Source organism: Kluyvera sp. (assembly GCF_047971185.1).
Classification (GTDB): domain Bacteria; phylum Pseudomonadota; class Gammaproteobacteria; order Enterobacterales; family Enterobacteriaceae; genus Kluyvera.
The window spans coordinates 1-56,718 of the sequence record NZ_JBKDZH010000006.1; the positions used below are offsets into that span (position 1 = coordinate 1).

Sequence of the window (56,718 nt, forward strand, 5' to 3'; positions counted from 1 at the left end):
ACGGAAAAGCGGTCAGGGCTATCAGGGTTTTGACTGCCGCTTCAGTCCGGACATCACGCTGGAAGAAGATTTACTGCGCCGCGACCTGACCATTAATGCCATGGCGCAGGACGATCATGGCAATATTATTGACCCTTACCATGGCCAGTCCGATCTGCAACAACGCTTATTACGCCACGTATCACCGGCGTTTGCTGAAGACCCGTTACGGGTGTTACGCGTTGCCCGTTTTGCTGCCCGTTTTGCTCCTCTGGGCTTCCGTGTTGCCGACGAAACAATGACCCTGATGCGTAATATGGTAAACGCTGGCGAACTGGATCATCTGGTGGCTGAACGTGTCTGGAACGAAACTCAACGGGCACTGGGTGAACAACAGCCGGAAGTGTATTTTCAGGTGCTGCGCGACTGCGGTGCATTAAAGGTCTGGTTCGCTGAAATCGATGCCCTGTTCGGCATTCCGCAACCGGAAAAACATCATCCGGAAATTGATTGCGGTATTCATGCACTGCTGTCGTTAAAAGCCGCAGCACAACTCAGCGACAGCATAGCTGTACGCTGGGCAGCCCTCAGTCATGATCTGGGTAAAGCACTGACACCAGAAGAAGAATGGCCACGTCATATTGCTCACGAAGCGCGCGGTAAAAAGCCGTTAAAAGCCCTGCATCAGCGCCTGAAAGCACCACGGGATGCAGCGGAATTAGCCGTGCTCAGCAGTGAATTTCATACCCATGTACACCGTGCCTTTGAACTGAAGGGCAGTACGCTGAATAAAGTCTTTAATCAGCTTGATGCCTGGCGCAAAAGTGAGCGTTTTGAACAGTTTTTACTGGTCTGCGAGGCGGATGCCAAAGGCCGTACCGGGCTGGAAAATGAGCCTTATCCACAGGCCGGTTATATGCGTGCGGCACTCAAAGAAGCGCTGAGTATTAATGCTCAGGATATGATCGCCCAAGGGCATCAGGGCGCAGCAATAAGAACCGCACTGAACGAAGCGCGGGACAAACATCTGCAACACTGGAAAACACAGCAGCAATTAAACGCTGAATAAAAACCGGTGTTAAAAACCGCTGTTAAAACCCGTCTAGCCGCGGGCAACAGAATTCTGGCTGGCGCGTACCGGATACAACGGCTGGTCGGTTAATGCCGGCCAGTAATGCGTCAGTGGTGTTCCGTCGGCAGGATCAACACCGTCAGGAAAAATATCCAGCAGCGGGCGTAAAACAAAAGCAAATTGCTGAATATCAGAGCGCGGCAATTGCAGCCCGGCAAAATCGCCGGCCAGATCATCAAACAATAAAATATCGATATCCAGCGCACGGGATGAATATTTCACCGCATCAGCGCTGCGGCCAAAATCAAATTCCAGCTGTTTTAAACCGGCCGCAAGTTCCGCCAGAGAACAGGCGCACTCAATTTCAACCACCAGATTAATAAAATCCGGGCCGTCGAAACCCATGGCCGGGGAACGATACCAGGGCGACACACGCAGCAATGAATACTGCTGACTCAGGCGCGCAATACCAGCCGCCAGATTCTGCTCAGCATCGATATTGGAACCTAAACCAAGGAACACCCGCGACATCAGCGCTTGTCTCCTGCCGGCTGATCACCGCGTTCAATGTACAGGCCAACCGCACGCGCCTGCGGCACAACCGCCGGTTTTTCTACCTGAATGCCCAGCCAGGGCATACCAAACTCTTTGCGCAGCGCCTCAGCCAGACGCTCCAGCAATGATTCCAGCAACTGGAAATGCTGCTCACGCACAAAACGCTCAATAAATTCGGTGACGGCCTGATAATTTAACGCGTGCATTAAATCGTCGGTGGCAGCCGCCAGACGAATATCCCAGGCCATTTCCAGATCGAAAATCAGCGGCTGGCGCACCTGTTTTTCCCAGTCGTAAACGCCGATAACGGCATCGACTTTTAAACCGCGGATAAACACCTTATCCATGCTCAGCACCACTTTCTGCGTTAGCGTCAGGCGCAACACAATCAACCGGCGTCAGACTGGTCATCGGCCAGCGCGGCACCACCGATACCGCCAGATCCGACTGCTCTCCAGCCACTAAGCGCTGGGTTCCGGCATAAGCAATCATGGCACCGTTGTCGGTACAGAGTTCCGGCCGCGGGTAAAATACCGCGCCGCCCAGAGCTTCTGCGGTGGTACGTAATTTTTCGCGCAGGCGTTTATTAGCACCGACACCGCCGGCAATAATCAGGCGGTTAATACCGGTTTGCTGCATCGCCCGTTTGCATTTAATCGCCAGCGTATCGACCACGGCCGCCTGAAAACAGGCAGAAATATCCGCTTTATCCTGATCCGCCAGTACACCATCGACCGCACATTCAAGAATGGTGGTACGTACCCGGGTTTTTAAGCCACTGAAGCTGAAATCCAAACCAGGACGGTCGGTCATCGGGCGCGGGAATTTAAAGCGTTTATCATCGCCCTGAGCCGCCAGAGCACTCAGCGCCGGACCGCCGGGATACGGCAGCCCCATCATTTTTGCGGCTTTATCGAAGGCTTCACCGGCCGCATCGTCAAGGGATTCGCCCAGCAGGCTGTAACGACCAATACCATCGACCTGCACCAGCTGGGTGTGCCCACCGGATACCAGCAACGCAATTAAAGGGAATGGTGGCGGATTATCTTCCAGCATGGGTGCCAGCAGGTGGCCTTCCATATGGTGAACACCAATTGCCGGCAGATCGAGTGCCCAGGCCAGGCTGCGGCCCAGACAGGCACCAACCAGCAAAGCACCCACCAGACCCGGGCCTGAGGTGTAGGCCACACCATCCAGATCTTTCAGTGTCAGGCCGGCTTCGTCCATCACTTCACGGATCAGCGGTAATGCTTTGCGCACATGGTCACGGGAAGCCAGTTCCGGCACCACGCCGCCATATTCGGCATGCAGTGCAATCTGAGAGTAAACCCGGTGCGCCAGCAAACCCTGCTTGCTGTCATACAGGGCGATGCCGGTTTCATCACAGGATGTTTCCAGACCTAAAACCCGCATAAATAATCTCTTCTCACACGATCTAACGAAGGGGCGCATGATACTGCCGCACCCCAGCCTGCGCCAGCCGCAATTCCCCGATCGGCCGGGATGCCCCGCCGGGGGCGCAGGAAAGACAGGATAATCTCCGCTACTCATCGGCCAGAACCCAGCAAATACGCGGGCTGCCGGTTGCCCGGGGTCAATCTGCAAACTACTCTTTGCAATCCACGGACAAAGGATTTAGAATGCCCGCCCTCTAACTGGGGCCTGTGGTTTCCCCATAAACAGACTGATTTAAAACGTAGGTGATTGGATGCCAGCTGTAAAAGTTAAAGAAAACGAACCGTTTGACGTCGCACTGCGTCGCTTCAAGCGTTCTTGCGAAAAAGCAGGCGTACTGTCTGAAGTACGTCGTCGTGAGCACTACGAGAAGCCAACCTGGATCCGTAAGCGCAAAGCGGCTGCCGCTGTTAAGCGTCACTTGAAGAAAGTGCAGCGCGAACAGCGCAAAATGACCCGCCTCTACTAAGAGCCGGGTTACGGGAAGAAAGGAGACCGCATGAGTACTCTGGTTGCTACCATTAAAGACGCTGTTAAAGCGGCAATGCGCGCCAAAGAAAAAGAGCGGCTGAATGCTCTGCGTTTAGCGCAGGCAGAATTCAAACGCGTAGAAGTCGATGAGCGAATTGAAATCGACGACGAGCGTGCTCTGGCTATTCTCGACAAAATGACCAAACAACGTCGTGACTCCATCGCGCAGTATTCTGCCGCCGGACGCGACGACCTGGCAGCGGTCGAGCAGTACGAAATTGATGTACTGAGCGAATTTCTGCCGGAAGCCTTGAGCGAAGAAGAGTTGGCCAAACTGGTGGCTGATGCGATTGCACAGTCCGGTGCTGCTTCAATGCAGGACATGGGCAAAGTCATGGGCATCCTGAAACCACAAGTGCAAGGTCGTGCCGATATGGCACAGATCAGTCAACTGGTGAAGTCTCAACTGGGCTGATTCTGCTCTGCAGGCAATAGAAGCGCTACCCATCCCGGTGTGTAGCGCTTTTGTCGTTTATACGGCTTAATCAAATATACGCTCAGCAACAGGCACCGCATTTATGGCAGGCCGCATACCCCAGTCTTTTATTGATGATCTGCTCGCCCGCGTCGATGTAATCGATGTGGTGGACAGTCGTGTCAAACTGAAAAAGACCGGCAAAAACTACTCCGCCTGCTGTCCTTTCCATAACGAAAAGTCGCCGTCGTTTACCGTCAGCCCGGACAAACAGTTTTATTACTGCTTTGGCTGCGGCGCTTCCGGCAGCGCGCTTAAATTCGTGATGGAATTCGATGGCTTGAGTTTTCCCGATGCGGTAGAAAAACTGGCCACCCAGGCCGGTATGGAAGTACCGAAAGAACAGGTCAGCTTCGAAGCCCGCCAGGAACAACAACACCAGCCACTGTTCGAGCTGATGCAGAAAGCCGGTGACTATTTTGAAAAAATGCTGCGCAGCCATGAACAGCGCGGCAAAGCTGTCGATTATTTAAAAAACCGTGGTTTATCCGGCAAGGCAGCCAAATTCTTCGGCATCGGCTACGCCCCGCCCGGCTGGGATAACCTGCAGAACTTTCTCGCCGCCAATGGCGAACGCGAGCTGATCAAACAACTGATCAGCTGCGGTATGCTGATTGAAAAAGAAGATGGCCGCACGTACGACCGTTTCCGCGACCGCATTATGTTTCCGATACGCGATGCCCGCGGCCGTTATATCGCTTTTGGTGGTCGCGTACTGGGTGACGAAAAACCCAAATATCTGAACTCGCCGGAAACCCCGATTTTCCAGAAAGGCCGCGAACTTTATGGCCTGTACGAAGCACGTAAAATCCGCCAGAAGCTGACCCGTATCGTCATCGTTGAAGGCTATATGGATGTGGTCGCGCTGGCCGAATTTGGCATTCATTACGCCGTGGCCACCCTTGGCACCGCTACCAGCGAGCACCACCTGCGGCGCTTATTTAAAGTCGTGCCGGAAGTGATTTTCTGCTTTGACGGCGATCGGGCCGGACGCACCGCCGCAGCGCGGGCGATGGAAACCGTATTACCGGTACTGGAAGACGGCGTACAGGCACGCTTTCTGTTTCTGCCCGATGGCGAAGACCCGGACACACTGGTTCGTCAGGAAGGCAAAGATGCCTTTGAACAGCGCCTGAATCAGGCCGTGCATCTGCCAGAATTTCTGTTCGACCACCTGAAAGAACAGGTCGACTTCGACACTCTGGATGGCAAAGCACGCCTTGATCAGCTGGCCGCCCCGTTAATTAATAAACTGCCGAAAAGCATGTTGCGCAGCCTGATGCGCAATAAACTGCGTGACGAACTGGGCGCCGACAGTGTCGCCCTCGACCGCCTTGAGTCATCGCCACCAGCAACAGCCGCCGTGGCGGAACAGGCACAATACGAAGAGCAGCTGCCTTCTTATCTGGACGATGAGCGGCACGAACCGCAGCCACCGCATCAGGATCACAGTGCCGACACCCTGGCACCACTGGTGCATAAAGCGCTGACCGCACTGGTCAAGCAGCCATCACTTTCAGCCGAGCTCGAACTCCCCGACACCGAGCCGGAGAGTGAGTACGAACGCCTGCTGATTGAAGTGCTGCGCAAGCTGAAACAGGCACCGCAACAAAGCAGTGTTGGTCTGCTTATTCAGTGGATCGGTTCGCCCTATCAGGCAGAACTGCAGCAACTGGCCGACAACCCCAACAGCCAGATGAAACCGACCGCGGCCGATATCGCCGTGGTGCTGAAACAGATGAGCGCGCGCAAACTCAGCGCCGAACTGCGCACTCTGACCAGCAAATTTGAACGCGGCGAGAAACTCAGCGACGAAGAAAAAGCCCGTAAACGCGAACTGCACCAGCAACTGCACAGCATTAACAAAAAGCGTGCGCGTATTTACGCCCGCCACTGAAAACAGACACTGAACAAAAAACAGACAAAGTGGCCGCAATACAGCAAAGAAAACGGCCGCAGGGACTTGAGATTTAACCAACAGCCCTTATATACAAAGAACTTCTGAATCCGGACAACAGCCGCTTTATAATGCTGCCGGATTCAATAAACGACTGCAGCAGCGCAGCAACCAACGTGACAGAGCCAAGAGGCCAGCATCGGCACATCCGGGCATATTTTCGCCAGGCCGATTTCCCACGTTAACTGACCTTGCTGAAGATAGTGAAGCAAGCAACCGAACCCTGCGGTTACAGGCACCGGCATCCGCAAAAACAGCGGAACCTAACGTCGTGCCTATGGCCTAAAGATCGGTTAAAAGTTATACTTCGGCGTTTTTCTTCCGCCTTAAAAAACGGAACACAGGGCTTCTATGTCAGCGAACACGCAACAATCCCGTCTTAAAGAACTTATCGCCAAAGGCAAAGAGCAGGGTTACCTGACTTATGCCCAGGTAAACGACCACCTGCCGGACGATATTGCCAATCCGGATCAGGTCGAAGACATCATCCGCATGATCAACGATATCGGTATTCCGGTATCTGAAGTTGCGCCCGATGGTGACTCACTGTTTATGTCTGATGCCGCCGATGACGCCGCAGCAGAAGAAGCGGCCGCTGCCCTGGCTCTGGTTGAATCCGACGTTGGCCGCACCACCGACCCTGTGCGTATGTATATGCGCGAAATGGGTACTGTGGAACTGCTGACCCGCGAAGGCGAAATCGTAATCGCCAAGCGTATCGAAGAAGGCATCCGCGAAGTGATGTCCGCTCTGGCTTACTATCCGGGCGCTGCTGAAACCATTCTGAACGCTTTCAGAGAAGCGGAAGAAGATCCGAACCGCGTTGGCGATATTTTCTCCGGTTTTATCGATCCGTCCGATGTTGATCCTGAGCCAGGCCCACAAGCCGGTCCGGAAGCCGCTGCTGCCGCAGAAGAAGCCGACGATGACAGCACCGATGACGACGACAGCACCGATGACAGCGAAGACAGCGGCATCGACATGGCCGAAGTTACCCGTCGTTTCGATGAAATCCGTGCAGCCCATGACGCCATGGAAAAATCTCTGGCCAAAAATGGTCGTGCGCACAAGAAAACCGAAGAAGCCCTCGCCAAACTGGCCGAGCTGTTCGCACCAATTAAACTGACGCCAAAATACTTCGACTCACTGGTTAACAGTGCACGCGATGCGCTGGATCTGATCCGTACCCAGGAACGTCAGATCATGGTGATGATGACCCGTAAGTGCGGCATGGACCGTAAAGACTTCATCAAAGAATTTCAGGGTAACGAAGTCAGCAACGAATGGATCGATGGCCTGATCGCTGCCGGTCACAGCTACTCGAAAAAACTCGACACCTACCGTCTGGAAATTTTCCGTTCGCAGAAGAAAATCCGCGCCGTTGAAGAACGCGTTGGTCTGAGCATTCCGGAAATTAAAGAAGTTAACCGTCGCGTATCCATCGGTGAAGCCCGCGCCCGTCGCGCCAAGAAAGAAATGGTTGAGGCCAACCTGCGTCTGGTTATTTCCATCGCTAAAAAATACACCAACCGTGGTCTGCAGTTCCTCGATCTGATTCAGGAAGGCAACATCGGTCTGATGAAAGCGGTAGATAAGTTTGAATACCGTCGTGGTTACAAGTTCTCCACCTACGCAACCTGGTGGATCCGTCAGGCGATCACCCGTTCTATCGCCGACCAGGCGCGCACCATCCGTATCCCGGTACATATGATTGAGACCATCAACAAGCTCAACCGTATCTCCCGTCAGATGCTGCAAGAGATGGGCCGCGAGCCGACGCCGGAAGAGCTGGCCGAACGCATGCTGATGCCGGAAGACAAGATCCGTAAAGTGCTGAAGATAGCCAAAGAGCCTATCTCCATGGAAACGCCGATCGGCGACGATGAAGATTCGCATCTGGGTGATTTCATCGAGGATACCACCCTTGAGCTGCCGCTGGACTCTGCCACCACCGAGAGCCTGCGTGCCGCCACTCACGACGTTCTGGCTGGCCTGACCGCTCGTGAAGCGAAAGTCCTGCGTATGCGTTTCGGTATTGATATGAACACCGACCACACGCTGGAAGAAGTGGGTAAACAGTTCGACGTTACCCGTGAACGTATTCGTCAGATCGAAGCGAAGGCGCTGCGTAAACTGCGCCACCCGAGCCGTTCTGAAGTGCTGCGTAGCTTCCTGGACGATTAATCGCCCCGGCCAATGTGAAAAAGCTCCCTTTTGGGAGCTTTTTTTTGCCCATTATCCGCGCAGGAACGGTAGGCCGGATAAGGCGTTTACGCCGCCATCCGGCAATCTGCACGGGTTCTGCCGGATGGCACTTCGTTTATCCGGCCTACAGGCCTCGCGCCTTCAGCGCCACATCCAGCGCCTGATATGCCTCAACCAGCTTATCCAGCGTAATCCGGCTCAACCCGCTCGGGTTCGGCAGCACCCACACTTCGGTATTGCCAATCTTATACGTCTGCTTCCCCCACGTCGCGCCCCGCTGCCCCAGACCACGCTCAAAGGCCTGCTTACCGAGCACCGCCAACGCAGCAGGCCGATAGTGCTCAACCTTCTCAATCAGCGCCTGGCCGCCGCTGCGCAGCTCCTGTAAGGTCACTTCCGTCGCCTGTACCGTCGGGCGCTCCACCAGCTTGGTCACACCACAGCGAAAGTCGAGCATCTGCGCCGCCTCTTCCGGTTTCAGCTGACGCTCGGTAAATCCCGCCAGATGCAGCACCTTCCAGAAACGGTTCGCAGGATGCGCAAAGGGATAGCCCAGAGAAGACGAAGACAGCCCCGGGTTGATACCGCAAAACAGCACCCGCAGCCCCGAATCGATAACGTCCTTAACCATAATAACCCCTACCAATACAACGTGAGACGAGTATAACGAATTGAAAATGCATTGTTTATAAAAACAGCATGTGCGCGCTTAGCGCTGGATTGGCGGGCGCTGTTACTTTATAATCGTCGGCTATCATGGCCCCTTAGCTCAGTGGTTAGAGCAGGCGACTCATAATCGCTTGGTCGTTGGTTCAAACCCAACAGGGGCCACCAAATTTTAGCTTTATAATCATATTGTTAAGCCATCCTAAACGGGATGGCTTTTTTATTATGAAGCGCACGGCCCCTTTTAGTCCCCTAGGCTTCAGAATTTAGGTATTTTGCCCTGTCGTTCATCCCGTAACTGCTTTACCCATCGCGTCATGGTAGAAAGCCCCAGGTCCATACCACTGGCCGTAGCTGCAACGGTGTAGTTCTGATCAAGAGCCAGTTGAGCGGATTCGCGTTTAAACTCTGCGCTGAAATTTCTTTTTTTCATTGAGGCACCGGTAATGTTCTGAGATGAGCATATCGCCTCTATCAGGTGTCTAAATTCAGTAAACCACTACACTATGCGTAAATGGTACACAATACCGAGCACCTCTTGTGAGCAGTATCAGGGCGAACTAGAATGAAGGCATCAACTATGAGGCTCTCCCCATGACAAAGAAAACAGCGCATCCTTTGGTCACTAAAAAGCAACTCTTCCGCACCGTTGCCAGCTCTACCGCAATTGAAACCGGCGTTTCTGTGGAGAAAATCGAGCAACAGCTCAAACGCTTTCAGGCACAGGCTAAAGCGGTTGGTTTGGCTCGTTAATCAGGCAGAATATCGCTAACCAGCCGGATCATGGGGGCAAAATTACCTGACACACCAGCCTGAATCGCCTTGAAGTAAAATGCTTTATGCTCATCCCATAAGCTGTAATCCAGCACCCCGACACCCGCCTGAACCGCCAGTACATCAAAAAGTAAGCGCGACAAACGTCCGTTACCTTCCCGAAAGGGATGGATCAAAATAAATTCCACGTGGCATTCCGCCAAAAAACCAGCCAGCTCGGCGCGGGACAATGTGTTCAATTCCGTGAAGCGGGAAAGGTATTGTTTTTCAAAGCCTGCAATCAGCACTGGGATCCTGTCCGCAGCGGCAAACTGAAACCCATCTTTTGCAAGGTTCGCGTTACGGAGTTTTCCAGCCCAGTCATAGACATTACCTAACCATTTTCGGTGCCACTCGCGGATATGCTCAAAGCTCAACGTTGCAGGTAGTTGCTGACTGATAAAAAGCTGCTCATACAACATGAGCAGCAGCCCTGACTCCAGAGTATCCATTTCAGCAGCATCGATAATGTTCAGCTTGTTCGCTAAAACCAAATCATCCGAACCAGGCTGATAACGTTCTTCTGCGGTATTAAGCTCATATTTTGACAAGCATTACCTCCATCCGAACTCGTTCAAGACATTGTGTTCCTACTGCCGTTGATCGCTACTGAACTGGCCGATTAACCACTCCTCTATGACTTAATTCTGTGAGGTTTTACCACCTGTGCACTAGCTGAAAGCATAATTATTATTTCATAACCAACATCCGGTAAGAAAGGTATCTCATCCTGCTGGCTAGAAGGGAGAGATACTAACGACAGGACATCGGTACTTAACTTTTCAGATTCTGTTTACCCATATTTTATTGCCTTACAACATCCCTCAGCGCGCAATCATCGGCATCACCACGCTCTTAAGTACCTTATCCGCACCATACCGCGTCAAATGCTGCGGGTCTTTGTAATAAATATGCGTGTTTTCCGCAAAGCGGCAGGTCGCAGCGTCGCACAGCGCATCCTTCAGGCTGGCGAATTCGGCGTTCAGCTGCGTCGATACCTTGCTGAGCAGCACCGTACTGGCGTCAGGCTCAACGCTATCGTGACCAACCACTTCACACATCCCGGCGCTTTGCGGGTTAGCGTAGGCAAACGCCCGGCTAAAGCAGCGCATCACCCGTTTGGGCGGGGAGAAATTCATCATCGGTACATCGCCCAGCACAATCACTCGTTTCCCCATCTGCTGCAAGCGGGTGATGCTCTCCGTCAGCCCCTGCTGCAGCGCCTGAGCGGGGTCTAAAGACGGCGTGGATTCAGACTGCCAGGGCGCTTTCCCCGCCATCAACCCGGACTGCCAGAAACCGGTAAGAATCACCGTCGAAATCTGCTTGTCCTGCGCCAGATAGCTGTCGACATCAAGCTTGAAGGCTCGGCACTGCGCGTCATGCAGCGGCCATCCGGCGGCCAGTCGGTACACGCCGGATAGCGGCGCACAGGACGATTTCGCGAAAATCACCGGCGTCAGATGCTGGTCGTGCGCCAGCTTGCGAAACGCCGCGGCCAGCGCACCAGCATGGCTATCGCCTATCAGCGCGATTTTCTCCTGCGCACCGCCGCCGGTACAGCGAGGGGTGGCGGTCAGCAGGATATTACCGTAGGAGGTCATGCAGCTGTCTTCCGCTTCTTCTATCTCCGTCTGCATCTGGGTAAAACTCGCTGGCCAACGCTCAGGAAAGCCCTTTTGCAGCCAGGTAGTCGCAAATACCACCGTCAGCAGGCCCATCGCCATCCCGTAGCGCCAGAATACGCGGGATGGCGGCAGCTGTGCCGCCCGAAACGGTTTCTCAATGATGTAGTAGCTTATCGTCGCCAGCAGGAAAGAAAGCGCAATCAGCAGTACTCGCATCCCGGTTCCCGGCTCCGCCTCACAGAGATAGTGATAAAGGCTGATAACCGGCCAGTGCCAGAGGTAGAGCGAGTAGGAAATTAGCCCAATAAAACGCAGCGGTTTCCAGGACAATAGCCGACGGTTGAGCAGCGCCGTCTGCCCATCCAGCAGCAGCACGGCGCCGATCACCACCGGCAGCGCGCCAACGCCCGGGAATGAGGTCTGGTCATCGTAAAATAGCGCGCACAGGATTATCAGCAAAACACCTGAAGTAGACTTCAGGTTATCTGCCCTGGCTGAAAAAGCGGCAGGAAAGTGGGTATGCGCCATCCCCAGCAGCGCGCCGGCAAAAAGCTCCCAGGCGCGAAACGGCGTCAAAAACCATGCGCTATGTGGGATCTGCAGCGTCCCGGCGGCGGCAATGGCAAAACAGAGCAGCGTGACGCTCCCCATCAATAAAAAAGAGAGTTTTTTATCAAACCGCGTCAGCGCAAGAATCAGCAGCGGCGCGAGAAAATAGAACTGCTCTTCCACCCCCAGCGACCAGGTCATCAGCAAAGGGTTATGCTCGGCGCTGGGGCTGAAATAGTCGATAGAATTCCACAACGTGACGTTAGAGACCGACAGCAGCGTCGCCGCCGCATCGCGGCCTAATTTTCTGAAGTCCGCGGGCGTCGAGATAAAAAACATCACCAGCCACACCGCAATCACTACGGCGATCAGCGCAGGCAGAATTCGCTTAATTCGGCGAACATAAAACTGTCGCCACGAGAAATGCCCCGCCAGCTTACTTTGATAAATATGGCCGCCGATCAGATAGCCTGAAATCACGAAGAAAACATCGACGCCGACAAATCCACCGGGGAATCCAAGCCCAAAGTGAAAAAGCACCACAAGGAGGACGGCGAGCGCGCGCAGCCCATCAATATCGGCACGATATTTAACGGTAAGGTTCATATTTATCTCTGGATGCAGGGGAGTCATCGCTAAAAACATCATTCGTATGATGATGTTTTTAATAATATTTTTTATTAAAAATGGTCTTTCTTAGCGGAATTATAAAAGGGGGGGGAGGATGTCTCAAGAAAGGGCGGCTGTTTTCAGATTAATTGCAAAACGAGGTACTTTGCGCTCTCACCGCCTTCGCGAGAGCGCCGCCGTCGAGGGCTTATACCAGCGCGCGAAGCTCTTCGCGCATGTAATCGGAGAAGTATTCCGGGTTTTTAATCAGCATATGGTCGCCGGAATCCACCTTATCGGCCCAGCCAGCAACTTTCTGGGTAAAGCCAGCATTCCAGCCTTCACGCTCGCCCCGCGCCGTAATGTCGGCCGCGCTCGCGGGCACGCCCAGCTCTTTTAAATATTTCAGAATTCCCTTCGCTGTACTTTCGTCCATGGACTGTGGCACCGGCTCAGACGTATTCATACCACCAATAAAATCCAACGCTTTATCAATGACTGCTGGCATATTCTTGTCCTTAAATTAACCACGTAGTAAACAAGTCTATACTATGGACTGGAATCGAGCGGAATTTCAAAGAAACCGCTCACGTTCTTGCATTTTTTCGTGAGCTGTCACCCTTTTGGCCGCCGTTTGCGCAAAAAAAAGCCGGCGCATCGGCGCCGGCAGGTGATGTTGAATGACAATCAGACGTTAGCCGCCGGGTTCTGCTCCGCGCTGGATTTGCTGTTTTCCAGCATCCGACGCACCGGAACAATCAGCACGCATAATACGGCAGCACAGATCAACAGCGCGATAGAGCAGCGGGCGAACAGGTCCGGCAGCATATCCAACTGGTCGGCCTTCACGTGGCCGCCAATCAGGCCAGCCGCCAGGTTACCCAGCGCGCTGGCGCAGAACCACAGCCCCATCATCTGGCCGCGCATTCTTTCCGGGGCCAGCAGCGTCATGGTCGCCAGACCAATCGGGCTGAGGCACAGCTCGCCCAGCGTCAGCATCAGAATACTGCCCACCAGCCACATTGGCGAAACGCCAGCGCCGCCGCTGTTCAGTACGTTCTGCGCCGCCATCATCATCAGGCCAAAGCCCGCCGCCGCGCACAGAATACCAATCACAAACTTGGTGATACTGCCCGGGCGCACGTTCTTACGCGCCAGCGCAGGCCAGGCCCAGCTGAATACCGGCGCCAGCAGGATGATAAACAGGGCGTTAATCGACTGGAACCACACGGCTGGGATCTCAAAATCACCGATCATGCGGTTGGTGTAGTCGTTGGCAAACAGGTTGAAGGAAGTCGGTTTCTGCTCAAAGGCAGACCAGAAGAACGCCGCGGAAACCAGCAGAATAAAGCATACCAGCAGACGGGCACGTTCTTTACGGCTCAGGCCGGCAAAGGCGAACAGATAGATAAAGTACAGCGCTACCGATGCGGCAATCACGTACACCAGCACGCTCGCCACCGCCACCGGGTTAATGACAATCACGCCCTGAGCAATCAGGGTGATAATAACCGCCACGCCCACGGCCAGCGCCAGCAGCCATGCGCCTACGCCGTTCTTCTTCACCACCGGGCTGTTCCAGGTGGAGTCCAGCCCCACTTCGCTGTCGTAGCGTTTCATCGCCGGAACCGCAAACACGCGGAAGATAACCAGCGCCACCAGCATCCCGATACCGCCGATGCCAAAGCCCCAGTGCCAGCCGTGTGATTTAATCAGCCAACCGGAAATCAGCGGCGCGATAAACGACCCCATATTGATGCCCATATAAAACAGCGAGAAGCCGCCGTCGCGGCGGGCATCGCCTTTTTTATACAGCGTACCGACCATCACCGAGATACAGGTTTTGAACAGGCCCGACCCCAGAACGATAAACATTAAGCCGATAAAGAACAGGTTGTCGCCCATAAAGGCAGACAGCGCAATCGCCAGGTGGCCCAGCGCAATCAGAATGGAGCCGTACCACACCGCTTTTTGCTGGCCAAGCCAGTTATCCGCCAGCCAGCCGCCCGGCAGCGCCGCCAGGTACATGGTGCCGGCAAAGATCCCGACAATCGCCGATGCGTTTTCGCGCGCAAGTCCCATACCGCCGTCATAAACGGTGGCTGCCATGAACAGGATCAGTAATGGACGGATGCCGTAAAACGAGAAGCGCTCCCACATTTCGGTAAAGAACAGCGAACCCAACGGATAGGGATGACCGAAAAAAGTTCGGCTTTCGTTTTTATTAACAGAGGAATGCATAATCTCTCCAGAGAAGGTGCGTCGTAACGCAGGTCAGTCGTGTAAGCAGGCTAGCCATTTTCTAATTTTGTCGATGTTTTACATTCGACCAGGTATTTTTTAACCATTTGATAACCATAATATGGTCATGTCTAGCCCCTGCCCCGCTATTTTTAGATGAAAACTCGACAAACATCTACTTTTATAGATTTTGTATTGGCAGAAGGCATTAGGTGATTGACATCACAATATCATACAGGAATTGGTTTATTTACTTTATAAAACAATGAATTATTAAATTAAGGCAACAGAAAATCACCGGCATTTACGCGCAAAATAAAAGTATAAAAAGTAGGGAAAAGACGCTCTTAAGTGGATAGTTCAGGATAAGCGTCGATTAGTCTCGTAGAGATGAAAAGGGCAAAAGTCATGGCGCAAGCATGCGCCATTGGCAGAACCGCTGGCCGTGGGAGAACCCGCGGTGGCATGGGCTTACTTCGCGTGCCAGTAAGCGCTTGAGCGGACCAGCTGCGGGTCCATCGCGTCGGTCACAAATCCATCGGTCAGCTGTTTAACCACCTTCCCTTCACCGGTCAGCCAGATGAAATAGTCGGACTCCGGTACCTTAAGCTGCGCCAGCCGGGCAGCGACGGCCGCCGCGTTATAGTCGCTAATCCATTCGATATTGAACTCGTCAAAATCGGCCAGATAGGCTTTATCGGCCACATCACGCACCATCACCAGCGCGGTGACCTGCGGGCGCTGCGCCAGCGCGCGTAAAGACGTCAGACGGCGACGCAGCGCCGGCATACCGGTTTCATCGCACACATACAGCTGCCAGGCATAATCTTCCGGCACCACCAGCGAACCACGCGGCCCGCCGAGCGTCAGCGTATCACCCGCTTTGGCATTCATCGCCCACCGGCTAGCCACGCCGCCGTCGTGAATAAAGAAGTCATAGGCCAGCTCGTGGCGTTCGGCGTCGTACAGCGGGGTATAGTCGCGCGCCTGCGGACGCACGCCGTCGGCCCAGACGATGCCTTCATCAGTCATCGTCGGCGGCGTAATTTTTGCCCCAGCTTCCGGGAAGAACAGCTTGGTGTGATCGTCAAAACCGCGCGAACTAAAGCCTTCCAGCGCCTCGCCGCCCAGCACCACGCGTTGGAATGCCTCGCCAATGCGCTCAACGCGCAGTACGGTCAGTTCACGAAAACGGAGTTCATTGCGCACGCGCTGTGGGTACTTTTTCTCTTTCATGGAGCGTCTCTCTCGCAAATAGATATATCTAAATATTTTGCAAATGATAATGATTGCCAATTAAGAAGAAAGCAAGCAGTTTTTATGATATAGATGCAGACAAGAACAAAAAAATCACACATAAAAACAAATGCGATTAATATCAACAAGATAAAAAATTAAATATTTTCGATATTGCTAAAGACATACATTTAGATATAAATTAGATATATCTAAATGACAAGAAGGATAGAACAATGAGACCTTTCTCTGATACTGAACATCGCGGCCGTGGCGGTCGTGGTCATTGTGGTGAGCGCGGCGGGCGCGGTGAAGGCCACGGCGGCGGGCGGCGTCAACGCTTCTTCGGCCACGGCGAGCTGCGTCTGGTGATCCTCAGCATTCTGCAGGACAGCGCCAGCCACGGCTATGAGCTGATTAAAGCCATTGAAACCCTGACCAAGGGGAACTACAGCCCCAGCCCGGGCGTGATCTACCCCTCGCTCGATCTGCTTCAGGACCAGGGGCTGATTACGGTTCAGGAAGAAGACGGTGGGCGCAAGAAAATCGCCATTACCGCCGAAGGCAAGCAAACGCTGGAAGAGAGCCAGGAGCATCTGGAGCATATCCGCGCCCGGATGAAGGCCAGAATGGTGGGCCACGAGCTGCGTAAAAATCCGCAGATGAAACGGGCGCTGGACAACTTTAAGGCCGTACTGGACCTGAAGGTTAATCAGGGCGAGACCAGCGACGCGCAGCTGAAGCAGATTATCGGTATCATCGACCGCGCGGCGCTGGAGATCTCACAGCTGGATTAATGCAGAACGGTGACGGCATCCTGCAGCCGGCTGGCGCGATGTTTGACCATCGCCGATACATTGGCGCTTTCCGCCACCAGCCCGGCATTCATCTGGGTGATCTCATCAAGTTTCGCCACGGCCCGGGTTAATCCCGACAGCCCGGTGGCCTGTTCGGACGTCGACTGGCTAATCTGCGCAATCAGTTGGGTGACATTCTGCACCTGCGAGACAATGTCATCCATCGTGCGCCCCGCAGCGTGCACCTGCTCAGAACCGGACTGCACCTTGCTGGCGCTGGCCGCGATCAGTTGACGAATTTCGTTCGCCGCCGTCGCGCTGCGGCTGGCCAGATGGCGCACCTCTCCGGCGACCACCGCAAAACCTTTCCCCTGCTCGCCCGCCCGCGCCGCTTCTACCGCCGCATTCAGCGCCAGAATGTTGGTCTGGAAGGCGATATCGTTGATCAGCGTGGTGATCGAGCCGATACGCTGCGTGCTATCGGCAATCTCTTCCATGGTCTGCACCACCCGATGCATCGCTTGCCCTCCCTGCGACGCCGCGCCGCTGGCGGCCAGCGACAGCTTGTCGGCCTCGGCAGCGGTCTGGGAATTATTCTGTACCGAAGCCGCCATCTGGCTCATGGTAGCCACGGTTTGCTGGACGTTCACCACCGTTTCCTGCGTACGCTGGTTGAGGTCTTCGTTACCGCGCGCCAGAATGTCGCTACCGTCGCTGACGCTGCTCACCTGGCTGGAGACGTCGTTAATCAGCCAGCGGCACATCAGGCCCAGCTGGCCGACGGCGCGCAGCAGCAGCCCCAGCTCATCGCTGCGTTTTAGATGATCCACGCTGTTGCGCTCGCCGGTGGCGACGCTCAGCGCCTGACGGGCGACGTTCTCAATCGGGCGGATAATCTGCCATTCCAGCACCGCCGTCGTCAGCAGTCCGATCATCACCGAGACCAGTATCGCCGCTACCGGCGCGCCCAGCGTCAGCAGACTCGCGGCCAGCAGCAGGTAGAATCCCAGCATCACGCTTCGGGTGCGCCAGCGCAGCGGGATTGCCGCCAGCTTGCCCCACCAGCGCTTGCTGATGACGAGGCCTTTGTCGAAGCGCTGGTTACTGCGCCCTTCCCGCAGCGCCTGATACAGCGGTTCAGCGGCGGCGATCTCCTCGGCGGAAGCCATCGTACGGATCGACATATAGCCGATCGTTTTGCCATTACGCACCTGTGGGATAGCGTTCGCTCGCACCCAGTAGTGGCCGCCGGTTTTGGGTCGATTTTTGACGATCCCGCTCCAGGGCTCGCCCTGTTTGAGCGTGTTCCACATGTCGGCAAACGCCGCTTTCGGCATATCAGGATGGCGCACCAGATTGTGCGGCTGGCCGTGCATCTCTTCGCGGCTGTAGCCGCTCACTTTCACAAAGGCATCGTTAACGTGGGTGATGTAGCTGTTGAGGTCGGTGGTCGACATAAGCGTGGTGCGCTCGTCCAGCGGCGATGAGGACGGGCTGAAGTCGGACAGGGTAGACATACGGACATCCTTTTCAGGTGCGGAAAGAAAATGTATTACAATTGTTATATCGGAGAGGATTTAATTAACCTTAATTGTTAATTTTGCGTTAGATCGCAAAACGAATAAAAACCCTACCTTTTTTATGGCCCGCTTCACTGCGCAATGATGGCGCAAAACGTGCCCCGCCCTGGCGCAGCCCGCCCATCCACGCGGCACGCGTCAAACCGCTCCCCGCCCCGCTGGACGATTAAATATTGTACACAACCGGTTTCCCCTGGCATTTATCCCGATTTTCACCGCCTGCTCTGAAGTGGCGTAATCCCTGCAATACTTAAATCAGTATCGTGTGATACGTGATCCCCAGGAGCTCATTTTGAACAGGTTACCTTCCAGCGCCTCGGCCTTGGCCTGCAGCGCGCACGCACTGAATCTCATTGAAAAGCGAACGCTCGATCATGAGGAGATGAAAGCACTTAACCAGGAGGTCAGAGAGTACTTTAAAGAGCATGTGAATCCGGGCTTTTTAGCGTATCGAAAATCTGTAACTGCCGGTGGGGATTACGGAGCCGTAGAGTGGCAGGCGGGAGGGTTAAATACGCTTGTCGACACCCAGGGCCAGGAGTTTGTGGATTGCCTGGGCGGTTTTGGTATTTTCAACGTGGGGCACCGTAATCCAGTGGTGGTTTCCGCCGTACAGAATCAACTCGCTAAACAACCGCTTCACAGCCAGGAACTGCTGGACCCGCTTCGCGCGATGCTCGCGAAAACGCTGGCGGCGCTGGCGCCGGGCAAGCTGAAATACAGCTTCTTTAGCAACAGCGGCACCGAGTCGGTGGAAGCGGCGCTGAAGCTGGCGAAAGCTTATCAATCATCGCGCGGCAAATTTACCTTTATCGCCACCAGCGGCGCTTTCCACGGTAAATCGCTTGGCGCGCTGTCCGCAACCGCGAAATCCACCTTCCGTAAGCCGTTTATGCCGCTACTGCCGGGCTTCCGCCACGTGCCGTTCGGTAATATCGACGCCATGCGCACGATGCTGAGCGAGTGTCAGAAAACCGGCGACGACGTGGCGGCGGTGATCCTTGAGCCAATTCAGGGCGAAGGCGGCGTGATCCTGCCGCCGCAGGGATATCTGCCCGCGGTGCGTAAGTTGTGCGATGAGTTCGGCGCGCTGCTGATCTTTGATGAAGTGCAAACCGGCATGGGCCGCACCGGTAAAATGTTCGCCTGCGAGCATGAAAATGTGCAGCCGGACATCCTGTGTCTGGCGAAGGCGCTCGGCGGCGGCGTCATGCCGATAGGGGCGACGATTGCCACCGAAGAGGTGTTCTCAGTGCTGTTCGATAACCCGTTCCTGCACACCACCACCTTTGGCGGCAACCCGCTGGCCTGCGCGGCCGCGCTGGCGACCATCAACGTACTGCTCACCGAAAACCTGCCGGCGCAGGCGGAGCAGAAAGGCGATATCCTGCTGGACGGCTTCCGCAGCATGGCGCGTGACTATCCGGATCTGGTGCGTGAAGCGCGCGGCAGAGGGATGCTGATGGCGATTGAGTTTGTCGATAACGAAATCGGCTACAGCTTTGCCAGCGAGATGTTCCGCCAGCACGTGCTGGTCGCCGGGACGCTCAATAATGCCAGGACGATCCGCATTGAACCGCCGTTAACGCTGACGATGGAACAGTGCGACCAGGTGCTAACCGCGGCGCGTCAAGCGCTAGCTGCCCTGCGCGTCAGCCAGAATCAGGTGGCGACCGAGCAGTAAACTCACGCCCCCTACGGTATCGTGGGGGGGCGTTCTTATTTAAAACGGTGAGGCAATATCCAGCCACTGCACTTCGCAATCGCTGGTGCCGCAAAACAGCCGTAAGCGCCCCGTTTCATCCTCCAGTAGACCGCCGGGAAACACCACATCCCGCAAATCATCGCGTTTACTTTCCCCCGCCAGGAAATCATCCCGGCAGGCGATAATCGCCATCGCGCTACTGCTGCCGCGCCGGTAGTCGAAGATAAAACGCGCGGCGTAGTAGCGCCGCTCTCCCCGCTCATTAAAGCGCGCGACGTGCGCCAGCGCGCCGACGTGCCCCGAGGGCAGCACGCGCGCCTCGTTCACGCCGCACCAGTACTGCGCTTCAACGTGCGGGATTAGCGTGGCGCTGGCGATTGACCGTAGGTTGAGATCCGCCAGCCGGGAGATAATCGTCCAGCCGATCGTGCCTCGCCCGCCGGGATCGCCCTGGGGGCGCGTAAAGACCAGGATGCGTTGGTCGGGTAGCTCGACCAGGCGAATATCCTTCATACCCCACGGCCCGGCGGTCAGGGGGCGCAGCGCCGAAACCGACGGCCCGACAAAAAACTGCGTGCGCCAGCGTACGCCGCCGCTTTCCCCGGAGAAATCCACCTCAACGCCGCCGAACAGCAGCTGCCCGCCGATCCGGCTGACGAACGGATCCTGTAGCGCAAACGTCGGCATGTCGTCGAGCAGCTCGGCGTGATTGCCGCCATCCCAGGCGAAAAAACGGACCCGCGAATCCTCGCTGTCGCGCGCCTCTACGCGCGCGGCGATACACCATCGCCCTTCATCCATAAAGGGGGCAGTGGGATTGTAGATATCCATCCCGGCAGCGCCGTGGAAGACGATTTTTCCACGGCTGCCGCGTTGAGGGCGGACGCGATAACGCAGGTAAAGCGCCTCAACGTCGTCACGCATTACGCCAGCCCCAGGTGCTGCCAGAGTTCATCCATCGGCAGCGTCGCCAGCGCGGTGCACTCATCCGCCGCGCCGTACCATACGTGCAGCACCTCATCCCGCACCAGCGCGCCGCAGGTGAAGACCACGTTGCCAAAGAAGCCTTCGCGCTCGTACTGCGCCTTTGGCTCCAGCAGCGGCACCGGGGATTTCGCCAGAATCTTGAGCGGATCGTCGAGATCGAGCAGCAGTGCGCCCAGGCAGTAGCGCTGATCGGCATCGACGCCGTGGTAGATCTCCAGCCAGCCGCGATCGGTTTTGATCAGCGGCGCGCCGCCGCCGGATTTGCGTGAGTCCCACGCATAGCCCGAGCGGCCCAGCAGATGGCGATGGTTGCCCCAGTGCAGCATATCGGGAGATTCGCAGATCCAGATTTCCGGATGCCCAAAGTGGCACGGCGCCGGGCGGGTCAGCGCCATATAACGGCCACCGACTTTCTCCGGGAAGAAGCAGACGTCGCGGTTATCCGGGCACAGGATCAGCCCCTGTTTTTCCACCGAGACAAAGTCGCGGGTGGTGGCAAGCGCCGTGGTGATCCCTAGCGAGGAGACGGCGGAATAGTTGATATACCAGAGATCGTCGATACGGGTGATGCGCGCATCTTCGCAGCCAAACTCTTCATAGCGGCTATCGGCAATAATAAACGGCTGCGCGTCGATGGTGTAATGCACGCCATCCTTGCTGCGCGCCAGGCGCAGGTGAGACATCGACGTCAGCCAGACCTGCGCCGGGTCGCTTTTGAGCACAATGGTGCGCGGATCGCTGAAATCAAAGCGTTCATCGTCGCGATCGAAGGTTTTCGTGGTTTGCTGCCAGCCGCTTTCTTGCTGTTGCAGCAGCGGCACGACAATCTGCCGCGGGTTATCGTTAATCACGCTTTCCGCCACGCGCAGTAGCAGCACGATCTCGCCGTTGTACTCGGCCACGCCGGTATTAAAGACGCACTCCACTTTGCGTCCCGGCAGCGAAGGCACCACGTCTTTGGGGGTGATAAGTGGGTTACTACTGTGTCGGTTCATGAACGCTCCTTTTCATCAGAATTTGGTTTTTGCCCAGCCACTGGGCGTCAGTGCCGTACAGCACGTCGGCAGCGATATCCCGCCAGGGATTCAGCACCGGCGGGCCAAAGTTGATCGCCATCCACACCTTTTCGCAGACCGTCTCACGGGTAAACCATACGCATTCCTCACTTAACGCCAGCAGACCGCCGTCGCCTTCTCGCAGCGCGGGCGTTGCGGCGCGTAGCGCGATGAGCGCTTGGTACTGTCGCCAGATTGACCCCGGCGTGCGCTGCTGGTATTGCGCGTTGAGCTGGCGGTAGTCCGCACAAACCGGCATCCAGGGTTCAACGGCCGAGAAACCTGCGTGCGGCGCATCGCGCCACGGCAGCGGCGCCCGCGAGGCATCGCGTGAGTGTTCAATCGCCTGCGCCAGCGCCTGTGCGTCATCGGCCCCTTGCCGTAACGCGGTTTGATAGTGGGTTTTGCCCTGAATATCGAATATCTGCTCCACCGACTGCGGGCGGTAGTTCGGCATGCCCAGCTCTTCGCCCTGGAAAATAAACGGCACGCCGCGTACGGTAAGCTGGAGGGCGAGCACCGCCAGCGCGCGTTCGACGTCGCGCGGGCCTTCGCCAAAGCGGCCGATCATCCGCGGCATATCGTGGCTGGAGAAAAACAGCGTCGGTAGCCCGGACTGTTGCGTCAGCGTGGCGTTGATCGCGTCAGCCAGGCGCGCAAGATCGAAGCGTTTCTGGCTGCCGATATTGAAGTTGAACACCACGTCCATCAGCTCCTGGCCCTGATAACGCGCCAGAACATCCAGCTCTTCGCTGCCAATCTCGCCAATCAGAAACGCCTCGCCCTGCTGGCGAACGTAGCGGCATAGCCGGTTTAAGGTGGCGATAATGCCCGGTTGATTGATATCAAACGCATGACGCTGTTCGCCGTTCTCTTGCGGGTTATCCGGGCCGATGCCGTTGGTGGTCAGGAAGTTGATGACATCAAAGCGGAAACCATCAACGCCCTGCGCCTTCCAGAAATCCACCACCCGGTAGATTTCCTGCTCCACCTCGAGGTTCGCCCAGTTAAGGTCAACCTGCTCGGGGGCAAACTTGTGATAGTAGTACTCCCCGGTATCCGGCTCGGCGGTCCAGGCACTGCCGGAGAAAAACGACTGCCAGTTATTCGGCTCGCGACTAAACAGGAAATAGTCGCGATAGCGGCTGGCCGGGTTATTCCAGGCATCACGAAACCACGGATGCGCCGATGAAACGTGGTTCACCACCAGATCGATAATTACCCGGATGCCGCACGCGTGACAGCGCTCAACCACCTCACGAAAGTCCGCCAGCGTGCCAAAGCGCGCGTCGACGGCGCAGTAATCGCTGATGTCATAGCCGTTATCCACCAGCGGTGAGGGATAAAACGGCGTGATCCAGATGGCGCCGACGCCGAGTTGATGCAGATAATCCACTTTCGACAGCAGGCCGGGAAAATCGCCCAGCCCATCGCCGTTGCCATCGCAAAACGAAGGCAGATAAATTTGGTAGCAGGTGCATGCCTGCCACCAGGGTTGATTGCTCACCGGCCACTTCCTTATTTCAGTGATAACGACATGCCCTGCAGGAAATATTTGCGGAACAGGATAAACAGCACCACCACCGGCAGCATTTGCACCACCGCTCCCGCCATCACCGGGCCCAGATAGACGCCGTAGGACTTACTGAACGTCGCCAGCAGCACCGAGAAGGGCATTTTGTCGACGTCGCGCATCACGATCAGCGGCCACAGGAAGTTGTCCCACGAACTGGAGAAGGTGAATAAGGCTACAATCGCCAGAATGGATTTGTTCAGCGGCATCATCACGTGACGCAGGATCCCCCACAGGCTGGCGTGATCGAGGCGCGCGGCGTACAGATAGTCATTCGGCGTGCCTTTAAAACTTTGCGACACCATAAAGATCCCCCAGGCGCTCATGGCGTAGGGCAGGATCATCGCGCTATAGCCGTTGACCAGCCCCAGCTCGCGCATCAGGACAAACTGCGGAATGATGAACATGAACACCGGGAAAACCATCTGCACAATCAGCAGGTTGCGGAAGGCGTTTTTACCGCGAAACTCGGTTTTCGCCAGCGCGTAGCCCACCAGCATCGACGTCACGGTGACGCACAGGGTGATGGTTATCGAGACAAACAGCGAGTTAAACAGCGTGCGCAGGAACGGCTTGTCCGCCCGGTTGCTGTTATCAAACAGGAAGGTGTAGTTTTCCAGCGTCAGATGGCCGGAAAACAGGCTGGTGGTGTAGATTTCCGCCGTGGGTTTCAACGAGGATATCGTCATCCAGATAAAGGGATAGAGCCAGCTCAGCGCCAGCAAAAACATCACGGCATGAATTAACAGGCTCAGGGGAGTGAGTTTTTTCATTCACACAATCGCGATATTTTTTTCAAACAGTTTGCGGAACACCCAGATAGCCAGGAAACTGCAGCCCGCGACAATAATCGACATCGTTGCCGCCCAGGTCGGTTTCATATTCTGGAATGCCGCTTCATACATCACCACCATCGGGCTGGTGGTGCTGTTCAACGGGCCGCCGCCGGTAATTAAATAGGGTTCGGTAAAAATACTGAACGCCACGGTTATCGCCAGCACCATCACCATCACAATTTGCGGGTTCATCATCGGCAGCGTAATGGCCCAACCTTGTTTAAACCGCCCGGTTTTATCCAGCAGCGCCGCGCTATAAATATCATTAGGAATAGCCTGCATGCCGGAATAGAGAATAAGCCCGTAATAGCCGACAAATTTCCATGTCACAATCAGCGCAATAGATAACATGGCGCAGTCCGGATTGGTAAACCAGGGCACCGAGACGCCCAGATGTTCACGTAGAAATTCATTCATCGGCCCATATTCGCTGAACAATTTAGAAAAAACGATGGAATACGCCACGCCGGAAGAAATATTGGCTAATAAAAAACTCAGCGCAATAAAACTCTTACCATACTTTATTTTCCGCAGCCCGGCGGCAAACAGCAGTGAGGCAATAAAGACAATCGGGATATACCACATTAAAAAGCGGCAGATATTCCACATGGATGTCCAGAACAGCGCATCGTTCACCACGCCAAGCAGATTTTGTAGCCCCGAAAACCGGGGCATACCAATAAACTGCCATTGGGTCACGCTGAGTACGATGAGCCACGCCAGCGGATAAAACCAGAACAACAGCGAATAGCCAATCCACGTGGAGGCCAGCAGGCCTCCGGTGCGGGAATCATATCCAGCCATCACTTCCCCTTATTTTGCCAGCAGCGCGTTAATTTCCTGCTGCGACTGTTCCAGCGCCTTCGCCGGAGCGTCGTTGTTGAAAATCACCCGCTCAAGCATCTGCGTCATGCTGCGCTGAATTTCCGTGGTTTGCGTTGTGGCGACCGGCGGCAGCGCGACGTCAACGTAGGAAGCGATGTCTTTCTCTAGCGGGTTCTGCGCAAAATAATCAGTAAACAGCGGGTTAGTCATCAGGTCGGCACGTGCTGGCGGCATCCCGGTCAGTTCAAGCCAGGTTCTATCGTGATCAGCGCTGCTGAATACCCACTGCATAAACGCCCAGGCCTGGGTTTTATGCTTGCTGGAGCTGAACATCACCATCCCTTTACTGTCGCCAAAGGTGTGCGGATGGGCGTCGCCGTTTCCCGTCAGCATCGGGCCAATCTGGATGGTTTTCAGCACCTCAGGATACTGCTTACGGTAGCGCGCCAGATCCCACGGCCCGCGCGCGGAAGCCAGCACCTGGCCGGTTGCCAGCGGGTCGTCTGCGGAGGTGAAATCGTAGCTGCTCCACTTGCTGTTAAACACCTTGCCCATAAAGGTCAGCACCGCCTGGCCCGCCGGGTTGCTGAAGTCCGCTTTTTTATCCGCGATATAGGATTTGCCGCCGCTCTGCGCGTAATACAGCGGGATAAAGTCAAACCAGCGCTCCCACCAGTTCTTTCCGGCGGTGAGCTGCATAACATAGCCGTGGTTATCCGCCGCCCGGCGCTGCGCCAGCTGGTACAGCTCTTCATAACGGGTCGGCACGTGGTCAAATCCGTACTTCTTCAGCAGGTCGCCGCGCCACCACCAGACTATCGGGTTGACGTAAATCGGCAGCACGTTTTGCTGGCCGTTTAATTGCCATGCCGGAAGAAGGGTCGACATCTGACGGGTTTTAATCAGTTCATCAAACCCGGGCATTTTCGACAAATCTTCAATTTGCCCGACGTCAACCAGCTGGCTGGCAAAACCAATAAAAATATTGCTGGATATATCAGGTTCAGTTCCGGAAGCCAGTGCGTTCATAATCGCTTCTTCGGAGCTATTAGCGGCAGGAATCGTGGTGAATTCAACGGGCGTATGGGACGGGTCTTTATTCCACTCCGTCACCATTTTATTCCAGAAGGCTTCTTCATTTTCATTCGGCGCCACCCACATTTTAATGGGCGTTTTTGCATTTGCCTGCTCATCCTTTTTATCATCAGGACCACAGCCTGAAATACATAGACTGAGTAATATTGATGCCGTCAATTTAGCAACCGATGCAACTTTCACGATATTTCTCCCTAACTCTCAATAAGTGTTATTGGCTTACCGCTACCCTGCTTTGAATGGTGCGTAAGCTAACATCCATTTTTTATGTTTAACGTTAAACAAATCACAAAACTATTTTTGTTTAACGATAAACTCAGCCGTCAATATCGAACAGGAAAGACAAGAAATATAAACGCAATGAATATAAAAAATAAAAACACATCGTCTGACATATACAAGAATCAAAAACCAGAGAAAATAACGATAAAATCATTAGCTAGAGAAATGGGAATATCCCACACCACCATTTCAAATGCCTGGAATAATCCCGAGAAGCTCTCCGCGGAGCTGCGTGAACGTATTTTAGATTATGCGAAGACGATCGGCTTTCAGGGACCGGATAAACTGGCGCGCGCGCTGCGAACGGGGAAATCAGACACCATCGGCGTGATCTTTAATGATTCGATGAGCTATGTGTTTATCGATCCCCACGACATTAAGCTGATGCGCGGGATTGCCGTGCGCTGCGAAGCGCAGAGCATCAATCTGGTGCTGATTCCGCTGCGCAAAGGCGCCTCGAACAAAACGCCGTCGCTGACCACGCTGGTTGACGGCTATATCCTCAACGCGACGCACAATAGCGCGGCGGTCATCCAGCAAACGCTCGCGCGCCAGCTGCCGGTGGTCACCCTCGACTTTCAGCTGCCGCAGTACAGCAGCGTATCCATTGATAACGCCAGCGCGATGCGCGATATCGCCAGATATTTAATCGCAAAAGGGCACCGCCGCTTCGGCATTATCGCCTTTTCCTCGCGGCCCGGCGCGCAGGGAATGCGCCATCTTGAGCGCGCCGTCTCAGGCGATAACACGCTGATGCTGACGCGCGTCAACGCCTGCCGCGAGGTGTTTCTCCAGCAGGCTATTCCACTCAGCGACTGCTGGCTGTACGAAACGCAGCACGATGAACAGCACGGCGAGCTGGCCGCCGAGGCGCTGCTCACCGCCCACCCCGAACTTAGCGCGCTGATCTGCCTTTCCGACCGCTTTGCGCTCGGCGCGGTGAACTACTGCCAGCGCCAGCATCTCGCTATTCCGCAGCAGGTCGCCATCACCGGCTTCGACAATATTTTGCCCGAAGTGAACGGTATCGGCCTGACCACCATTGCTCAGGATGCCGAACGCAAAGGCGAGATTGCCGTGGAATTACTCCTGAACAGCGGGCCAATAACCCACTATGCGCTGGAATATCAGCTCATTGTGCGCGAGACGGCCTGAATACAGATGGCTCAACAGAAGAGTGGATTATGGATGAACTGACCTGTTTTAAAGCTTATGACATTCGCGGTGAAGTGGGCGTTACGCTCACGTCGGATATTGCCTTTCGTATTGGCCGCGCCTACGCCGCGTGGCGACATCCGCGACGCGTGGTGGTCGGCGGCGATATCCGTCTGAGTTCGGAGACGCTCAAAGCAGCGCTCACCGAGGGGCTTATCGCCAGCGGCGTTGACGTGATTGATATCGGGCTGTGCGGAACGGAAGAGATCTATTTCGCCACCCGCGAGCTGAGGACCGACGGCGGCATTCAGGTCACCGCCAGCCATAACCCCGCCCAGTACAACGGTATGAAGCTGGTTCGCGAACAGGCCCGCCCCATCAGTAACGACAACGGCCTGCTGGAGATTAAAGCGCTCGCCGAGCAAAATATCTTCTCGCCGATCGTGCATCGCGGCAGTCTGCTGCCGTTTGATAACCGCCCTGCCTGGGTCAACTGCCTGCTGCGTTTTGTTGAGCATCCGCCGCTTCGCCCGCTGCGTATCGTCACTAATGCCGGGCACGGCACCGTCGGGCCTGCGCTCGACGCGCTCGCCGATGGGCTAGCGCGAGCGGGCATTGCGGTTGAGTTTATTCGCCTTCACCACCGGCCAGACGGCCATTTTCCTGCGGGCGTGCCCAACCCGATGCTGGCGGAAAACCGCCTCGTTACCCAGCAGGGAGTGATCGACCATCAGGCCGATTTCGGCATCGCCTGGGACGGCGATTTCGACCGCTGCTTTTTCTTTGACGAGCGCGGCCGCTTTATTGAGAGCTACTATCTGGTCGGCCTGTTCGCCCAGCACTTCCTGCAACGCGTCCCCGGCAGCCGCATCATTCTCGACCCGCGCCTGACGTGGAATACGCTGGACGTTGTCACCCGCAGCGGCGGAACCCCGGTCATCAGCAAAACCGGCCACGCGTTTATCAAAGCGCGGATGCGCGAAGAAGACGCCGTTTACGGCGGCGAAATGAGCGGCCATCACTACTTCCGCGAGTTTGGCTACTGCGACAGCGGCATGATTCCGCTGGTCTTGATGCTGCAAATCATCGGCAACAGCAGTCAGCCGCTTTCACAGCGGATTGCCGATGCGCAGGCCCGTTATCCCGTTTCCGGCGAGATCAATCTGACCATCGACGATCCGGCGGCGATCCTGCAACGCGTCGACGCACACTACTCATCCTCCGCCGCACAGCGCGATGACTGCGACGGCCTGAGCCTCGACTTCGCCGACTGGCGTTTTAACCTACGCGCCTCCAACACCGAGCCTCTGCTACGACTCAACGTCGAAACGCGCGGCGACACCGCCCTGCTTGCCGAAAAGACCGATGAAGTACTAACGCTTATTGCCGCCCAGCGCAGCGTGAAGGAGATGCTATGACCGCCCTGTCTCTCAGTAATATCCACAAGAAATATGACAAAACCACCATTATTGAAAATCTGTCGCTGGACATTGCCTCCGGCGAATTTATTGTGCTGGTTGGCCCCTCGGGCTGCGGCAAGTCAACGCTGCTGCGGATGATCGCCGGGCTGGAAATGCCCGATAACGGCAAGCTGATGATGGGCGATAAAGACGTCACCCATCTGGCCGCCGGGAAACGCAGCCTGTCGATGGTATTTCAGTCCTACGCCCTCTATCCGCATATGACGGTGCGGGAAAATCTCTCCTTCGGCCTGCGCAATATTCGCACCCCGCCCGCCGAAATTGAACGGCGGATAGCCGACGCCGCTGCCATGCTTAAGCTCGATGAAATGCTGGATCGGCTGCCGCAAAACCTCTCCGGCGGCCAGCGTCAGCGCGTGGCGATTGGCCGTTCTATCGTGCAGCAGCCGGAGCTGTTTTTATTTGACGAGCCGCTGTCGAACCTGGATGCCGCCCTGCGCGTGGAGATGCGCCAGGAAATCCAGCAGCTGCACAATACGCTGAAAAACACCATGATCTACGTGACCCACGATCAGGTGGAGGCCATGACCCTCGCCGACCGTATCGTGGTGCTGTATAAGGGCAAAATCGAGCAGGTCGGTACGCCGCTGGAGCTGTATAACACTCCGGCTAACCTGTTTGTCGCCGAATTTATCGGTACGCCGAAAATCAATATGCTGCCCGCCGTCTGGCGTCAGGGGGCGCTGCATATTGCCGAGGACATTATCTTCCCGCTCTCACGGCAGCCGCAGGGGGTACGTGAAGGCGACAAAATATTCGTCGCCATTCGCCCCGAGCATATGCAGTATCAGCAGCCCGGCGATTTTAGCCTTCGCGGCCGTACCCGGCTGTGCGAGCTACAGGGCGACTCAACGCTGGTGTGGCTGGAGATTGCCGGGCAGTCCGTATGTCTGAAATCGTTCCAGCAGCTGAGTTTTCCGGCGCAAAGCCCGCTGACCTTAACCGTGCAGGAATCTCATCTTCATCTCTTTGATTCAATTGGCAAACGCGTTATTTTTTCCTGAACAATGCCCCCGCACCGCGGGGGTATTCTTTGAATCCCATCACAATCATCGCATTCCCCTTTTCCCTTTTTCCTGCCGACGGCTAAATTAGTAACTCATCCGACCACATAACAATAATTTCACATACTGGACATCCTTATGAGCTATCCGTCGCTGTTCGCCCCGCTCGATCTGGGTTTTACCCAGCTGAAAAACCGTGTGCTGATGGGTTCGATGCATACCGGGCTGGAGGAGTATCCCGACGGCGCCGAACGGCTGGCGGCCTTCTACGCCGAACGCGCACGCCACGGCGTGGCGCTGATCGTCAGCGGCGGCATCGCGCCGGACCCTACCGGCGTGGGGATGGCGGGCGGCGCGATGCTCAACGATGCCAGCCAGCTGCCGCATCACCGCACTATCACCGACGCGGTACATCAGGAAGGCGGCAAAATCGCCCTGCAAATTCTGCATACCGGCCGCTACAGCTACCAGCCCAATCTGGTCGCCCCTTCCGCACTACAGGCGCCGATCAACCGCTTCACGCCGCAGGCGCTAAGCCATGAGCAGATTCTGGCGCTGATCGACGACTTCGCCCGCTGCGCCCAGCTGGCGCGGGAAGCGGGCTACGACGGCGTGGAAGTCATGGGCTCGGAAGGCTACCTGATTAACGAATTTCTCGCCGCGCGTACCAACCTGCGCGACGACCAGTGGGGCGGCGAGTACGCCAACCGGATGCGCTTTGCCGTCGAGGTGGTGCGCGCGGTGCGCCAGCGCGTGGGCAAGGACTTTATTATTATCTACCGCCTGTCGATGCTCGACCTCGTCGATAACGGCAGCACGTTCGACGAAACCGTCCGGCTGGCGCAGGCCATTGAAGCCGCGGGGGCAACCCTCATCAACACCGGTATCGGCTGGCACGAGGCGCGGATCCCAACCATCGCCACGCCGGTGCCGCGCGGCGCGTTTAGCTGGGTAACGCGCAAGCTGAAAGGCCTGGTGACGATCCCACTGGTCACCACCAACCGGATTAACGATCCGCAGGTGGCGGATGACATTCTGGCGCGCGGCGACGCCGATATGGTGTCGATGGCGCGCCCATTCCTCGCCGACGCCGAGCTGCTGTCAAAAGCGCAGTCGGGGCGGGCCGATGAGATCAATACCTGCATCGGCTGTAACCAGGCCTGCCTGGATCAGATCTTTGTCGGCAAGGTCACCTCATGCCTGGTTAATCCACGCGCCTGCCATGAAACCAAAATGCCGATCGTCCCTGCCGCAGTGCGGAAAAGTCTGGCCGTTGTCGGTGCAGGCCCGGCGGGGCTGGCCTTTGCGATCAATGCCGCCGCGCGCGGTCATCATGTCACCTTGTTTGACGCCAACGCCGAGATCGGCGGGCAGTTTAATATCGCTAAACAGATCCCCGGCAAAGAAGAGTTTTACGAAACGCTGCGCTATTACCGCCGGATGATCGACGTCACCGGTGTGACGTTGAGGTTGAATCATCGCGTCACCGCAGACGATCTGCTCAACGCTGATGAAACGATCCTCGCAACCGGGATCACCCCGCTTACACCGCCTATTGAAGGCATTGATCACCCAAAAGTTCTGACCTATCTGGACGTGCTGCGCGATAAAGCGCCGGTTGGCCAGCGGGTGGCGATTATCGGCTGCGGCGGCATCGGCTTTGATACCGCCATGTACCTCAGCCAGCCGGGTGAGGCCACCAGCCAGAATATCGCCGGGTTCTGCGCGGAATGGGGCATTGATACCAGTTTGCAGCAGGCGGGCGGCCTGCGTCCGGAAGGGCCGCATCTGGCGCGTAGCCCGCGACAGATTGTGATGCTCCAGCGCAAAGCCAGTAAACCGGGCGAAGGATTAGGCAAAACCACCGGCTGGATCCACCGTACCACCCTGCTCTCGCGCGGCGTGAAGATGATCCCGGCGGTCAGCTATCAGAAAATTGACGATGCGGGGCTACACGTTGAGATTAATGGAGAGTATCAGTTACTGGCGGTTGATAACGTGATTATCTGCGCCGGACAGGAGCCTAATCGCGCGCTGGCGGAACCGCTACGGGCGAGGGGTAAAACGGTGCACTTAATTGGCGGCAGCGACGTGGCGGGCGAGCTGGATGCGCGGCGGGCGATTGCGCAGGGGACCACGCTAGCGTTGGACATTTAGTTCATTGCCCGGAGTCGGTGCTCTCGCACCTCGTCCGGGCTACAACCCAGCTATCGTATTAGCGACGACGCCCCAGCTTCACCGCTTTCAGAATCACAAACTTATTATTCGTGGCGATGGTTTCACAGTTGCCGAAAATCTTCTTCAGCTTGTGGAAATAGTCGAGGTGACGGTTGGCCACGATATACAGCTCGCCGTTGATCTTCAGGCAGCGGCGGGCGTGGTGGAACATCTCCCAGGCGATATTATCGGTCAGCGCGTGCTTCTGGTGGAACGGCGGGTTACAGAACACTGCGTTGAAGCGGAACGGCTCGACGCCGGAGAGCGCGTTGTTGATCATAAACTCGCTGCGGTCCAGCGCGTCCGGCAGGTTGGTCTCGACGTTCAGGCGGCTGGAGGCGACCGCCATCGGCGATTCATCAACGAATACCACGCTTGCCTCTGGGTTTTTCGCCAGCAGCGTCATGCCCAGCACGCCGTTGCCACAGCCGAGGTCGACAATCTCCCCTTCCAGATTTTCCGGCAGATACTGCATAAAGAAGCGCGCACCGATATCCAGCCCGGTTCGGGAGAAGACGTTGGCGTGGTTGTGGATGGTCCAGTCGGTGCCTTCCAGCTTCCAGCTCAGCATCTGCGCGGTATCGGCCAGTTCAGGTTTAGTGAAGGTGCCGTTAATCAGACGCGCTTTTTTCCACGCCAGCGTGGTGGTGGTCGGGCCAAGCACCTTCTCGAACAGCTCCAGCGTGGAGGTGTGAATATCGCGGGCCTTGGCACCGGCGATAATACGCGTTTGCGGCGTCACCACTTCGCGCAGCGCGCGCAGCTGCTGCTCCAGCAGGGCCATGGTTTTGGGAATTTTAATCAGCACCACGCCCGGCGCCTGCGGGTATTCCGCGGTGCTGTCGAGGAACTTCACGCTCGACTCGGCAATGTCGTTATGGCGCAGGTTTTCACGGGTCGCCAGCTCGCTTAAGTAGGAGTCGCCAATGCTGTACGGCGTATGCTCCGCTAACGCGCAGGCCAGCGCGCCGAAAGTATCATTCAGGATCAGCACCGGGCCGCTAATTTCGGTATCGTCCAGCTGTTGCAGCAGATATTCATCCGCCGCTTCCCACGCCAGCAGCGGGTTAACGTCGTCCGTCTCCGGGAAACGTTTTAGTGTCAGTGAACGGAAACCGTTGTCTGTGTGGCTCATCGGCCCTCCTGAATGGTAAAATTTCGGCTTATCCCTGAAAAGGGTGCGTGAGTATACACTTTTTATGATTGGCATGGGTGAAGATGAACCAACTAACTTACCTCCAGGGCTACCCGGAACACCTGCTTTCTCAGGTGAGAACGCTGATTGCCGAGCAGCGTCTGGGCGCGGTACTGGAAAAACGCTATCCGGGTACCCACGATTACGCCACCGATAAAGCGCTCTGGCAGTACACCCAGGATCTCAAAAGCCAGTACCTGCGCAACGCGCCGCCGATCAATAAAGTGATGTACGACAATAAGATCCACGTCTTGAAAAACGCGCTGGGGCTGCATACCGCCGTGTCGCGGGTGCAGGGCGGCAAGCTGAAGGCCAAAGCGGAGATCCGCGTGGCCACCGTGTTTCGCAACGCGCCGGAAGCCTTTCTGAAGATGATTGTGGTGCATGAGCTGGCGCATTTAAAAGAGAAGGACCATAACAAAGCGTTCTACCAGCTATGCTGTCATATGGAGCCGCAGTATCACCAGCTGGAGTTTGATACCCGCCTTTGGCTGACGCATTTATCGTTAAATCAAACTGCGTAGCAGTGCACTGTCTTTGTCATAAAGACATGATACATTGGCGAAAGATCCCCTTTATGGAGCCCAAAGGCATTTATGATACGTTTCGCTGTGATTGGCACAAACTGGATCACCCGCCAGTTTGTCGATGCCGCCCATGAGACCGGCAAATATAAGCTCACCGCCGTCTACTCCCGCAGCCTGGAACAGGCGCAAAGCTTCGCTAATGATTATCCCGTTGAGCATCTCTTCACCTCATTAGAGGCGATGGCGCAAAGCGATGAAATTGATGCGGTGTATATTGCCAGCCCGAACTCGCTGCACGCGCCGCAAACCGAGCTGTTTCTGCGCCATAAAAAACACGTTATCTGCGAGAAGCCGCTGGCCTCCAATATTGTCGAAGCCGAGCGGGTCATTGCCGCGGCGCGGGAAAATCAGGTGGTGCTGTTCGAAGCGTTCAAAACCGCCAGCCTGCCGAACTTCCAGCTGCTCCAGCAGACGCTACCGAAGCTTGGCCAGCTTCGCAAAGCGTTTATCAACTACTGCCAGTACTCCTCGCGCTACCAGCGCTATCTCGACGGCGAAAATCCGAACACCTTTAACCCGGCCTTCTCCAACGGCTCGATTATGGATATCGGTTTTTACTGCCTGGCCTCGGCCATCGCGCTGTGGGGCGAGCCGCAGCAGATTCAGGCCTCCGCCAGCCTGCTGGAGAGCGGCGTGGATGCCCACGGCGTGGTGATGCTCGATTACGGTGACTTCAGCGTAACGCTACAACACTCAAAAGTCAGCGACTCGACCCTGCCGAGCGAAATTCAGGGGGAAGCGGGCGCGCTGGTGATCGAGAAAATCTCGGAATGCCAGAAGGTTTGCTTCGTGCCGCGCGGCAGCAAAGCGCAGGATCTCAGCCAGCCGCAGCATATTAATACTATGCTGTATGAAGCCGAGGAGTTTGCGCGCCTGGTCGAAAACAACGAAGTTGAGCACCCGGGGCTTGAAGTCAGCCGTATTACCGCCAAAGTTCAGACCGAGATCCGTCGCCAGACCGGCGTCGTGTTCCCGGCGGATGCGCCTGCTGCGTAAAGCAACGTAAACAGAGATTGTCGGCCATTGACGAAATCAATGGCCTGTCATATTTTGTTACGTGCAAAGGGGAGTAACTTCCTTGTCGGTGGATCGTCATTACGATACGTGCAAAACCGTATCCGGTCGCCGGGCAACGAAAAAGGAATGCGTCAGCGCATTCTTTTTTTGTTGTAAGTGAGACCTTGCCGGAAGGCGAGGTCTATGCATAAAAAGCAACGGCTATCGTCTTCTGACGTTAGCCGTTTTTTTATGCGTAAGGAAATATCTATGAATACTGTCGGCACACCGTTGCTCTGGGGCGGATTCGCTGTCGTCGTGGCGATTATGCTGGCCATCGACCTGTTTTTACAGGGTCGTCGCGGCGCTCACACCATGTCAATGAAGCAGGCGGCAAGCTGGTCGCTGGTCTGGGTCACCCTGTCGTTGCTGTTTAACGCCGCGTTCTGGTGGTATCTGGTGCAGACTCAGGGCCGCGCGGTCGCCGATCCGCAGGCGCTGGCGTTTCTCACCGGCTACCTGATCGAAAAATCGCTGGCGGTCGATAACGTCTTCGTCTGGCTGTTGCTGTTCAGCTACTTCTCGGTGCCGCCAGCGTTACAGCGTCGTGTGCTGGTGTATGGCGTGCTGGGCGCGATCGTGCTGCGTACCATCATGATCTTCGCAGGCAGCTGGCTTATCTCCCAGTTCGAGTGGCTGCTGTACGTCTTCGGCGCGTTTCTGCTGTTCACCGGCATTAAGATGGCGCTGGCGAAAGAGGACGAAGGCGGGATCGGCGACAAGCCGCTGGTGCGCTGGCTGCGCAGCCATCTGCGCATGACGGACAAAATCGAAAACGAGCATTTCTTCACGCGTAAGAACGGCGTGCTGTTCGCGACGCCGCTGCTGCTGGTGCTGATTCTGGTGGAGCTGAGCGATGTGATCTTTGCCGTCGACAGTATTCCGGCCATTTTTGCGGTCACCACCGATCCGTTTATCGTGCTGACCTCAAACCTGTTTGCCATTCTCGGCCTGCGCGCCATGTACTTCCTGCTGGCGGGCGTGGCGGAGCGCTTCTCAATGCTGAAGTACGGTCTGGCGGTGATCCTGGTATTTATCGGCATCAAGATGCTGATCGTCGAGTTCTACCACATCCCGATCGCGGTATCGCTGGGCGTGGTGGGCGGTATCCTGACGCTGACGTTGCTGATCAACGCGTGGGTTAACCACCGTAACGATATGAAAAAACAGCAGTTCTAACCTGTAGCCCGGCCGAGCGTAGCGACGCCGGGACGACCATACAATGTCCCGGGGTCGGCGTAAACGCCTCGCCCGGGCTACGCTTCCTGCCTGATTTGCATTACACCATGTAAATTATTAGTTAAAAAATATGACGCACGGCGTAAATTCCAGCATTTTGTACTTCCCCAAATCCAGACTTTCCTTATACTCGATCGTGCAAACACTTTTTTACATCCAGACATAAACGTAACAAATAATACGTCGCTGGAAAGACACAACACATCACTCGAAGGAATACAACAATGACAACGAAATCCACGTTACCCGGATTTTTGCGCATCCTGATGGCAGGCAGCCTGGTGAAGCAAATCCTGGTCGGTTTGGTACTGGGGATACTGCTGGCCGTCGTCTCTAAACCCGCAGCTGTCGCTGCTGGTCTGCTGGGAACGCTGTTCGTCGGGGCGCTGAAAGCCGTCGCACCGGTGCTGGTGCTGATGCTGGTGATGGCCTCCATCGCCAACCACCAGCAGGGGCAAAAAACCAATATTCGCCCGATTCTGTTCCTCTATCTGCTGGGGACCTTCGCCGCCGCGCTAACCGCCGTGCTGTTCAGCTTCCTCTTCCCGTCGACGCTACACCTGAGCGCGGCGGCGGAAGATATCGCGCCGCCGTCTGGTATCGTTGAAGTTATGCGCGGCCTGCTGATGAGCATGGTTTCCAACCCGATTAATGCGCTGCTTAACGCCAACTATATCGGTATTCTGGTGTGGGCAGTTGGTCTGGGCTTCGCGCTGCGCCACGGCAATGAAACCACCAAAAACCTGATCACCGACGTTTCTAACGCCGTCACCTTTATCGTGAAAGTGGTGATCCGCTTCGCGCCGCTGGGTATCTTTGGCCTGGTCGCCTCTACGCTGGCAACCACCGGCTTCGCCACCCTGTGGGGCTATGCGCAGCTGCTGCTGGTGCTGGTCGGCTGTATGCTGCTGGTGGCGCTGGTGATCAACCCGCTGCTGGTCTACTGGAAAATTCGCCGTAACCCGTACCCGCTGGTGATGGCCTGCCTGCGCGAAAGCGGCGTCTACGCCTTCTTCACCCGCAGTTCAGCGGCCAACATTCCGGTGAACATGGCGCTGTGTGAAAAGCTGAATCTGGACAAAGATACCTACTCGGTCTCTATTCCGCTGGGGGCGACCATCAACATGGCCGGTGCGGCGATCACCATCACCGTGCTGACGCTGGCGGCGGTCAACACGCTGGGTATTCCGGTCGATTTACCGACCGCACTGTTGTTAAGCGTGGTGGCTTCTCTGTGTGCCTGCGGGGCTTCCGGCGTGGCGGGCGGCTCACTACTGCTGATCCCGCTGGCCTGTAACATGTTCGGCATCTCTAACGATGTCGCCATGCAGGTCGTGGCCGTCGGCTTTATCATCGGCGTGCTGCAGGACTCCTGCGAAACCGCGCTGAACTCCTCCACCGACGTGCTGTTTACCGCGGCGGCCTGCCAGGCGGAAGATGCCCGCCTGGAGAAAAACGCCCTGCGCAGTTAATCCTGTCGCCCCTTCGCCGTCAGGCGGAGGGGCTTTCCTTCTGGACTTTCTTCTCAACCCTGAACGGGTCAATACCTTTGCGCTGCATGCGCCAGAAGCGAATAATGTTCAGGCCGTTCATCACCAGGAAACTGCCTTCAATCAGCGTGCCGCCAATCGAGCCGAGCCAGAAGTTGTGCATCACCCAGCAGGCCGTCGAACACCACATCACGCAGCGTACCGTCAGCCCTTTGCAGCGAAACAGCGCCCAGGTACTGGCGACGGTCCCGGCAATCGGCAGCAGCTCCATGGCGTGCTGTAGCTTGCCAAGGCCGAGGATCAGCGTCAGCGCAATAAACACAAACATCACCCAGATGCGGCGCGTATAGACCGAAATAATGGTACGGATAACGTTGAGTTCGGCGCTCATCCCGGCGGGGAACGCGCCCATCAGGAAGAAGTGCACGCCGATGGTGGCGCTGTAGAGAGAAAGCTGAAACTTGAAGCGTCGTTCATCGCGGTTGATAAAGGTGGTGATACCGATTAAAAACGCGAGTACGCCTACGCCCTGGGCAAGCCAATACGCAGTCATGGAAGGGTGTCCCTGTTAAACAAGCATAAAAAAACGGCGCTTCAGAAGATGAAACGCCGTTTTATCGTATCAGATCACATTTTTATTACAACGTGACGCCGCTCTTAAAGATCGCCAGTTCGCGGAAGTCGTTGCGCTCGTTGCAGGTTTGCTTGCCGTTGGCGAAGTCGACAATCTCATCGACGAACTCTTCCAGCAGCTGCGGCATCGCTTTACCGTGAATCAGTTGACCCGCGTTGAAGTCGATCCAGTGTTTCTTCTTCTCGGCCAGCTCGCTGTTGGTGGCAATTTTCACCGTCGGCACAAAACCGCCGTATGGCGTACCGCGGCCGGTACTGAACAGCACCATGTGGCAGCCCGCGCCCGCTAACGCGCTGGTGGCGACCGCATCGTTACCCGGCGCGCTAAGCAGGTTCAGGCCGTGCGTTTTCAGGCGCTCGCCGTAGCGCAGAACGTCAACCACTTTGCTGGAACCCGCTTTCTGGGTGCAGCCGAGCGATTTATCTTCCAGGGTGGTGATACCGCCCGCTTTGTTACCCGGCGATGGGTTCTCATAGATCGGCTGGTCGTGGGCAATAAAGTACTGTTTGAAGTCATTGACCATGGTGACCAGCTTGCCGAACGTTTCTTCATCACGGCAGTGATCCATCAGCAGCTGCTCGGCGCCGAACATTTCCGGCACTTCGGTCAGCACGGTGGTGCCGCCGTTGGCAATCACGTAGTCGGAGAAACGCCCCAGCATCGGGTTGGCGGTAATACCGGACAGGCCGTCAGAGCCGCCGCATTCCAGACCAAACTTCAGCTCGCTCAGTTTACCCGGCTCGCGTTTGTCGTTGCGCATTACGTTATACAGCTGATGGAGATGTTCGATCCCCGCTTCCACTTCGTCTTCCTGGTGTTGGCAGACCATAAAGTGAACGCGATCGGGATCGAACTCGCCAAGGGTTTCGCGGAACGCATCCACCTGGTTGTTTTCGCAGCCCAGGCCCACCACCAGCACCGCACCCGCGTTCGGGTGGCGCACCATGTTTTGCAGCATGGTGCGGGTGTTGATGTGGTCGTCGCCCAGCTGTGAACAGCCGTAGGTGTGGCTGAAGAGATGCACGCCGTCGATACCTTCGGCGTCATTCGTCTCTTTCAGGAAACGGTTCTGCATCTGGCGCGCCATGGCGTTGACGCAGCCAACGGTCGGCAGGATCCACAGCTCGTTACGCACCCCAACTTCACCGTTCGCGCGGCGATAGATCTGCACGTCGCGATCGGCCGGTTGGGCAACTTCCGCCTGAAAATCAGGGTGGTAGCTATACGTGTCCAGGTCGCTCAGATTGGTGCGCGTGTTGTGGGCATGAATATGCTCACCCGCCGCAACGTCCACCAGCGTATGGCCGATTGGCAAACCGTATTTAATGACGTTTTCACCTTTCGCGATATCGCGTAAAGCGAATTTATGGCCACGAGTCACCGCCTGGCGCAGGGTTACCGCCTGCCCGTCCACGTTGACTTCGGTTCCTTCAGCCAAATCAGCGAGCGCTACCGCGACGTTATCCAGCGCATGGATCTTGATGTATTGCATACCAACCCCAGACCTTAGTTCAGTTCAATGGCGAAGTAGTCACGCGCATTGTTAAAGCAAATGTTTTTCACCATCTCACCCAGCAGCTGGATGTCGGCAGGCGCTTCGCCCGCGGCGACCCAACGGCCGATCACCTGGCACAGAATACGGCGGAAGTATTCGTGACGGGTGTAAGACAGGAAGCTACGGCTATCGGTCAGCATACCGACGAAGCGGCTCAGCAGGCCCAGCTGCGCCAGCTGTGTCATCTGACGTTCCATACCGTCTTTCTGATCGTTGAACCACCAGCCGGAACCGAACTGCATTTTGCCCGGCATACCTTCGCCCTGGAAGTTACCGATCATGGTGCCCAGCACTTCGTTATCGCGCGGGTTCAGGCAGTACAGAATGGTTTTCGGCAGCAGGTTTTGTTCGTTCTGCTTGCTCAGCAGTTTGGACAGCTCTTCCGCCATCGGACGGTCGTTGATGGAGTCGAAGCCAACGTCCGCGCCCAGCAGTTTGAACTGACGCAGGTTGTTATTACGCAGCGCGCCGATGTGGTACTGCTGTACCCATTCGCGACGTGCGTATTCTGCGCCGAGGAACACCAGCACCGCGGTTTTGAACTGCGCCACTTCGTGCTCGCTCAGGGTTTCACCGGCCAGACGGCGTGCCAGGATGCTGTCCAGCTCCGCTTCGTTGGATTCCGCAAACAGGACAACGTCCAGCGCGTGGTCAGACACTTTACAGCCGTGAGCGGCGAAGTGGTCCAGACGTTTGGTCAGCGCGGTCTGCAGATCGGCAAAGCGACGGATTTCGGTGTCAGACACTTCACCCAGTTTCGCCATGTAGTCGTTGAAGGTGGCCAGTTCGATGTTGAACGCTTTATCCGGGCGCCAGCTCGGCAGCACTTTCACGTCGAAGGAGCCGTCTTTCGCCACGGCCGCATGGTGCTCCAGAGAATCGATCGGATCATCGGTGGTGCCGACCATTTTCACGTTCATCTGCTTCATGATGCCACGCGCGGAGAATTTGTCCTGCGCCAGCAGCTCATTACATTCGTCCCAGATTTCACCTGCGGTTGCCGGAGACAGCAGTTTACCGGTGATGCCGAACGGACGGCGCAGCTCCAGGTGAGTCCAGTGGTATAACGGGTTGCCAATGGTGTGCGGTACGGTCGCGGCCCACGCGTCAAACTTCTCGCGATCGGACGCATCGCCGGTGCACAGGCGCTCAGCTACGCCGTTAGTACGCATCGCACGCCACTTGTAGTGGTCGCCTTTCAGCCAGATGTCATACAGGTTTTTAAAACGGTAGTCTTCCGCGACCTGCTGCGGCGGCAGGTGGCAGTGATAGTCGAAAATCGGCTGGTCTTTTGCGTAGTCGTGGTACAAGCGGCGAGCAAATTCGGTGTCTAACAGGAAATCTTCAGTCATAAACGGGGTCATTATCGTCTTCCTCTCAACGAGTGGGTCAGATGTTTATCTGTAATGCTGACAAAGTTATCACACCAATTTCGTCGAACCGAAGATTTTTTCGTGAGTTAGATCAATAAACCTTGACAAAAAATGACAGAAAAATCGCGAAAACACCGCTGCAACCCGCGCCACGTCTGGCCTGGCCTATCTACCCCTTAAACTCTATGGAAAATACCTCTTTTGTGACGGTATTCACCTTTTAAAGTTGTATGACAAGTTATCTTGCCCCCCGTCGAAACACATTGAACGACGGAATGTATTTGCGATGGTCGATAAAGACACCTGATTTAGCGGTACGGATACCGAATTCAGCACACGTACTTACTGGCAAGTTCGGGCCGTACCGGGAGTCACCTCCACGGTAAGCCCTTCGAGAATGACATCCTCCGGCAACACAGGAAGATGGCTGCAGGACTCGCATTTATAACAACACGATGAGGTTTACATGCGTAAGATTAAAGGGTTACGTTGGTACATGATCGCACTGGTGACCATGGGCACCGTGCTGGGCTACCTGACACGTAATACCGTGGCGGCAGCCGCGCCAACACTGATGGCTGAGCTGCACATTTCCACACAGCAATATTCATACATCATCGCTGCTTACTCCGCAGCTTACACCGTGATGCAGCCGGTTGCCGGCTATGTTCTGGACATCCTCGGTACCAAAATCGGCTACGCCTTCTTCGCCGTTGCCTGGGCTATCTTCTGTGGCGCAACCGCGCTGGCAGGTAGCTGGGGTGGCCTGGCGATCGCACGTGGTGCGGTCGGTGCTGCTGAAGCAGCCATGATTCCTGCGGGTCTGAAGGCCAGCTCCGAGTGGTTCCCGGCGAAAGAACGTTCTATCGCGGTAGGCTACTTCAACGTCGGTTCGTCTATCGGCGGCATGATTGCTCCGCCGCTGGTTGTGTGGGCTATCGTGATGCACAGCTGGCAGATGGCGTTCATCATCTCCGGTGCGCTGAGCTTCATCTGGGCTATGTGCTGGCTGGTGTTCTATAAACACCCGCGCGATCAGAAAAAATTAACGGACGAAGAACGCGAATACATCATTGGCGGTCAGGAAGCTGCACACCAGACCAACAACGCGAAGAAAATGTCTCCGTGGCAGATCATTCAGACCCGTCGCTTCTGGGGTATCGCCCTGCCGCGTTTCCTGGCTGAACCAGCATGGGGTACCTTCAACGCCTGGATCCCGCTGTTCATGTTTAAAGTGTACGGCTTCGACCTGAAAGAAATCGCCATGTTCGCCTGGATGCCGATGCTGTTTGCTGACCTCGGCTGCGTTATCGGTGGTTACCTGCCGCCGCTGTTCCAGCGCTGGTTTGGCGTGAACCTGATTGTGTCCCGTAAAATGGTGGTCACCATGGGCGCACTGCTGATGATTGGCCCAGGCCTGATCGGTCTGTTCACCAGCCCGTATATCGCTATCGCCCTGCTGTGCCTCGGTGGCTTTGCTCACCAGTCCCTGTCCGGCGCGCTGATTACGCTCTCTTCCGACGTCTTTGGCCGTAACGAAGTGGCGACCGCGAACGGTCTGACCGGTATGGCGGCGTGGATGGCAAGCACCATGTTTGCACTGGTTGTCGGTGCACTGGCTGACACCATCGGCTTCAGCCCGCTGTTCGCCGTACTGGCTATCTTCGACCTGTTAGGCGCGCTGGTTATCTGGACGGTCCTGCAGAACAAGCAGGCTGACGACGGCGAATCCGGCCAGAATCGTCCGGCCCAGCAGGCCACGCAAAACTAATCTGCGACCGAAGTTTGTTTTCCCTCAAGCCGCCTTGATCCAGGCGGCTTTTTTCATGCCTAATTGTGGTGAGCGGCTCGCAAAAGTGGTATAACAAATTCAATCTGCCGTACCCTGCCTGGAGAGCATATGGAAATCGCCGACGCACGTCGCTTATATCAGCAACTTGCCGCTGAGTTAAAAGAACGCATTGAGCAAGGCGTTTACCTTGTAGGCGATAAGCTGCCTGCTGAGCGCTTTATTGCCGATGAAAAAAGCGTCAGCCGCACCGTCGTGCGCGAAGCCATCATTATGCTCGAAGTTGAAGGGTACGTTGAAGTGCGTAAAGGCTCCGGTATCCACGTTATCTCCAACCAGCCAAAGCACCATCAGGTGCCGGATGAAAATCTGGAGTTCGCCAACTACGGGCCGTTCGAACTGCTGCAGGCGCGCCAGCTCATTGAGAGCAACATCGCCGAATTTGCCGCCACCCAGGTCACCAAGCAGGACATCATGAAGCTGATGGAGATCCAGGAGAAAGCGCGCAAAGAGAAGTGCTTCCGCGACTCCGAGTGGGATCTCCAGTTCCACGTTCAGGTCGCCCTGGCCACGCAGAACACGGCGCTGGCGGCCATCGTTGAAAAAATGTGGACCCAGCGCGTGCATAATCCGTACTGGAAGAAACTGCACGACCATATCGACGCCCGTACCGTCGATAACTGGTGCGATGACCATGACCAAATCCTGAAGGCGCTGATCCGCAAAGATCCGCACGCGGCGAAGATTGCCATGTGGCAGCATCTGGAAAACACCAAGCTGATGCTGTTCAACGAAACCAGCGATGACTTCGAGTTCAACGCCGACCGCTACCTGTTCGCCGAAAACCCGGTCGTTCACCTCGATACCGTCGCCATCGGCGGTAAATAAACCGCGCTTTTCTTCGACAAGGCTTGCCCGACTTTCTGTGTGGGTAAGCCTTTGTAAATCCCCTAGCCTCTCCCCCCGCTAGACCGCAAAATCAACCTGCAACAAATTGCAATTTCTATGACGCGAAACCGCGCCGTTTGTTACAATTGCATGCATTTTGTCGTTTCGACATTCAGTAAGAGATTATTTCGCCAAAACAGGGACTGTTCAGCGCGTATTTACCGCGATGCTATTAAAATAGAAATAGAGAAGACGTCGCAGCGCGTTCAGGCATTACGTTAATCGATGTACCAGGAATCGTGAATGGAACTACTAACCCAACTCTTAAATGCCTTGTGGAGTCAGGATTTCGAGACGCTCGCAAATCCTTCCATGATCGGCATGCTCTATTTTGTCTTATGTATGATCCTGTTCCTGGAGAACGGATTGCTGCCTGCTGCCTTCCTGCCGGGCGATAGCCTGCTGGTGCTGGTTGGTGTCCTCATTGCCAAAGGCGCAATGGGCTTCCCGCAAACGGTGATTCTGCTGACGGTCGCCGCCAGTCTTGGCAGCTGGGTGGGTTACATCCAGGGCAACTGGCTCGGCAATACCCGCATTGTCCAGAACTGGCTATCGCATCTGCCCGCGCATTATCACCAGCGCGCGCACCACCTGTTCCATAAGCATGGTCTTTCTGCGCTGCTGATCGGCCGCTTTATTGCTTTTGTCCGCACCCTGCTGCCTACCATCGCCGGCCTGTCCGGGCTCAACAACGCGCGCTTCCAGTTCTTTAACTGGATGAGCGGGCTACTGTGGGTGCTGATCCTCGTCACGCTGGGTTTCCTGCTCGGTAGAACGTCGGTCTTCCAGAAATATGAAGATGCGCTGATGTCCTGCCTGATGCTGCTGCCGGTGGTGCTGCTGGTATTTGGCCTGGGCGGTTCGCTGGTGGTGATGTGGAAGAAAAAATACGGTAACCGAGGGTAACGATGGTGCTAAACCGCATTCAGCTTCGCCGGTTTGCATTAAGCCTGAGCATCATGCTGATGTTATGCATGTTGCTCTGGGCATGGGCCGCGCTGCAGCGTGAAGAGTCCACGCTCGCGATTCGCCCCATTAACCAGGCCAACATGCCCGATGGTTTCTCCGTCTCACACCACCTGGATGCCAACGGTATTCGCTTTAAAAGTATCACCCCGCAAAATGACTCGCTGCTGATTACCTTCGAATCCAGCGAGCAAAGCGCGGCGGCCAAGCGCGTGCTCGATAGTACCCTGCCTCATGTCTACGTTGTTTCCCTACAGGATGAAGATAACGACCCGGCGAGCTGGCTGTCGCTGCTGCGTGATACCTCACACCGGTTTGGCTAAAACTTCCAGGAATCTGAATAATTTCACTTACTTTGGTGATTTCGTCTTTTACTTACTATGCTTACTAATGTGGGTGCCGTCTCGGTACCCACCTACTGGGAAACGTACATTCCAGATGTACTATGCAAAATGGAAGATTCATACATGAAATACCGCATCGTACTTGCGCTCACTCTCGCGACTCTTAGCGCGAGCGCGGCAGCAACATCACTCTGCCAGGAAAAAGAGCAGGACATTCAGCGTGAGATTGGCTATGCCGAAAAGCATAACAATCAGAACCGTATCAACGGTCTGAAAAAGGCGCTGAGCGAGGTTAAAGCCAACTGCACTGATAGCAAGCTTCGCGCCGATCATCAGGAAAAGATTGCCGAGCAGAAGGATGAAATTCGCGAGCGCGAACAGGATCTGCGAGAAGCAAAGCAGAAAGGCGATGCGGACAAGGTGGCGAAACGCGAGCATAAGCTGCAGGAAGCCAAAAGTGAACTTAACGCGCTGGAATCACGTGCGTATTGAGTGAGTGGAACCCCTACAGGAGAGAGACGATGGCTAAAGATTCAACCTCAGATCAGTTACGTGCAGAGCTGAAAGCCCTGTCAGATACCCTGGAAGAAGTGCTGAATGCTTCCACCGATAAATCGAAAGAAGAGCTGAGCAAGCTGCGCAGCAAAGCGGAAAGCGCGCTCAAAGAGAGCCGTGACCGCTTAGGGGAAACGGGCGACGCGATTGCGAAGCAAACCCGCGAAGCCGCCGCGAAAGCCGATGGCTACGTGCGTGAAAACCCGTGGACCGGCGTCGGCATTGGTGCCGCCGTTGGCCTGGTGCTGGGCGTACTGCTGACGCGCCGTTAAGCATGCGTGATTCTCAACACGCGCAGGGTCCCGGGAAAAACGTGCTCGGCATCGGCCAGCGCATTATCACCCTGCTGGTGCAGATGGTGGAAACACGGCTCCGTCTGGTAGTCGTTGAGCTGGAAGAGGAGAAGGCAAACCTCATCCAGCTGCTGTTAATGGCAGGGTTAACCCTGCTGTTTACCGCTTTCGGTCTGATGAGCCTGCTGGTGCTGATTATGTGGGCGGTCGATCCGCAGTACCGTTTACACGTGATGATCGCCACTACCGTCACGCTGCTGTTGCTTGCGTTGATTGGCGGTATCTGGACCGTTCACAAGGCCCGTCAGACCACGCTGCTGCGCCATACCCGTCACGAACTGGCCAACGACCGTGCCCTGCTTGAGGACGACGAGCCATGAGCCCGCGTCAGGAACGTGAGCAGCGCAAAGCGTTTCTGCTGCGCCAGATCCAGCAGCAACGGCTGGATCTGAGCGCCGGACGCCGCGACTGGCTGGATGCCACGCAGGTTTACGATCGCGGCTGGAGCCGTCTCGTGAGCCTGCGGTCGTGGGTGATGGTCGCCAGCAGCGCCATGGCCGTAGTGTCGCTGCGCCATCCGCGCTTTCTGGTGCGCTGGGCGCGACGCGGCATCGGTGCCTGGACCACCTGGCGAATGGTTAAAAATCTGCTGCGTTAAGCGGGTGGATACGCATTCAGCGCCGCATTTCAGCAAGCTGTTCCATAGACAGCCCGGTGGTCTGCGCGACGGTTTTCAGCGCAACCCCGTGGCTGATTAAGGCCTGGGCAATTTTTAGCGTCGCCTGCTTTTCGCCTTCATTTCGGCCTTCATTTCGGCCTTCGATCATACCTTCATCATGCTGTATTTCAGCCCACTCCATCAGCGTCAGTTTCTTCTTCATCATCCTCTCCTCATGTTGCGTCATTCCGCTCGCAAGCTGCCGAAAAAACGTGACGGGGTGCTCTGTTCTCCCCGTCTGCGCCAGATAGTGGATCAGCGCGCGAAACTGGCTATCGGTGGTGTAGCCGGCGCGTAACAGCCGGATCAGGCTGTCGGTCATCTCCATCAAATCGCGCCGCCGAATGTTTTTCTGCAAAAATTCCAGCAGCGCCACGCGACGATGGCTCATGATTTCGTCATCGGAAAGCACCGTAAGGTCAACCAACGGCAGCGCGCCATCATAGAGTACCCGCGCAACCTCGGGTTCCGCAAACACATCCAGCCAGCGCATAGAGAACGGATACGGACTTTTTTCACCGTGGTAGAACAACATAGGGATCACCAGCGGGCAAAGCGCACTTCTGCGTCGACGCTCGTAAAAAATCCCACTGCCATACATCGTTGCTCAGATTCTTTGAAGAAGTTCAACAGTTTTCCTTGCTAACAATTGCCATACGTCGCAGTTATATTTCTCTCCATCGACAGCAGCTACGCGCTATCGACGTGTAAATGCTCAATAAATTGGTTTAACTACCCGCAAGGTTCTCTGGAGAGAAAGATGAAAAAATTAGAAGATATCGGTTTCCTGGTCGCTCGTATTCTGATGCCAATCCTGTTTATCACGGCTGGCTGGGGCAAAATCACCGGGTATGCGGGTACACAACAATACATGGAAGCGATGGGCGTCCCAGGGTTCCTGCTGCCGCTGACCATCCTGCTTGAGTTTGGCGGCGGTCTGGCAATCCTGTTCGGTTTCCTGACCCGCACCACCGCGCTGTTCACCGCAGGCTTCACCCTGCTGACCGCCTTCATCTTCCACAGCAACTTTGCTGAAGGCATGAACTCGCTGATGTTTATGAAAAACCTGACTATCGCTGGCGGCTACCTGCTGCTGGGCATCACCGGTCCGGGCGCATTCAGCATCGACCGCGTACTGAATAAAAAGTGGTAAGCGCACTATACTGAGTGAACGAAAAGCGAGGAGACATCTCCTCGCTTTTGCTATCTGAAGAAGGAGAACATGATGGGACAATTAATCGACGGCGTCTGGCAGGATACCTGGTATGACACCAAATCCACCGGCGGACGTTTCCAGCGTTCAGTCTCCGCCTTTCGCAACTGGCTGACCGCCGACGGCGAACCGGGCCCGAGCGGCAGCGGCGGCTTTGCGGCCGAAAAAGAGCGTTATCACCTGTACGTCTCTCTCGCCTGTCCGTGGGCGCACCGCACGCTGATCCTACGGAAGCTAAAAGGGCTGGAGCCGTTTATCTCGGTTTCGGTAGTGAATCCGCTGATGCTGGAAAACGGCTGGACCTTCGATGCCGATTTCCCGGCGGCCACCGGCGATACGCTCTACCAGCATCAGTTTCTGTACCAGCTCTACCAGCACGCCGATCCGACCTATTCCGGTCGCGTCACCGTTCCGGTGCTGTGGGATAAGAAAAATCAGACCATCGTCAGCAATGAATCCGCTGAAATCATCCGCATGTTTAACACGGCGTTCGATGCGCTCGGCGCGAAGGCGGGCGACTACTATCCGCCCGCGCTGCGCGAGCAGATCGATGAGCTGAACGGCTGGATCTACGACACCGTGAACAACGGCGTCTATAAAGCCGGTTTTGCCACCAGCCAGGCGGCCTATGACGAGGCCGTAGAAAAAGTTTTTGTCTCGCTCGATCGCCTGGAGAAAATTCTCGGCCAGCAGCGCTACCTGACCGGCAATCAGCTGACCGAGGCCGATATTCGCCTGTGGACCACGCTGATTCGCTTCGATCCGGTGTACGTCACCCACTTCAAGTGCGACAAGCACCGCATCAGCGACTATCTGAATCTGCACGGCTTCCTGCGCGATATTTATCAGCTGCCGGGTATAGCAGAAACCGTTGATTTTGCTCACATCCGTAACCACTACTTCCGCAGCCACAAAACCATTAACCCGACCGGTATTATCTCGGTAGGCCCGTGGCAGGACCTCGACGAACCGCACGGCCGCGACGTTCGTTTCCGCTAAGCCTTCAGGGTGCCGTCCTCCGGCACCCTAATTTATTCACCCAATCAATATTTACCACGTTTTCATTCACGACTATCCTTAGCTTGATCGCTTTAAAAACAAGTGATTAATGGTCAACTGAGGCAAGAAAATGGATTGGTATCTCAAGGTTCTACGTAATTATATTGGGTTCGGCGGCCGCGCCCGTCGTAAAGAGTACTGGATGTTCGTGCTGGTGAACGTCATTTTGACGCTCGTGCTGGGCGTGGTGGATAAGATACTCGGCTGGCAGCGTGCCGGCGGCGAAGGGATCCTCACCACCATTTACGGTATCCTGGTGTTCCTGCCGTGGTGGGCGGTGCAGTTCCGTCGTCTGCATGACACCGATCGCTCGGCGTGGTGGCTGTTGCTGCTGATTATCCCGGTGATCGGCTGGATCGTCATTTTGATCTTTAACTGCCAGAACGGTACGCCTGGCGATAACCGTTTTGGGCCGGATCCGAAACGTCTTTCCTGATCCCCGCCAGGCATAATACGGGCTTTGTAGGCCTGATAAGCGCAGCGCCATCAGGCTATTCGGCATCGATCGCCGGATGGCGGCGTAAACGCCTTATCCGGCCTACAACGCTATTTCGCGGTGAGCAGCTTTTGGATCTCGCGCAGACACCAGGACTTGGCTTCGCCCATGCTGTCACGGCGCCAGGCCATAATGATGTCAATCTCGCTGGTGTACTCCGGGCTGACGACCCGCAGACGCCCTTCGGCAATATCCTGCTCAACCAGCGGATACGGCATCGTCGCGACGCCCAATCCGGCAAGCAACGCCTGGCGTTTTTCTTCCATTGAGGTGACCGTCAGACGCGGCTGTTTGTCCAGCAGCTGCACGGTCAGCACCGGGCGCTCGCGCGCGGTGTCGGCAATGGCTACGCCGCGATACTTCACGCGCGTCACCTCAGACAGCGGCTCGGCCTCCTGATGAATCGGGTGATCCGGCGCGGCAACGTAGACGTTCATAATCGAATAGAGCTTGCGCGAGTTAATCTCCGTGGAAGAACGGAAATGCATATCCGGCGCGATCACGATATCCGCTCGCCCCTGCTCCAGACGCTCCCAGGCGCCCGCCAGCACTTCAGTAATAATCGACAGCTGGGTGTTCGACCTGGTCGCCAGCTTCTCCACCAGAGGAAATAGCGCCGGCGTTGGGATCAGCGCTTCTGCGACGATGGTGAGGTGCGTTTCCCAGCCGCGCGCCAGCGCTTCGGCGTCGGTGGTCAGCTTGTCCGCCGCTTCCAGCAGTACGCGGCCGCGTTCGAGCAGCATCCGCCCAACGTTAGTGAATTTTGTTCGATGACCTGAGCGGTCAAATAACACCACGTCCAGCTCTTCTTCCAGCTTTTGCATGGTGTAGCTCAATGCCGAAGGCACGCGGCCCAGCTCATCAGCCGCGGCGGCAAAGCTGCCGCGCCGGTCAATGGCGTCCATTACTCGTAGTGCTTCCAGCGTCAGTGCTCTCTCTTTAGCCATGGCGTGCTCATTCAGGAAATTTGAACATACCGGGCAGAATATCTGGCTAACAATGCAGCGTCCATACCTTTACCATTGATTTAGTGTAAAGGAGGGTCAAGAAGATGATTACCACAAGAACAGCGAAACAGTGCGGACAAGCCGACTTCGGTTGGCTGCAGGCCCGCTATACCTTCTCTTTTGGACACTACTTCGATCCGAAACTGCTGGGCTATGCGTCTCTGCGGGTGCTGAACCAGGAAGTGCTCGCCCCCGGCGCGGCCTTCCAGCCGCGAACCTATCCGAAAGTCGATATTCTGAATCTGATTCTGGAAGGCGAAGCCGAATACCGCGACAACGAAGGCCACCACATTCAGGCCAAAGCCGGTGAAGCGCTGCTGATCGCCACCCAGCCGGGCGTGAGCTATAGCGAACATAATCTGAGTAAAGAGAAGTCATTAACCCGGATACAAATCTGGCTCGACGCCTGCCCGGAACGCGAGAATCCACGCGTGCAGAAACTGACGCTGGAGGATGCCGCGCACCAGCTGCTGGCCTCGCCGGACGGCAGCCAGCACAGTTTACAGCTGCGTCAGCAGGTATGGCTGCACCATATTGAGCTGGCGAAAGGCGAGCGGGTGAATTTGCAGCTGCACGGGCCGCGCGCCTATCTGCAGTCGATCCACGGTACGGTACACGCGCTGGCGCATGACGCGGAAAAACAGGCGCTCACCTGCGGCGACGGGGCTTTTATTCGTGATGAAGCCAATATCACACTCGTGGCCGATACCCCTCTGCGCGCTTTGCTGATAGATTTACCGGTGTAGGGTTATTCAGGATAGTGGAAGTAAAATGAGTAAGAGAAACAACAGAAAGCAGCACGCGGTGAAAGCCGTTAACACGCCTCAGCCGGTCAGCGCGCCAAAAGAGTTTGGCCTTGAAGAGATGCTGAGCGAACTGGAAGCGATCGTCGCCCAGGCAGAAAGCCGCCAGGCGGAAGATCAGGCGGCCTGAGAAAACGCCCCGGCCAATGACCGGGGCTGACGGTTAGCCCAGCTTGCTGGCCATGATCTGAATCACCTGCTTATCGGTTTGCTGCATCGACTGGCAGGCTAGCGCGCAGAGGTTGGAAATCGACTGTTCGACGTCATGCGCCACAATCCCCTCATTGCCGGTTACCGCCGTTTCATCCAGCGCCATCAGCACCGCTTTCCACGCCGACGACACGCTGGTCGAGACCTTCATCGCGCAGCTGTTCGACGCGCCGTCACAGATAATCCCGCTGACATCGCCAATCATGCTGCTGATTGCCATTGAGATACTGCGGTAGCTGCCGTCAATCAGCCAGCAAATCCCGGCGGCGGCCCCCATTGATGCCGTCGTAGCGGCGCAGAGTGCAGACAGCATCGGCAGCTGATGGTGGATATAGATCGCCGTCAGATGCGAGAGCATCAGCCCGCGCGCCATTTTTTCCTGCGAGCAGCCCAGATGTTCGGCGACCACCACCACCGGCATAGTGGCGGCAATCCCCTGGTTACCGGAGCCCGAATTGCTCATGGCGGGCAGGCAGGCGCCGCCCATACGCGCATCCGATGCGGCCGACGTGCGGATCATAATGTCGGACAGCAGATCCTTCGCCAGCAGGCCGCGTTCGCGCTGGCGCTGAAGCGTCGCGCCAATGTGTAGCCCATACTGCGCGCGCAGCCCCTCGTGGGAGAGCGCGCTATTAAGCAACGCCGCATCAAGGATAAAACTGATTTTTTCAAACGGTGCCTGCTCGGCGAACTCTACCACCTGCGCCAGCGTCACTCCGGCCAGCGATGCCGTCGATTCCTCTTCACCGGTGCAGCCGCCGCCGCTGGCATCAAGCAGCGTGGCGCCATTTCTCACCACTCGCGCCACACGGGTATGACCGCCGGCGATGGTCACCGTGGCCGACTCGTCGTCGGTATACACCGTCGCACAGGCGTACAGAACCTCTTCACACGGTTCCTGAATCGACACCGCGACCTTACCGCTCGCCAGCAGCGTTTTAGCGGCGGCGATAGACTCCACGGAGGCGCTTTTTAACACCTCCAGCCCGGCCTGCGGATCGCCCCCCAGCGCGCCAACGGCGGCGGCAATCGGTAGCCCCACCATGCCGGTCCCCGGCACGGTAACGCCCATACCGTTCTTCATCAGATTAGGCGACACCCTGGCGTCAATCCGGCGTACTCTTCCCGCCAGATGCGAGGCGGCAATCGCGCTGGCCAGCGCCAGCGACACCGGCTCGGTACAGCCCATCGCAGGCTTGACGTTTTGTTTAACCGCTTGAATCAGGGTATCCCACAGCGGATTCATCGTTACTTCAACCATCTTAACCATCCACAATCAGGAGAATGCCAGGAACGGGGAGACGCAGAGCAGCAGGCCGGTAATGATGATGGCCGCCAGCGAGATCCCTTTGTATTTATGCAGTGCCGGTACTTTGTAAACCAGCCAGGCCGGAATCAGACAGCCCACCATGCCGAAGATCGGGCTACAGATAGAGGTGAAGCTCAGCACCGGCGCATTCAGCACGATCGCGCTCCAGGCCAGCAGGATGGCGAAGATCATGATCCCGCGTTGCACTAGCTTCTCATTGATCTTTTCCAGCGGCATTTTGCGACGCAGCAGGTTAATCACGATCCCTTGCGTGGCCTCGCGAAAGCCGAGGTAAACGCCGAAGAACGCGGTCATCACCGCAAAAATATTGAGGATCACGCTCACCACGGTAACCCAGGCACCCGTGCTACCGTTGATAAACTGCGCGGCAATCGCCAGCGCCGAGATATTCTGCTCGTAGGCTTTTACCGCTTCGTCATGGCCCATCGCCAGAGTGAAGGAGACGGCATAGAAAAAGACCACAACGAACAGAATACCGAAGGCAATGTTCATCGCCCGCAGCGCTTTGTGGCGCGCCACTTCGCGGGATTTCTCCTTCGAGCGATAGGAGATAACCATCGGGCTAAGCGTCTGAATAAACAGAATGGAGGTCAGGGTAAACGGCAGCGTAATAATGGCATTTTTGATTAGCAGCCCCATCGGCGGCAGCGTACCGGCGTTATAAAGGTGCCACATCCCTACCATCGATACGCCCAGCGCTGCCACCACCAGTAGTTTGGTCAACACCATAAAGCTGGAGACTTTGAACAGCAACTTTTCGCCGCGCGAGGAGATGGCCACCAGCACGCAAATCAGCACCAGGCCGTAGAACGGGTTTTCTGACAGCAGGCCGTCGGTGACGCCAAAGGTGTGCAGATAAGAGGCGCTGTCGTTGGTGATCGCCGTGGAGTAAACAAACATCCAGATCACCAGCATAATGAAGTACAGCGCCCCCAGTAAAATACCCCAGTTTTTGCCCAGGTATCCGCTGATCACGCTAGGGTAGTCTTTACACTCCGGTGACTCGGCCAGGGTATTGATAAACAGCCGCTGAAACAGATACATGGCCGGATAGCCGACGATGGAGGAGAGCAGGAAGACCCACAGCCCCATCAGCCCAACCTGTACCGGTAAAAAGACGATCCCCGCGCCGATAGCCATCCCGATACTCATAATGACCCAGCCGACATCGGTGCTGTCGAACTTTATCGCCGCCTGCCATTCACTTTCAGACATGCCCGCCCGCGCCGCCGCCGTTGAGGTGTGCGTAGGTGAAACTGAGATTGTTTCCATAACAAATTCTCACTCTTGGTTTGTAGGGTTTATTGTTCTAATGCAGATTGATATTTCAAAAAAACAAATCAATGCAGGCTTATTCACTGCTTTTTGTTGGAGTGTGAAGATCATAGCGCGAGTGAAGGAGAAAAAAGTTGCAACTGCCAGGCCACCCAAAAGCCAGAAAGAGAAATAAATGCCATGAATAGCGGATTGTGGACTTTCTATTTCTCTTTTTATTAAAAAACAGAGTAACAATCGGTTTTTATATTCACCAGAAAATAAGTAACAATTTGTTTTTAAATGAGTTTATTGAAAATAGGTTCCTTTCTGGCAAACACGCTGAAAGGGAATTCGTGAAGTGGCGCAATAAATAATGTTAAAGAGTTGTAATTGCGATAGACCGCAAAAAATGATGGCTATCACAACATCACTCAGCACCAGTCAATAACACTATATTTTGTAATGATATGGTAAACATTCAGCATATTTATCTAGCAGGAGCGATGTTTTCTTACGCTGGGCCGTCCGGCGGCCAGAAAGCAAAAACCCCGCCGAGGCGGGGTTTTCTAAAAGGTGAAACTGACCGATAAGCCGGGTTCTGTCGTGGACAGTCATTCATCTAGGCCAGCAATCGCTCACTGGCTCAAGCAGCCTACCCGGGTTCAGTACGGGCCGTACCTTATGAACCCCTATTTGGCCTTGCTCCGGGTGGAGTTTACCGTGCCACGGACTGTTACCAGCCGCGCGGTGCGCTCTTACCGCACCCTTTCACCCTTACCTGATCCCGCTTACGCGGGCCATCGGCGGTTTGCTCTCTGTTGCACTGGTCGTGGGCTGTGACACCCCCCAGGCGTTACCTGGCACCTTGCCCTATGGAGCCCGGACTTTCCTCCCCTCCGCCCGTCTCCCCCGAAGAGGACGACGACGAAGCGGCGACTGTCTGGTCAGCTTCGGCGCGCAGTATAGAGGGTTTGCGCGCCGATGTCACCTTTCCGTCAGCATTCCCACCTGCAGGGTGGCGGCAATATTACGCGAGGTGAGATAAATATTGTCCGCCGCGTCGCGGAACGCCTCTTCCAGCGAGCCAATACGGTTGAGCACGCTGAAGACGGAATCGATGCCGTACTGGTGTACCACGCCAACGTCGCGGGTCAGGCTGCCGGCGATGCCAATCACCGGCTTATGGTATTTTTTCGCCACGCTGGCTACGCCGACCGGCACCTTACCGTGAATACTCTGGCTATCCAGCCGGCCTTCGCCGGTGACCACCAGCGTGCAGTCGTGAATATGCTCTTCCAGGTTTAGCGCCTGCGTGACAATTTCAATGCCGCTGCGCAGCTCTGCGCCAAGAAACGCCATCAACGCCGCGCCCATACCGCCCGCGGCCCCGGCCCCCGGCACCGCTTTCACATCGACCCGCAGCGATTTGTGGATGACCTCGGCGTAGTGCGCCAGGTTGCGGTCCAGCTCGGTAATCATCTGCGCGGTTGCCCCTTTCTGCGGCCCGAAAATACAGGACGCGCCAAACGGCCCGGTCAGCGGGTTGGTGACATCGCAGGCCACACGAATGCTACAGCCCTGTAGACGCGCATCCAGCCCGGAAATATCAATGTGGTTAAGGCTCATCAGGCTGCCGCCGCCAAAGCCGATTGCCGTACCGTTGGCATCGCACAGCTTCGCGCCCAGCGCCTGCACCATCCCGGCGCCGCCGTCGTTGGTCGCGCTGCCGCCGATGCCGATAATAATGTTCTTCACCCCGCTTTCCAGCGCCTGGAGAATCAGCTCTCCGGTACCGAACGAGGTGGTCACTAATGGGTTACGCCGCTCGGGCGGCACCAGCGCCAGGCCGCTGGCGGCGGCCATTTCGATAAACGCCGTACCGCCGTCCCCCGAAATGCCCCACTGCGCCGCCACAGCATCGCCAAGCGGGCCGGTGACGGTTGACGTCATCGCGCGCCCCTGCGTGGCTGCAATCATCGCCTCGACCGTTCCTTCTCCACCGTCGGCGACCGGTACTGACACGAACTGCGCTTCCGGA

54 protein-coding genes, 1 tRNA gene, 1 other RNA gene and 1 pseudogene (1 of these 57 only partly in view) are annotated in these 56,718 nt (G+C 56.1%); 30 read left to right on the plus strand and 27 right to left on the minus strand.

The genetic code is table 11. The annotated features are described in order from the left end of the window. Positions 1-1,048: multifunctional CCA addition/repair protein (locus ACK5JN_RS00670; protein ID WP_416868380.1), on the plus strand; the 1,048-nt coding region annotated here is incomplete at its 5' end. A gap of 33 nt (positions 1,049-1,081) precedes the next feature. On the opposite strand, the gene folK is transcribed toward ACK5JN_RS00670, so the two are convergent. Genes folK through tsaD form a run of 3 tightly spaced genes read right to left on the minus strand, consistent with a single transcriptional unit; the run spans position 1,082 to position 3,019 of the window. Further along, positions 1,082-1,582 (minus strand): 2-amino-4-hydroxy-6-hydroxymethyldihydropteridine diphosphokinase, encoded by a 501-nt coding sequence (gene folK, locus ACK5JN_RS00675; RefSeq protein WP_416868381.1) that lies wholly within the window; start codon positions 1,580-1,582, stop codon positions 1,082-1,084. After that, entirely contained in the window at positions 1,582-1,953 is a 372-nt protein-coding gene (gene folB / locus ACK5JN_RS00680; protein ID WP_145466427.1) for a dihydroneopterin aldolase, read from the minus strand. The genes folK and folB overlap by 1 nt, the downstream gene beginning before the upstream one ends. Continuing rightward, a complete protein-coding gene (gene tsaD, locus ACK5JN_RS00685; RefSeq protein WP_416868382.1) occupies positions 1,946-3,019 on the minus strand; it encodes a tRNA (adenosine(37)-N6)-threonylcarbamoyltransferase complex transferase subunit TsaD in 1,074 nt (357 codons plus the stop codon). Before tsaD ends, folB begins: the two co-directional genes overlap by 8 nt. Before the next feature lie 295 nt (positions 3,020-3,314). On the opposite strand from tsaD, the gene rpsU reads away from it, so the two are divergent. The 4 genes from rpsU (at position 3,315) to rpoD (ending at position 8,208) form a co-directional block, all read left to right on the plus strand. Then, on the plus strand, positions 3,315-3,530 hold the full coding sequence (gene rpsU, locus ACK5JN_RS00690; RefSeq protein ID WP_145466429.1) for a 30S ribosomal protein S21: 216 nt from the start codon (positions 3,315-3,317) through the stop codon (positions 3,528-3,530). 30 nt (positions 3,531-3,560) lie between these two features. After that, a complete protein-coding gene (locus ACK5JN_RS00695; protein ID WP_145466430.1) occupies positions 3,561-4,007 on the plus strand; it encodes a GatB/YqeY domain-containing protein in 447 nt (148 codons plus the stop codon). 103 nt (positions 4,008-4,110) lie between these two features. Beyond that, entirely contained in the window at positions 4,111-5,964 is a 1,854-nt protein-coding gene (dnaG, locus tag ACK5JN_RS00700) for a DNA primase (protein ID WP_416868383.1), read from the plus strand. Between the two features lie 411 nt (positions 5,965-6,375). Next, a complete protein-coding gene (gene rpoD, locus ACK5JN_RS00705; protein WP_416868384.1) occupies positions 6,376-8,208 on the plus strand; it encodes an RNA polymerase sigma factor RpoD in 1,833 nt (610 codons plus the stop codon). Between the two features lie 145 nt (positions 8,209-8,353). Here the strand turns inward: rpoD and mug are convergent, their stop codons facing one another. Further along, complete coding sequence (mug, locus tag ACK5JN_RS00710) at positions 8,354-8,860, minus strand: G/U mismatch-specific DNA glycosylase (RefSeq protein ID WP_416868385.1); 507 nt, start codon at positions 8,858-8,860, stop codon at positions 8,354-8,356. Between the two features lie 127 nt (positions 8,861-8,987). Between mug and ACK5JN_RS00715 the strand changes: the two genes are divergently transcribed. Beyond that, positions 8,988-9,063, plus strand: a tRNA-Ile gene (locus ACK5JN_RS00715). 97 nt (positions 9,064-9,160) lie between these two features. On the opposite strand, the pseudogene ACK5JN_RS00720 reads toward ACK5JN_RS00715, so the two are convergent. After that, positions 9,161-9,328: pseudogene (locus tag ACK5JN_RS00720) on the minus strand (transposase); the annotation flags it as partial. A gap of 161 nt (positions 9,329-9,489) precedes the next feature. Here ACK5JN_RS00720 and ACK5JN_RS00725 point away from each other — a divergent pair. After that, positions 9,490-9,648, plus strand: a complete 159-nt coding sequence (locus ACK5JN_RS00725) for a hypothetical protein (protein WP_416868386.1) — start codon at positions 9,490-9,492, stop codon at positions 9,646-9,648. Here ACK5JN_RS00725 and ACK5JN_RS00730 read toward each other — a convergent pair. The 5 genes from ACK5JN_RS00730 to ACK5JN_RS00750 all read right to left on the minus strand — a co-directional run bounded on the left by ACK5JN_RS00730 (position 9,645) and on the right by ACK5JN_RS00750 (position 15,971). Next, positions 9,645-10,259 (minus strand): Fic/DOC family protein, encoded by a 615-nt coding sequence (locus ACK5JN_RS00730; RefSeq protein WP_416868387.1) that lies wholly within the window; start codon positions 10,257-10,259, stop codon positions 9,645-9,647. The two genes, ACK5JN_RS00725 and ACK5JN_RS00730, sit on opposite strands and share 4 nt — an antisense overlap. 273 nt (positions 10,260-10,532) lie before the next feature. After that, positions 10,533-12,491: an acyltransferase family protein gene (locus tag ACK5JN_RS00735; protein WP_416868388.1), complete on the minus strand. Its 1,959-nt coding sequence runs from the start codon at positions 12,489-12,491 to the stop codon at positions 10,533-10,535. Positions 12,492-12,702: 211 nt separating this feature from the next. Then, a complete protein-coding gene (locus tag ACK5JN_RS00740) occupies positions 12,703-13,002 on the minus strand; it encodes a DUF1889 family protein (RefSeq protein WP_416868389.1) in 300 nt (99 codons plus the stop codon). A gap of 179 nt (positions 13,003-13,181) precedes the next feature. Continuing rightward, positions 13,182-14,735, minus strand: a complete 1,554-nt coding sequence (locus ACK5JN_RS00745; protein ID WP_416868390.1) for a peptide MFS transporter — start codon at positions 14,733-14,735, stop codon at positions 13,182-13,184. Positions 14,736-15,206: 471 nt separating this feature from the next. After that, the gene (locus tag ACK5JN_RS00750; RefSeq protein WP_416868391.1) at positions 15,207-15,971 is read right to left on the minus strand and encodes a siderophore-interacting protein; all 765 of its coding nucleotides are present in this window, start codon (positions 15,969-15,971) and stop codon (positions 15,207-15,209) included. Between the two features lie 236 nt (positions 15,972-16,207). On the opposite strand from ACK5JN_RS00750, the gene ACK5JN_RS00755 reads away from it, so the two are divergent. Then, entirely contained in the window at positions 16,208-16,768 is a 561-nt protein-coding gene (locus tag ACK5JN_RS00755) for a PadR family transcriptional regulator (RefSeq protein WP_416868392.1), read from the plus strand. Here the strand turns inward: ACK5JN_RS00755 and ACK5JN_RS00760 are convergent. After that, a complete protein-coding gene (locus ACK5JN_RS00760) occupies positions 16,765-18,285 on the minus strand; it encodes a methyl-accepting chemotaxis protein (protein WP_416868393.1) in 1,521 nt (506 codons plus the stop codon). The two genes, ACK5JN_RS00755 and ACK5JN_RS00760, sit on opposite strands and share 4 nt — an antisense overlap. A 355-nt stretch (positions 18,286-18,640) precedes the next feature. Here ACK5JN_RS00760 and ygjG point away from each other — a divergent pair, with 355 nt between their 5' ends. After that, entirely contained in the window at positions 18,641-20,032 is a 1,392-nt protein-coding gene (ygjG, locus tag ACK5JN_RS00765) for a putrescine aminotransferase (protein ID WP_416868394.1), read from the plus strand. Between the two features lie 39 nt (positions 20,033-20,071). Here ygjG and ACK5JN_RS00770 read toward each other — a convergent pair whose 3' ends face one another. From ACK5JN_RS00770 to ACK5JN_RS00795, 6 genes are read right to left on the minus strand one after another with little or no spacing between them, the layout of a single operon-like run. After that, positions 20,072-20,977: a DUF1861 family protein gene (locus tag ACK5JN_RS00770; protein ID WP_416868395.1), complete on the minus strand. Its 906-nt coding sequence runs from the start codon at positions 20,975-20,977 to the stop codon at positions 20,072-20,074. Further along, on the minus strand, positions 20,977-22,035 hold the full coding sequence (locus ACK5JN_RS00775) for a glycoside hydrolase family 130 protein (RefSeq protein ID WP_416868396.1): 1,059 nt from the start codon (positions 22,033-22,035) through the stop codon (positions 20,977-20,979). Before ACK5JN_RS00775 ends, ACK5JN_RS00770 begins: the two co-directional genes overlap by 1 nt. Beyond that, positions 22,019-23,602 (minus strand): glycoside hydrolase family 13 protein, encoded by a 1,584-nt coding sequence (locus tag ACK5JN_RS00780; RefSeq protein WP_416868397.1) that lies wholly within the window; start codon positions 23,600-23,602, stop codon positions 22,019-22,021. Before ACK5JN_RS00780 ends, ACK5JN_RS00775 begins: the two co-directional genes overlap by 17 nt. Before the next feature lie 11 nt (positions 23,603-23,613). Next, positions 23,614-24,441, minus strand: a complete 828-nt coding sequence (locus ACK5JN_RS00785) for a carbohydrate ABC transporter permease (protein ID WP_416868398.1) — start codon at positions 24,439-24,441, stop codon at positions 23,614-23,616. After that, positions 24,442-25,308: a carbohydrate ABC transporter permease gene (locus ACK5JN_RS00790; RefSeq protein WP_416868399.1), complete on the minus strand. Its 867-nt coding sequence runs from the start codon at positions 25,306-25,308 to the stop codon at positions 24,442-24,444. It lies immediately after the preceding gene. A 9-nt stretch (positions 25,309-25,317) separates the two neighbouring features. Then, on the minus strand, positions 25,318-26,607 hold the full coding sequence (locus ACK5JN_RS00795) for an ABC transporter substrate-binding protein (protein ID WP_416868400.1): 1,290 nt from the start codon (positions 26,605-26,607) through the stop codon (positions 25,318-25,320). Between the two features lie 264 nt (positions 26,608-26,871). Here ACK5JN_RS00795 and ACK5JN_RS00800 point away from each other — a divergent pair, with 264 nt between their 5' ends. From ACK5JN_RS00800 to ACK5JN_RS00815, 4 genes are all read left to right on the plus strand, one after another. Beyond that, positions 26,872-27,861 carry a LacI family DNA-binding transcriptional regulator gene (locus ACK5JN_RS00800; protein ID WP_416868401.1) on the plus strand — a complete coding sequence of 330 codons (990 nt, stop codon included), beginning with the start codon at positions 26,872-26,874 and terminating at the stop codon, positions 27,859-27,861. A 29-nt stretch (positions 27,862-27,890) separates the two neighbouring features. Continuing rightward, the gene (locus ACK5JN_RS00805; RefSeq protein ID WP_416868402.1) at positions 27,891-29,279 is read left to right on the plus strand and encodes a phosphomannomutase CpsG; all 1,389 of its coding nucleotides are present in this window, start codon (positions 27,891-27,893) and stop codon (positions 29,277-29,279) included. Continuing rightward, on the plus strand, positions 29,276-30,346 hold the full coding sequence (locus ACK5JN_RS00810; protein WP_416868403.1) for an ABC transporter ATP-binding protein: 1,071 nt from the start codon (positions 29,276-29,278) through the stop codon (positions 30,344-30,346). The genes ACK5JN_RS00805 and ACK5JN_RS00810 overlap by 4 nt, the downstream gene beginning before the upstream one ends. A gap of 138 nt (positions 30,347-30,484) precedes the next feature. After that, positions 30,485-32,503: an FAD-dependent oxidoreductase gene (locus tag ACK5JN_RS00815; protein ID WP_416868404.1), complete on the plus strand. Its 2,019-nt coding sequence runs from the start codon at positions 30,485-30,487 to the stop codon at positions 32,501-32,503. A 58-nt stretch (positions 32,504-32,561) separates the two neighbouring features. On the opposite strand, the gene rlmG is transcribed toward ACK5JN_RS00815, so the two are convergent. Beyond that, complete coding sequence (rlmG, locus tag ACK5JN_RS00820) at positions 32,562-33,698, minus strand: 23S rRNA (guanine(1835)-N(2))-methyltransferase RlmG (protein WP_416868405.1); 1,137 nt, start codon at positions 33,696-33,698, stop codon at positions 32,562-32,564. Positions 33,699-33,781: 83 nt separating this feature from the next. Here rlmG and ACK5JN_RS00825 point away from each other — a divergent pair, with 83 nt between their 5' ends. The 4 genes from ACK5JN_RS00825 to sstT all read left to right on the plus strand — a co-directional run bounded on the left by ACK5JN_RS00825 (position 33,782) and on the right by sstT (position 38,112). Continuing rightward, positions 33,782-34,282, plus strand: coding sequence for a M48 family metallopeptidase (locus tag ACK5JN_RS00825; RefSeq protein ID WP_416868406.1), 501 nt, complete (start codon positions 33,782-33,784; stop codon positions 34,280-34,282). 72 nt (positions 34,283-34,354) lie between these two features. Continuing rightward, positions 34,355-35,341, plus strand: a complete 987-nt coding sequence (locus tag ACK5JN_RS00830) for a Gfo/Idh/MocA family protein (RefSeq protein ID WP_416868407.1) — start codon at positions 34,355-34,357, stop codon at positions 35,339-35,341. Between the two features lie 270 nt (positions 35,342-35,611). After that, on the plus strand, positions 35,612-36,580 hold the full coding sequence (locus tag ACK5JN_RS00835; protein WP_416868408.1) for a TerC family protein: 969 nt from the start codon (positions 35,612-35,614) through the stop codon (positions 36,578-36,580). 284 nt (positions 36,581-36,864) lie between these two features. Continuing rightward, on the plus strand, positions 36,865-38,112 hold the full coding sequence (gene sstT, locus ACK5JN_RS00840; protein WP_416868409.1) for a serine/threonine transporter SstT: 1,248 nt from the start codon (positions 36,865-36,867) through the stop codon (positions 38,110-38,112). 19 nt (positions 38,113-38,131) lie between these two features. On the opposite strand, the gene ACK5JN_RS00845 is transcribed toward sstT, so the two are convergent. From ACK5JN_RS00845 to uxaC, 3 genes are all read right to left on the minus strand, one after another. Further along, positions 38,132-38,683, minus strand: a complete 552-nt coding sequence (locus ACK5JN_RS00845; RefSeq protein WP_416868410.1) for a YgjV family protein — start codon at positions 38,681-38,683, stop codon at positions 38,132-38,134. A gap of 85 nt (positions 38,684-38,768) precedes the next feature. After that, positions 38,769-40,256 carry a UxaA family hydrolase gene (locus tag ACK5JN_RS00850; protein ID WP_416868411.1) on the minus strand — a complete coding sequence of 496 codons (1,488 nt, stop codon included), beginning with the start codon at positions 40,254-40,256 and terminating at the stop codon, positions 38,769-38,771. A gap of 14 nt (positions 40,257-40,270) precedes the next feature. Continuing rightward, positions 40,271-41,683, minus strand: a complete 1,413-nt coding sequence (gene uxaC / locus ACK5JN_RS00855) for a glucuronate isomerase (RefSeq protein WP_416868412.1) — start codon at positions 41,681-41,683, stop codon at positions 40,271-40,273. 475 nt (positions 41,684-42,158) lie between these two features. Between uxaC and ACK5JN_RS00860 the strand changes: the two genes are divergently transcribed. From ACK5JN_RS00860 to ACK5JN_RS00895, 8 genes are all read left to right on the plus strand, one after another. After that, a complete protein-coding gene (locus ACK5JN_RS00860; protein ID WP_416868413.1) occupies positions 42,159-43,463 on the plus strand; it encodes an MFS transporter in 1,305 nt (434 codons plus the stop codon). A gap of 129 nt (positions 43,464-43,592) precedes the next feature. Further along, positions 43,593-44,369 (plus strand): transcriptional regulator ExuR, encoded by a 777-nt coding sequence (gene exuR, locus ACK5JN_RS00865; protein ID WP_416868414.1) that lies wholly within the window; start codon positions 43,593-43,595, stop codon positions 44,367-44,369. 303 nt (positions 44,370-44,672) lie between these two features. Next, a complete protein-coding gene (gene yqjA, locus ACK5JN_RS00870; protein ID WP_416868415.1) occupies positions 44,673-45,335 on the plus strand; it encodes a DedA family general envelope maintenance protein YqjA in 663 nt (220 codons plus the stop codon). 2 nt (positions 45,336-45,337) lie between these two features. Continuing rightward, complete coding sequence (mzrA, locus tag ACK5JN_RS00875) at positions 45,338-45,718, plus strand: EnvZ/OmpR regulon moderator MzrA (RefSeq protein WP_416868416.1); 381 nt, start codon at positions 45,338-45,340, stop codon at positions 45,716-45,718. 144 nt (positions 45,719-45,862) lie between these two features. Then, positions 45,863-46,231: a DUF1090 domain-containing protein gene (locus ACK5JN_RS00880; RefSeq protein ID WP_416868417.1), complete on the plus strand. Its 369-nt coding sequence runs from the start codon at positions 45,863-45,865 to the stop codon at positions 46,229-46,231. A 29-nt stretch (positions 46,232-46,260) separates the two neighbouring features. Beyond that, a complete protein-coding gene (locus ACK5JN_RS00885; protein WP_064542116.1) occupies positions 46,261-46,566 on the plus strand; it encodes a DUF883 family protein in 306 nt (101 codons plus the stop codon). Between the two features lie 2 nt (positions 46,567-46,568). After that, a complete protein-coding gene (locus ACK5JN_RS00890; protein WP_416868418.1) occupies positions 46,569-46,967 on the plus strand; it encodes a phage holin family protein in 399 nt (132 codons plus the stop codon). Beyond that, the gene (locus ACK5JN_RS00895; RefSeq protein ID WP_416868419.1) at positions 46,964-47,245 is read left to right on the plus strand and encodes a YqjK-like family protein; all 282 of its coding nucleotides are present in this window, start codon (positions 46,964-46,966) and stop codon (positions 47,243-47,245) included. The genes ACK5JN_RS00890 and ACK5JN_RS00895 overlap by 4 nt, the downstream gene beginning before the upstream one ends. A gap of 16 nt (positions 47,246-47,261) precedes the next feature. On the opposite strand, the gene ACK5JN_RS00900 is transcribed toward ACK5JN_RS00895, so the two are convergent. Next, the gene (locus tag ACK5JN_RS00900; RefSeq protein WP_416868420.1) at positions 47,262-47,906 is read right to left on the minus strand and encodes an Rpn family recombination-promoting nuclease/putative transposase; all 645 of its coding nucleotides are present in this window, start codon (positions 47,904-47,906) and stop codon (positions 47,262-47,264) included. Between the two features lie 159 nt (positions 47,907-48,065). Between ACK5JN_RS00900 and ACK5JN_RS00905 the strand changes: the two genes are divergently transcribed. The 3 genes from ACK5JN_RS00905 (at position 48,066) to ACK5JN_RS00915 (ending at position 50,013) form a co-directional block, all read left to right on the plus strand. Beyond that, the gene (locus ACK5JN_RS00905) at positions 48,066-48,458 is read left to right on the plus strand and encodes a DoxX family protein (RefSeq protein ID WP_064542109.1); all 393 of its coding nucleotides are present in this window, start codon (positions 48,066-48,068) and stop codon (positions 48,456-48,458) included. 72 nt (positions 48,459-48,530) lie between these two features. Then, a complete protein-coding gene (locus ACK5JN_RS00910) occupies positions 48,531-49,517 on the plus strand; it encodes a glutathione S-transferase family protein (protein WP_416868473.1) in 987 nt (328 codons plus the stop codon). 130 nt (positions 49,518-49,647) lie between these two features. Beyond that, positions 49,648-50,013 carry a DUF805 domain-containing protein gene (locus ACK5JN_RS00915; protein ID WP_416868421.1) on the plus strand — a complete coding sequence of 122 codons (366 nt, stop codon included), beginning with the start codon at positions 49,648-49,650 and terminating at the stop codon, positions 50,011-50,013. 110 nt (positions 50,014-50,123) lie between these two features. Here ACK5JN_RS00915 and ACK5JN_RS00920 read toward each other — a convergent pair whose 3' ends face one another. Further along, the gene (locus ACK5JN_RS00920; RefSeq protein ID WP_416868422.1) at positions 50,124-51,020 is read right to left on the minus strand and encodes a LysR family transcriptional regulator; all 897 of its coding nucleotides are present in this window, start codon (positions 51,018-51,020) and stop codon (positions 50,124-50,126) included. A 104-nt stretch (positions 51,021-51,124) separates the two neighbouring features. Here ACK5JN_RS00920 and ACK5JN_RS00925 point away from each other — a divergent pair, with 104 nt between their 5' ends. Both ACK5JN_RS00925 and ACK5JN_RS00930 read left to right on the plus strand, forming a co-directional pair. Then, a complete protein-coding gene (locus ACK5JN_RS00925; RefSeq protein WP_416868423.1) occupies positions 51,125-51,826 on the plus strand; it encodes a pirin family protein in 702 nt (233 codons plus the stop codon). 25 nt (positions 51,827-51,851) lie between these two features. Further along, positions 51,852-52,013, plus strand: coding sequence for a hypothetical protein (locus tag ACK5JN_RS00930; protein ID WP_416868424.1), 162 nt, complete (start codon positions 51,852-51,854; stop codon positions 52,011-52,013). A gap of 33 nt (positions 52,014-52,046) precedes the next feature. Here the strand turns inward: ACK5JN_RS00930 and ACK5JN_RS00935 are convergent, their stop codons facing one another. The 4 genes from ACK5JN_RS00935 to garK all read right to left on the minus strand — a co-directional run. Continuing rightward, positions 52,047-53,354 carry a serine dehydratase subunit alpha family protein gene (locus ACK5JN_RS00935; RefSeq protein ID WP_416868425.1) on the minus strand — a complete coding sequence of 436 codons (1,308 nt, stop codon included), beginning with the start codon at positions 53,352-53,354 and terminating at the stop codon, positions 52,047-52,049. Between the two features lie 15 nt (positions 53,355-53,369). Next, a complete protein-coding gene (locus ACK5JN_RS00940) occupies positions 53,370-54,695 on the minus strand; it encodes a hypothetical protein (RefSeq protein WP_416868426.1) in 1,326 nt (441 codons plus the stop codon). 556 nt (positions 54,696-55,251) lie between these two features. Continuing rightward, an RNA gene (gene rnpB / locus ACK5JN_RS00945) (RNase P RNA component class A) lies at positions 55,252-55,632 on the minus strand. Positions 55,633-55,664: 32 nt separating this feature from the next. Beyond that, positions 55,665-56,718: the 3' portion of a glycerate 2-kinase gene (garK, locus tag ACK5JN_RS00950; RefSeq protein WP_416868427.1), read on the minus strand. Its footprint extends 92 nt past the window's final position; only the last 1,054 of its 1,146 coding nucleotides appear in the window; its start codon lies off the right edge, out of view; it ends in the stop codon at positions 55,665-55,667.

Excerpts from the sequence above, each read along its gene's own strand:
- folK (WP_416868381.1), bottom strand. The coding sequence starts at position 1,582 with ATGTCGCGGGTGTTCCTTGGTTTAGGTTCCAATATCGATGCTGAGCAG.
- folB (WP_145466427.1), bottom strand. The coding sequence starts at position 1,953 with ATGGATAAGGTGTTTATCCGCGGTTTAAAAGTCGATGCCGTTATCGGC.
- tsaD (WP_416868382.1), bottom strand. The coding sequence starts at position 3,019 with ATGCGGGTTTTAGGTCTGGAAACATCCTGTGATGAAACCGGCATCGCC.
- rpsU (WP_145466429.1), top strand. The coding sequence starts at position 3,315 with ATGCCAGCTGTAAAAGTTAAAGAAAACGAACCGTTTGACGTCGCACTG.
- ACK5JN_RS00695 (WP_145466430.1), top strand. The coding sequence starts at position 3,561 with ATGAGTACTCTGGTTGCTACCATTAAAGACGCTGTTAAAGCGGCAATG.
- dnaG (WP_416868383.1), top strand. The coding sequence starts at position 4,111 with ATGGCAGGCCGCATACCCCAGTCTTTTATTGATGATCTGCTCGCCCGC.
- rpoD (WP_416868384.1), top strand. The coding sequence starts at position 6,376 with ATGTCAGCGAACACGCAACAATCCCGTCTTAAAGAACTTATCGCCAAA.
- mug (WP_416868385.1), bottom strand. The coding sequence starts at position 8,860 with ATGGTTAAGGACGTTATCGATTCGGGGCTGCGGGTGCTGTTTTGCGGT.
- ACK5JN_RS00725 (WP_416868386.1), top strand. The coding sequence starts at position 9,490 with ATGACAAAGAAAACAGCGCATCCTTTGGTCACTAAAAAGCAACTCTTC.
- ACK5JN_RS00735 (WP_416868388.1), bottom strand. The coding sequence starts at position 12,491 with ATGAACCTTACCGTTAAATATCGTGCCGATATTGATGGGCTGCGCGCG.
- ACK5JN_RS00740 (WP_416868389.1), bottom strand. The coding sequence starts at position 13,002 with ATGCCAGCAGTCATTGATAAAGCGTTGGATTTTATTGGTGGTATGAAT.
- ACK5JN_RS00745 (WP_416868390.1), bottom strand. The coding sequence starts at position 14,735 with ATGCATTCCTCTGTTAATAAAAACGAAAGCCGAACTTTTTTCGGTCAT.
- ACK5JN_RS00750 (WP_416868391.1), bottom strand. The coding sequence starts at position 15,971 with ATGAAAGAGAAAAAGTACCCACAGCGCGTGCGCAATGAACTCCGTTTT.
- ACK5JN_RS00755 (WP_416868392.1), top strand. The coding sequence starts at position 16,208 with ATGAGACCTTTCTCTGATACTGAACATCGCGGCCGTGGCGGTCGTGGT.
- ACK5JN_RS00760 (WP_416868393.1), bottom strand. The coding sequence starts at position 18,285 with ATGTCTACCCTGTCCGACTTCAGCCCGTCCTCATCGCCGCTGGACGAG.
- ACK5JN_RS00770 (WP_416868395.1), bottom strand. The coding sequence starts at position 20,977 with ATGCGTGACGACGTTGAGGCGCTTTACCTGCGTTATCGCGTCCGCCCT.
- ACK5JN_RS00775 (WP_416868396.1), bottom strand. The coding sequence starts at position 22,035 with ATGAACCGACACAGTAGTAACCCACTTATCACCCCCAAAGACGTGGTG.
- ACK5JN_RS00785 (WP_416868398.1), bottom strand. The coding sequence starts at position 24,441 with ATGAAAAAACTCACTCCCCTGAGCCTGTTAATTCATGCCGTGATGTTT.
- ACK5JN_RS00790 (WP_416868399.1), bottom strand. The coding sequence starts at position 25,308 with ATGGCTGGATATGATTCCCGCACCGGAGGCCTGCTGGCCTCCACGTGG.
- ACK5JN_RS00800 (WP_416868401.1), top strand. The coding sequence starts at position 26,872 with ATGGGAATATCCCACACCACCATTTCAAATGCCTGGAATAATCCCGAG.
- ACK5JN_RS00805 (WP_416868402.1), top strand. The coding sequence starts at position 27,891 with ATGGATGAACTGACCTGTTTTAAAGCTTATGACATTCGCGGTGAAGTG.
- ACK5JN_RS00810 (WP_416868403.1), top strand. The coding sequence starts at position 29,276 with ATGACCGCCCTGTCTCTCAGTAATATCCACAAGAAATATGACAAAACC.
- ACK5JN_RS00815 (WP_416868404.1), top strand. The coding sequence starts at position 30,485 with ATGAGCTATCCGTCGCTGTTCGCCCCGCTCGATCTGGGTTTTACCCAG.
- rlmG (WP_416868405.1), bottom strand. The coding sequence starts at position 33,698 with ATGAGCCACACAGACAACGGTTTCCGTTCACTGACACTAAAACGTTTC.
- ACK5JN_RS00825 (WP_416868406.1), top strand. The coding sequence starts at position 33,782 with ATGAACCAACTAACTTACCTCCAGGGCTACCCGGAACACCTGCTTTCT.
- ACK5JN_RS00830 (WP_416868407.1), top strand. The coding sequence starts at position 34,355 with ATGATACGTTTCGCTGTGATTGGCACAAACTGGATCACCCGCCAGTTT.
- ACK5JN_RS00835 (WP_416868408.1), top strand. The coding sequence starts at position 35,612 with ATGAATACTGTCGGCACACCGTTGCTCTGGGGCGGATTCGCTGTCGTC.
- sstT (WP_416868409.1), top strand. The coding sequence starts at position 36,865 with ATGACAACGAAATCCACGTTACCCGGATTTTTGCGCATCCTGATGGCA.
- ACK5JN_RS00845 (WP_416868410.1), bottom strand. The coding sequence starts at position 38,683 with ATGACTGCGTATTGGCTTGCCCAGGGCGTAGGCGTACTCGCGTTTTTA.
- ACK5JN_RS00850 (WP_416868411.1), bottom strand. The coding sequence starts at position 40,256 with ATGCAATACATCAAGATCCATGCGCTGGATAACGTCGCGGTAGCGCTC.
- uxaC (WP_416868412.1), bottom strand. The coding sequence starts at position 41,683 with ATGACCCCGTTTATGACTGAAGATTTCCTGTTAGACACCGAATTTGCT.
- ACK5JN_RS00860 (WP_416868413.1), top strand. The coding sequence starts at position 42,159 with ATGCGTAAGATTAAAGGGTTACGTTGGTACATGATCGCACTGGTGACC.
- exuR (WP_416868414.1), top strand. The coding sequence starts at position 43,593 with ATGGAAATCGCCGACGCACGTCGCTTATATCAGCAACTTGCCGCTGAG.
- yqjA (WP_416868415.1), top strand. The coding sequence starts at position 44,673 with ATGGAACTACTAACCCAACTCTTAAATGCCTTGTGGAGTCAGGATTTC.
- mzrA (WP_416868416.1), top strand. The coding sequence starts at position 45,338 with ATGGTGCTAAACCGCATTCAGCTTCGCCGGTTTGCATTAAGCCTGAGC.
- ACK5JN_RS00880 (WP_416868417.1), top strand. The coding sequence starts at position 45,863 with ATGAAATACCGCATCGTACTTGCGCTCACTCTCGCGACTCTTAGCGCG.
- ACK5JN_RS00885 (WP_064542116.1), top strand. The coding sequence starts at position 46,261 with ATGGCTAAAGATTCAACCTCAGATCAGTTACGTGCAGAGCTGAAAGCC.
- ACK5JN_RS00890 (WP_416868418.1), top strand. The coding sequence starts at position 46,569 with ATGCGTGATTCTCAACACGCGCAGGGTCCCGGGAAAAACGTGCTCGGC.
- ACK5JN_RS00895 (WP_416868419.1), top strand. The coding sequence starts at position 46,964 with ATGAGCCCGCGTCAGGAACGTGAGCAGCGCAAAGCGTTTCTGCTGCGC.
- ACK5JN_RS00900 (WP_416868420.1), bottom strand. The coding sequence starts at position 47,906 with ATGTATGGCAGTGGGATTTTTTACGAGCGTCGACGCAGAAGTGCGCTT.
- ACK5JN_RS00905 (WP_064542109.1), top strand. The coding sequence starts at position 48,066 with ATGAAAAAATTAGAAGATATCGGTTTCCTGGTCGCTCGTATTCTGATG.
- ACK5JN_RS00910 (WP_416868473.1), top strand. The coding sequence starts at position 48,531 with ATGGGACAATTAATCGACGGCGTCTGGCAGGATACCTGGTATGACACC.
- ACK5JN_RS00915 (WP_416868421.1), top strand. The coding sequence starts at position 49,648 with ATGGATTGGTATCTCAAGGTTCTACGTAATTATATTGGGTTCGGCGGC.
- ACK5JN_RS00920 (WP_416868422.1), bottom strand. The coding sequence starts at position 51,020 with ATGGCTAAAGAGAGAGCACTGACGCTGGAAGCACTACGAGTAATGGAC.
- ACK5JN_RS00925 (WP_416868423.1), top strand. The coding sequence starts at position 51,125 with ATGATTACCACAAGAACAGCGAAACAGTGCGGACAAGCCGACTTCGGT.
- ACK5JN_RS00930 (WP_416868424.1), top strand. The coding sequence starts at position 51,852 with ATGAGTAAGAGAAACAACAGAAAGCAGCACGCGGTGAAAGCCGTTAAC.
- ACK5JN_RS00935 (WP_416868425.1), bottom strand. The coding sequence starts at position 53,354 with ATGGTTGAAGTAACGATGAATCCGCTGTGGGATACCCTGATTCAAGCG.
- ACK5JN_RS00940 (WP_416868426.1), bottom strand. The coding sequence starts at position 54,695 with ATGGAAACAATCTCAGTTTCACCTACGCACACCTCAACGGCGGCGGCG.